Origin of the sequence: Actinomadura sp. 9N215, assembly GCF_044326345.1 — a bacterium.
Classification (GTDB): Bacteria; Actinomycetota; Actinomycetes; order Streptosporangiales; family Streptosporangiaceae; genus Spirillospora.
Window position 1 is genome coordinate 223,569 of sequence record NZ_JBIRBA010000010.1, and the last position, 55,170, is coordinate 278,738.

Consider the following 55,170-nt stretch of genomic DNA (forward strand, 5'->3'; position numbering starts at 1 on the left):
GGTTGCGAGTCGTCGCAGACACCGAGGTCACGCCACAGGGTGGGGGTGGCCGCCGGGTTCCAGCCGGCGCCGGTGTGGGCGGTGTGGGCGACGCGTGCCTCGTAGCCGCGTCCGCTGTAGGTGACCTTGGTCCCGGCCGTGTAGCTGCCGCCTTCGCCCCACGCGGGGAACGTGCAGACGGTCAGGGACGGCTGGGCTGAGGACGGCGCCGACAGCACGACCAGCGCGACGACCGACAGCAGAAGCGCCGCACCGGCCGAAGCCAGCGCGGCGGTCGCCGCGGACCATCGTCTGTGCATGAAGTTCAAGCGCTTGGGGTGGTGTTTCACGGGACTCCTCGGCAGGACGGGGGGCACTGAGGAGCCGGTGCGGAGCCAGACACAAGTCCCCGGGGCGGGACTCTCCCAAGCGCATGGCACAAAACCGGCATGGACGCCAGTAGCAGAGTAGCCGCGTCGTACCTAACCGGGAAGACCTCTCCCCGTCCGCCCGGACCGTCCACCACGCCGGACCAGCGTCGACGCCCGGCAGAGCCGTTCCAGACCGAGGCTCACCGAAACAGCTGGACGAGCACGAAGACCAACAGGACCGGCCAGCTGGCGACGGCGGCCAGGAAGCCGAACACGATCGCCCAGTCCCGAGCGCTCATCTCCGCGCTTTCTGACGAGTCAACCGCGACTTCCGGCGAGTCAACCGCGGGTTCCGGCGAGTCAACCGCGGGTTCCGGTGAATCCACCGCGAGTTTCGGAGAGTCCTCCGAGGTCTGGGCCACGCGAACCTCTGCCGTCTCCGTCCGGGCAGCCCGCAGCAAGGCGATCGCGTCGTCGCGAGCCCCGGCGGGGACGGCGGCCCAGGCCACCAGGCCCCGCGGCATCGCCCCCAGGGCCGCCCGGTCCTCGGGCAGCGCGTCGACGGCGGCCTGGAACCGGTCCAGCGCCACCGCGTCCGCCGCGACGGAAGGACGGAGGACGACCATCAAGGCGGGCACGTCACCCGCCCACTCCCCCAGGAAGACGACACCCGCCGCGGTCTCGTCCACCCGAGCACGTGCCTCGAACGAGCCGAGCATCCGCGGATCGCACGCCAGCAACGGCTTCCCAGCGCTGTCCACGCCCTCATCCTCGCCCCTCCGCCGCCGCCCGCCAACCGCCCCAGCCCCAGTCGCTACTACGTGGCGGGGGCGGGCAGGGCGCAGCCGAAGGGGCTGTCGATGGTGTAGCGCCAATGACCGTCGGGCCCGCGGCGGGCGACGTCGGTGGCGGTGCCCTCGATGTGGACGGGACGGCCAGAGCGGTCCGCGCCGTCGATCACCCAGTCGACGATCAGCAGTGCCAGCTCCCCGGCGGTGTAGACGTGCCGTGGGCGCACCGTGATCGGCGCTCCGACGCTCATGAACCGGGTGTTCGCGGCGTGGGCATCCGCTCCGGTGAGGGGCGAGCCCGGCTCGGGGACGAACACCGCGCCGTCCTCGTACACCTCGGCCAGCGCGTCCGGGTCGCCGCTGTTGAAGCGTTCCGCGAACACCAGGGGGACGTCTTCGGGACGGTCGGCGAGTGAGCGCATGATGGTCCTTCCGGTAGACAAGTGGGGTATGCGCGAAACGCTAGGAGGCGCGTTCGTGACTCACCAAACGGTTGGCCGCCCGGGACCGCCTGGGCCGCCTGAGCGGCACCAGCCGCCTGGGCTGCCCGACGATCCGCGGGCGGAGGTCGCCGAGCCGAGCCCGTGCTGCCCGGTCGAGATCACGCTGGACGCGCTTCGCGGACGCTGGACGACCCTGCTGGTCCGCGAGCTCCTCCGGGATGACCACTCGTTCAGCGAGCTACGCCAGGCGCTGCCCGCGCTGTCGGACAAGGTGCTGGCGGATCGGCTGGCCCACCTCGTCCAGTCCGGGGTGCTCGACCGGCGGCGCGAGCCGGGATGGCCTCCGCGCACCCGATACACGCTGACCTCGCGCGGACGCCGCCTAGGCCCGGTCCTCCAAGCCCTTTGGGACTGGGGCAGCGAAACAGCTCAGCGCCCCGACAGGGCGGCGACGAGCCGACCGGCCGGGGTCTCCGTGGCGGTCCGGTAGGACTCCCCGGCCCACAGGTTGACGCCGTCCGGGTCGCCCTGGGCGGCGGACGCCTTGCGCAGCGGCGACGTCACGAAGTGGACGTCCGGATAGGCGGCGGGCGCGTGCGCCGAATGCTCGGTGAGGAACCGGTTGACGAGGCCGCGTGCCGGTCGTCCGCTGAACGCCCTGGTCATCGCGGTCGCCGTGAAGCGCGGGTCGGCGAGCGCCGCCTTGTGGACGGCACTGGCGCCGCTCTCCGGGCAGCGGACGAACACGGTCCCGAGCTGCGCCGCGGTAGCCCCGAGCGCGAGCACTTCGGCGACGTCCGCAGCCGTGCCCAGACCGCCCGCGGCGAAGATCGGCAGCGTCGTCGCCACCCGGACGTCCCGAAGCAGCACCCGCAACGGCACGGGCTCGTCGGACGTGTTGCCGAACGAGCCGCGATGCCCACCCGCCTCGGCCCCCTGCACGCAGAGCGCATCAGCCCCCGACGCCTGCCGCGCCTCCTCAACCGTGGTCACCGTCACAACCACAACAACTCCGCGCTCCTGAAAGGCGCGGACGACATCTACCGACGGGCAGCCAAACGTGAAGCTCACAAACGCCGGAGGATCGGACAGCAGATCGGCGACCTTATCCTCATACGCGTCGTCACGAGCAGCCGGAACGCCCGGCGAAACGCCCAGCCGCTCGGCCTCCGCAGCAAGCCGCTCCCGATAGGCGTCGACAACAGCCGGGTCGACATCGTCCAGCGACGGCATGAAGACGTTCATCCCGAACGGACGCGCCGTCAGCTCCCGCGTCGCCGAGATATCCGCGCGCATGGCCGCGACGGTCTTGTAGCCCGCGGCGAGGAAGCCGAGGCCGCCCGCGTCCGACACGGCGGCGGCCAGCGCGGGCGTGGACGGCCCGCCCGCCATCGGCGCCTGCACGATCGGAAGCGCAGGCCACGGCACATGCGTCATGATCGGCACGATAGCGAAGGAGGTCGGGATGCGGGTGCTGCTGCACTACGACATGGACCACGACGAGCCGGGCCTCGACATCGTGAGCTGCTCAGAACAGGACGACACACGATTCGCCGAGCTCCTCCCGGACACCGAGGTCATCTGGCACGTACTGCGCCCCCTCACGGGCGCCGACATGGACAGGGCGCCGAAGCTACGCCTGATCCAGAAGCTCGGCACCGGCGTCAACACCATCGACCTGGACGCCGCCGAGGAACGCGGGATTGCGGTGGCGAACATGCCGGGCCGCAACGCGCAGGCCGTCGCGGAGACGAGCCTGCTGCTGATGCTGGCGGCGCTCCGCCGCGTCGTCCCGTTCGACGCGCGGACACGGCGAGGCGAAGGCTGGCCCGCCGACCGGGCGCTGGTCGGAGGCGAACTGGCCGGACGGACGGTCGGCCTCCTCGGCGGCGGCGAGATCGCCACCCTGCTGCGCGGGATGCTGGAGGCGATCGGCGCCCGCGTCCTGTTCACGTCCCGCCGCCCGCGCCCCGACGACCCGGCCTGGCGGAATCTGAACGACCTGCTCCGATCAAGCGAAATCATCTCAATACACGTCCCGCTCACCGACGAAACCCGCCACCTCCTAAACGCCGAACGCCTCGCCCTCCTCCCCAACGGCGCGATCGTCGTGAACACAGCACGCGGCCCGGTAATCGACGAAAAAGCACTGACAACAGCCCTGCAAACACAACACCTGTCCGGCGCCGGCCTAGACGTCTTCGAAACCGAACCAGTAAACACGGCCAACCCACTACTAGCCCTCGAAAACGTCGTGGTCATGCCGCACGTCGCATGGCTGACCCATGAAACCTGGGCCAGATACTTCGCCGTCGCGACGGAAAACTGCCACCGCCTCACCCGCGGCGACCCCCTCCTCCACCGCGTCCGCTAAGGACCGGGCCCGGTTAAGCCGACCGCACGAGCTCACCCGCGACGGCGTCGAGGGTGCCGGTGACGTCGGACGCGGGCGCGATGGCGCGGCCGTCGGACGCCCAGCAGAACCACCACCCGCCGTCGCGGAAGTCGCAGCCGATCTCGACCCTCCGGCGCGGGCCGCCGTACCGCACGACGCTCACCCAGCTCACGCCGCGCCGCTCGACCAGCCCGCCCGCCAATTCCGGGTGCGCCCGCACGCCCACGTCCAGCGCGGACAGGTGCTCGCGCCGCTCGTTGCGCGGCGACACGTCGATGGTCGCCACGTGCCGTCCCTTGTCGTAACCCATCAGATCCGCCTCTCTGTCCTCGACTCGTCTCATCGGCGGAGGGACGCGGGCGGTGCGCCCGGGGGGCGGGGCGTGCACCGCCCGCGCCGCCTCCACCTCCGGGGCCTATGACCAGCGGCCCCGGAACCGGCGATCAGCGCGAAGTCTCGTGGCTCCTCCGCGCCTCACCGGAACCTCGCGCGCATCTCGGCGCGCTCGCCCTCCCTGACCAGCGCCGCGCGCAATTCCTCGGCCGTCGGACACATCACCGTCGCGTCCACACCCGCACGCGGATCATGCAGACTCGCCACCCACTCCCCCAGCGACCCGTCCACCCGCACGGCCCGAAATATCCGGTGTCCGGCGAATTCGGCGCGAAGCCAGTAAAGAGCGTGATCGTCGGGATGTGTGCGTGTGTCCATTGCCATGACCGTCACCTGCTTCCCGCTGAATCCGTTTCTCGTGATTCACCAACGAGACTGGCCCTACCGGCGTAAATTGTCCCGTGTCCAGAAGAATCCTGGAAGTTCTCGGAAGACAGGAGATCGCTCATGCCGCGAAAGCGGAAGCCGGAAGAACTCCCCCAGCCCCGCACCAACATGTGGGACCTCACCGCGTGGTACCTGCGCTTTCTCAGGAATCAACGAGAGATCTCCGGAACCCAGCTGGGCCATGTCATGGGGGCCAGCACGACGGAGGTCTCCCGAATCGAGACGGGACAGGTCCGACTCGACGGAAAGCGCGCGGCCCTGATCGACCGCAGATGGAAAACTGGGGGCATTCTCGGACATTTGGTCTGGTACGCCAGCCTCGGTCACGATCCCGAATGGTTCTCGCAGTACAAGGAACTCGAACAACGAGCGCGCTTCATCCGCACCTTCGAAGCCCAAGTGATCCCAGGCCTGCTCCAGATCGAGGCCTACGCCCGTGCCCTGATCAGTGGAGTCCCGACTCCCGACCTCGACACAAGACTGGTGAGGCGCATGGAACGGCAAGGAATCTTCACCGCCGATCCCGCCCCGCAACTGGGAGTCGTCGTCTCCCAGCACGCTCTCGAGTGGCCGGTTGGGAGCCCCGAGATCATGAGGGCGCAACTCGCCGCGCTGCTGGAGGCCTCGGAGCGCCACAGCGTCCGGGTGGTGCCCAAGACCTTCGGAACCGGGGCATACCCTGGCCTGGACGGCAGCTTCACCCTCATGTCCGGCGACGACTACGGGGAAGTGGCCTACACCGAGTCACCGGAGGGTGGCCGGTTGGTCTCCTCGCCACCGGACGTCATGCTGTTCGCCGTACGATACGACCGCATATGCGGCAAGGCGCTACCCGAGGGTCCCTCACGGGACCTGATTCGCAAGGTGATGGAGGAGTTCAATGAGCATTAACCCCGCGTGGCGCAAGTCCTCCTACAGCGGTGTTCAGGAGGGGAACTGCGTCGAGGTCGCGGACCTCACCCCCCTGGTCGCGGTCCGCGACTCCAAGAACCCGGACGGCCCCAAGCTCACCCTCAACACCACGACGTGGCACACCCTCACCCGCCGAATCAAGAACGGCGACCACGACCTGTCCTGACCCTGCATGCTCGACGAGCCCTCGACCTGATAGCGGTCGGGGGCTCTGTGTTGTCTGGTCCGAACCCACGTTCAACCTGGACGGACGCTTCCGCATCCCGAGGCCGTGGCCAGAGACCGGAGTATATACTGGCTTGGAGACTGGATATATGGGGGGTGGGCCGTGACCAAGAAGTTGATTGACATCGACGAAGAAGCCCTTGCGGCCGCAGCTGAGCTGTACGGTACCGACACCATGAAGGACACGGTCAACACGGCACTCGCCGAAGCCACCGCCGTGTTGCGCCGCCGCCGGGCCCTTTCGCGGCTCCGTCAACGGGCCTTGGCAGGGCAGTTCGACAGCCTGTACGACAAGGACACCTACCGCCCCAACGCCGCCGACACTGCTGTCTCTTGACCGCTCACTGGCTTGCCGACACTTCCGCCGTCGTCCGGCTGCTTCGCGACGACCGGGCGTACGCCCAATGGGAGGACATGCTCGCCCGCCGCCTCGTCGCCATCTGCCCGATCACCGAACTAGAGGTCTTTTACAGTGCCCGGTCGGCGGCCGACCGTGCCGACCTGCTCGACGAGTTGGGAGAGGTGTTCGGCTGGCTCGCCGTGCCCGATCGGGTGTATGAGCGCGCCTTGGCGGTTCAAACGGAACTGACGGCCCGCGGGCAACACCGCGCCCCCGGCCCCGTTGACCTGGTTGTCGCCGCAACCGCCGACCTGCATGGCGTCACTCTCCTGCACTACGACCGCGACTTCGACCAGATCGCCGACGTGTCCGGCCAGACGATGCAGTGGCTGGCCGAACCCGGAACCCTCGACGTGCCCAAGGCGCGCTAGGCCAGGAGCCCCGCGAGCGGCAGATCATCGCTGTAACGGTCGACCGCATCAGCGATCGAGCTATGGACTGACGCGTCCCTTGAGCGCATAAGGCAACGCCACCACCTGGCACACCCTCACCCACCAGATCAAAAACGGCGACCACGACCTGTAAATCCCCCGACACAAGGCCCCCGGCTCAGCCGGGGGGCCTCAGCTTTTCAATGGACGGTCGGCCGAGCACCTCTCCGGGCTGAGTCCGCGGGTCGGCTTGGCCTGCCGCCAAAGGTGCTACGGGTGGCATTTCTCGTCGGTGGCGACGATGGCAAGGTGCAGGTGAAGGGAGGCGGTCAGCCAGAACCCCCAGCAGACGTCGTTGCCGCACCGGAGGTTGTAGAGCGCGGTGCCGAACCGTGTCTCATCAGAGATCGCTGTTGCCTCCCGTCCGATCTGCTCTTTGACCGGCTCCCACTGAGCGCGAAGCCACCTGATCGCCTCCTCGGGTGACGCGGGCATCTGCCGGATCGCACGGGGCGGCTTGCGGAGCCAGTCGCGAATCTCGCGGGGAGCCAGCTCGCTGTTCGGATCTCGACGGGCGGGATCGTCCCCGTAGGCGTTGCCGTCCATCCGGGACGTGTAGCAGTGCCAGTGCAGTCCGCGCTTCCGCCAGTCGTCGCGGGTCTGGTCCCGCCAGTAGGCGTCGTAGTCGAATGGGTGGACGGTCACGGACTCGGCCCCTCAGCGGACCGGCCCCGCCAAGGGAAGGACGGGGCCAGGCGTGTTGTGTCAGATGTCGAATTCGTTGTTCTTGGCGCTCTTGATAAAGCCCTCCCACTCGTGGCGGTCGAACTCCAGCACGCCGCCGGTCTTGGTGTCGCGCACCGCGACCATGCCGTCCGGCTCGTCCGCCAGATTGGCGGCCACCTCCACGCACCCGCACCCAGAGTTCTCCCCGTTGCACAGAATGCCCTTGACGAACTCATACGGTCGGTTCATCTGCTTCTCTCCTTGAGCCTCCAGCACGGCTGGTCGCCGTGCTCATATGCCGACGGTAGGAGGGCCAAGACGTTGGCTGAAGCAGTTTGCTCGGCTTTGCTTCAGCTCGCGAGAGTGCGGCGGGCGGCTTCGATCAGCGTCCTGGCGCCGGCCCCGTAGACGGCGGCGGCGGCGAACCGGGCGAAGGCCCGCAGGTACAGTCCGACCTCTCGCGGCTGCGTGGGATTCAGTTCGGCCGAAATGGTCTCCACCGTCACCATGCGCTCGTCATGGATCCAGAACGAGCACATGGGGGCATAGCCGTGCGCCGCCCGTGTCAGGATGATCCCGAGATGTAGCCGCGGCAATGAGGAGACGGCGAGCAGACGGTCCAGTTGGCCGAGCATGATTCCGGTATCGGCCATGCCTGCGGTCAGGGCGACCTCGCAGACCACGATGTGAATCCGGTGGTCTCCTCGATAGAGGAGCTGCTGCCGTTCCATGCGAGCTTGAACGGCCGCTTCGACGTCATCCCGCAAGCCGAGTAGATCTATGCCCTCGGTGAGCCTGGCGTGCGCGTATTCCGCCGTCTGAAGGAGCCCTGGGACGAGGAACATCTGGAAGCCGCGCAGGCGCTTGGTCTGCCGCTCCTCTTCGATGATTTTCCGCTGCTGTTCGGCTGTACCGGCCCGATGGAGCCGACGCAATTCGACGTACATCGTCTCGATGCTGCGCATCGTGGCGACCAGGTCGCCGACCTGGTCGTCGACGCCGCAGAGCCGATACCAGGTGCGGATTTCGTCCTCGGTGGGATTCTGCTTGCCATGCTCGATCTTGCTGACCTTGGACGAATGCCAGCCCGCGCGGCCGGCCAATCCCAGGCCGGTCAGGCCGGCGTCCTTGCGAATGTCCCTGAGCCGGGTGCCGAGGGCGTCCCGGGCTTGACGGGCTGGAGTGGACAACGGGCTCAGGTCAGATCGCGTAGTCGGCCGAAGGAATGGCTCGGGACCAGCCCGTGTCACGGGCTCGCCGATACTCGTTCAGGAGGCCCGGATCGTCAGCGAGGGCGAATCCTCCGGAACGACCGTCCGGTTGGAAAAGGCTCAACACGAGTTTCTCGTCGTCGAACAGCCAGCAATCCTCGTCCGGGAACATGATGCCGTTGGACAGGTGACGAGGCAGGTAGCGGACATCTTCACCGGCCTCGACGTTGGCCGGGTCCATGGCGATCTCCCAGCGTACGTAGTCTGTGTGCGGCTCGGTCACCACCCGAAGGCGCTGCACGGAGACCCCTGCCGAGGTGACTTCGCGAACGTGAGTCAGCCACGACCTACGCCACCGGTAGTCGTCCGGCTCGCCGTTCAGCCAGGCGAGGAACGGCCCGTTCTCCTCGTCGACCCCGTACGTGTCCCTCAGTTCCAGGTGGAACGCGCGGCTGGACGAGCGGAACAGCCCGCGGAAGTCCTCACGGCTGATCGGTGTCGGCTCCATCGGTCGCCTTCGGTAGGTGCTTCATCAGTCCTTTCGGCTCGATGATGGCAGTCTCGTGCTCCGGCATGTCGAGTTGGGCGAGAGTCTCGGCGTCCGCGACCTTCCAGCCCTGGATCACGTACACCTCCTTGCCGTTGTACGTCTCATCGGCGTCGTACAGCGTCGGGACTGATCGTTGGTCGTGTCCTTGCCCAGGAACCGCAGCCGCATGATTCTGCCTCCAGATGCAGGTTGCTTGACTTTGCTCAAGCATGAAAAAGCATCAAACGAGGTGGACCGTCTGTCAAAGGGGCAGCTAACGCGGCGGCGACCTGCTCCACCGCGTCCGTTATGACAGCGTTCGCTAGTTGAGGGTGTAGTGGATGGGGAGGCGTTTTAGGCCGCCTACGAACGTTGTTGCGATGGCTTCTGGTTTTCCGGCGAGTTCGATGAAGGTTAGGCGGGGGAGCAGTTCTTCGAAGAAGGCGCGGACCTCTATGCGGGCCAGGGCCGCGCCTAGGCAGTAGTGGACGCCGAATCCGAAGGCCAGGTGTTTGTTCGGGTCGCGGCCGACGTCGAAGCGGAACGGGTCTTCGAAGACTTCCTCGTCGCGGTTTGCGGACGGGTAGGAGAGCAGGAGTGACTCGCCTTCGCGGATTTGGACGCCTCGCAGTTCGCAGTCGTGGACGGCGGTGCGCATGAACTCCTTGACCGGCGTGACCCAGCGGATCATCTCGTCCACGGCGAGCGGCATTAGGTCGGGCTTCGCACGGAGCCGGTCGAGCTGGTCGGGGTGCTCGATGAGCGCGTGCAGGCCGCCGGCGATCGTCGCGCTGGTGGTGTCGTGCCCGGCCGTCGCGACGATGACGTAGTAGGACGCCGTGTCGAAGTCGTTGAGCGGCTCGCCGTCGACGCGCGCGTTGGCGATCGCGGACGCGAGGTCGTCGGTCGGCTCCTTGCGCCGCGCCTCCGTCAGCCCCTGGAAATAGGCGAAGAAGTCGAGCAGGACCGCGATTCTCTCCTCGTTCGACGCCCCGCGCTGGAATTCAGTGTCGTCGCCGCCGAACAGTTCCTGCGTGAGCTTCAGCATCCGGCCGAAGTCGCTCTCGGGCAGCCCGAGCAGCGAGAGGATCACGTACAGCGGGAAGTGCACCGCGATCTCCTGGGCGAAGTCGCATTCGCCGCTCGCGTCGGCCATCCGGTCGACGTACCGCCGGGCGAGTTCCCGGACGCGCGGCTCCAGCGCCCGCATCGCCCGGGGCCGGAACCAGTCGGCGCCGATCGCCCGGACGACCCGGTGGTCGGGGTCGTCCATGTGGACGAGGGTGCGCAGCGCGATGCCCTCCTCCGCCCGCTGCCGGTTCACCGCGTCGAGGGTGGCGCTGGCGAGGATCGGTCGCGGCGCGTTGATGAAGAGCTGGTGGTTGCGCTCGACCTCCATGACGTCCGCGTGTTTGGTGACGGCCCAGAACGGGTTGTAGCCGGGCGCGTCCACGTGGTGCACCGGCGACTCGCGGCGCAGCAGCGCGAGGGACTCGTGCAGCAGGCGGTCGTCGGCGTAGGTCCTCGGGTCGACGATGGCGAGTCCCGCCTCGTCCACGGTCAGCGTCATGCGTCCGCTCCTCCGTCACGTGTTCCGCGTGATCAACTTACTCGCCCGCCCGCGGGGTCCCGGCGCGCCTGCGGGTCTTGGCGAACTCGGCCGCGCCGCGGGCGGCGTCGTCCAGCGATCCGAGGCCGTGGTGGTGTTCGGCGGCGATCGCCTCGTCCTCCGGCAGGCCCTCGGTGTCCAGTACCGACAGGCGGTCGCCGCGCAGGCACGTTTGCGGGTGCCCGGCCAGTTCGGCTGCCAGTTGCTCAGCGGCCGCCCGCGACGTTCCCGGCGGGACAAGGCGGTTCGCGAGGCCGATGTCGAACGCCTCTCGCGCGCTCACCGGACGGCCCGTGAGGATCAGGTCCATGGCGCGGCTCGTGCCGATCAGCCTGGGGAGACGGAACGTCCCGCCGTCCACCAGCGGGACGCCCCAGCGGCGGCAGTAGACCCCGAACGTCGCGTCCTCCTCGGCGATGCGCAGGTCGCACCAGAGCGCCAGTTCCAGCCCGCCCGCGACCGCGTGTCCGGCGACGGCCGCGATTACCGGTTTGGTGAGCCGCATCCGGGTGCAGCCAAGCGGGCCGTCCGCCGGAGGCGGGTCGACGCGCGGGCCGTGCCCGGTGGTGATCGACGTGAGGTCGGCGCCGGAGCAGAACGTCCCGCCCTCGCCCCACAGGACGGCGACGCTCGCGCCCTCGTCCGCGTCGAATGCGCGGAACGCGTCGGCGAGTGCGCGGGCCGTCGCCCCGTCCACGGCGTTCCGGGTCTCGGGACGGGACATGACGACCGTCATGACCGCCCCGTCCCGCTCGACCCGCACCGTCAACGGAACCTCCCGTCCGCCGATCGGCCACGGCCGCCGGCCAGGTCCTTCACGCGTTCCAGATCCTCCGGCGTCGGCGGGACGCGGGCGGGCGTAACGGCGCGCGACGACGGCCTTGCGGTCCATACCCGGGTCGGCGCGTTCGCATGCCGCCCGCTGCGGCCCCGGTCGGGGGTGCATTACGATTCAGCTTCGCGTGATGGAAGGCTGCAATCTGGGGAGGGTCTCCGCCGGTCGGGATACGATTTCGGCCAGTTATGGACAGCCTTCAGATCCGCCCGCTCACCGCCCGTTCCGTCGTCCTGAGCACGCTGCTGGGCGTCCATCCGCCGCGGCTCCCGGCCCGCTATCTGGTCCGCGTCGGCGAGTTGTTCGGGATCGCGGAGGGGACGATCCGGGTCGCGCTGTCCCGCATGGTGAACTCCGGCGACCTCGTCCAGGCGGGCGGCACGTACGCGCTCACCGAACGCCTCCTCGAACGCCAGGCCCGGCAGGACGAGAGCCGCCTGCCCCCCGTGCTCCCCTGGGACGGCGTCTGGGAGATCGCCGTCATCACCGCCGAGCGGCGACCCGCCGCCGACCGGGCCGCGCTCCGGCAGGCCATGTCCGCGCTCCGGCTCGCCGAGCTCCGCGAGGGCACCTGGCTGCGTCCGGCGAACCTGACCCGGCGGCGGCCAGACATCGTCGTCCGCCAGTGCACGTTCCTCAAGGGACGTCCGGAGGAGGAGCCCGCCACGCTGGCCGCCGCCCTCTGGGACCTGGACGCCTGGGCCGCCAAGGCGCACGCGCTCAGCACGGCCCTGACGGAGGCCACCGCGATCGCCGAGCGCTTCACCCTCGCCGCCGCGATCCTCCGCCACCTGGTGAACGACCCGCTGCTACCCGCCGAGCTGCTCCCGTCCGGCTGGCCGGGGCCGAACCTCCGCGTCCAGTACGAGCACTTCGAGAGCGAGTTCGAGCAGCTCCTCAGCGAGCACGTCCTGACCTGAGCTGCCGCTATTCGTCGTCCGCGCGGGGGTTCAGGGTTCCGGCCCATTCCAGGTCGGACAGCTTGTGGATGGCCTCCATGACCTCGTCGGTGATGACGCGGCGGGCCTGCCCGGGCGGCAGGTCGCGGTAGCGGGAGAAGTCCATCGGCTCGCCGAAGCGGACCGTGGGACGGACGTTCAGCCGCGGCCGCCACGTGCCCAGCGGGATGATCTGGTCGGTCCCGCCGAGCGCGACGGGGACGACCTTGGCCCCGGACTTGAGAGCGAGCCACGCGACGCCCCTGCGTCCCAGGTAGAGGCGGCCGTCCGGGGAGCGGCTCCCCTCCGGATAGATCGCGACGCCGCCGCCCGCGTCGAGGTAGCCGACCATCTGCTCCAGGGCGGCGACGGCGGCGCGGGTGGGGCCGCGCCTGATCGGGACGTTCCCCAGCGCGAGCATGCCCCACCGGATCGCGCGTCCGGCCCGGCCTGGCAGCTCGAAGTACTCGGCCCGCGCCAGCCACCACAGCCGGCGCGGGATGACGGGGGACAGGACGAAGCTGTCCGCCATCGACAGATGGTTGCTCGCGAGGATGAACGGCCCGTGGGCCGGGATGTTCTCCCTGCCCTCGACTCGCGGGCGCAGCAGCACGCGGAGCAGGGGCCCGACCGTGCGCGACAAGACACCGTAGTACACGCAGCCTCCCGTGACTCGGCGCACCGGGGACGGGGTGCGCGAGCCCGAATCTAGGAAGCCTCGCGCCGGTTCGCATCCGCCATGTGACCAGCCTCATGCGCACGCACTGGTAATTAATCGAACGAGCGATTATTTTAGACCGTGAGCAGGACGCGCATCGAGCAAGGAGGCAGAGATGCATGAGCGAGGCAAGCCCGTCGCCGTCATGGTGGTGGTGTCGCTGATCGGCCTGATCTTCGCGGGGTCGTTCCTCGGGGCCCTGCACCAGCTGGAGCCGCACGAGGTGCCCGTCGCCGTCGTCGCGCCGCGGAACGCGGTCGACCGGCTCGGCACGATGATGGACGCGAAGGCCGACGGCGCCTTCGACCTCAAGGCCTACGGCGACGAGAAGAAGGCGCGGGACGCACTGCTCGAACGCGACGTCGACGCGGTCTTCGTCCCCAGGCAGAGCGCTTCCGGGCAAAGTGGCGCAGGCCAGGGCGCTGCGCAGGGTGGCGCGAAGCTGATTCTCGCGGGGGCCAACGGGAAGATCGAGCAGGCCGCGCTGACCACCGCGTTCCACGGCGTCGGCCAGGCCACCGGGCAGCAGGTCGCGGTCGAGGACGTCCGGCCGCTGCCCGCCGACGACAACAACGGCGTGTCCGCGATCTTCTTCGTGATCACGACCGTCATCCCGGCCGTGATCCTGGCCGTCATGCTCGCGGTGGTCGCGCCGAAGGCCGGCGCCGGACAGCGGACGGCGCTACTGGCGGCCGGCTCCCTCGCGGTCGGCGGGGTCAACGCCTGGGTCGCCGCCGGACTCACCGGCGCGCTCACCGGCGCCCCGCTGGAGCTGTGGGGGCTGGCCGCCCTGCTGGTGTTCGCGGTCGGCTCGTTCGCCGCGGGCGCGCTGCGCGTCGCAGGACCGCCCGCGCTCGCCCTGGCCGTGCTGCTGTTCATCCCGATCGGCGTCCCGGCGAGCGGCGGCCCGATCGGCCCGCAGTTCATCCCCCAGTGGTTCGCGGCGATCGGCGACTGGCTGCCCGTCGCGGCCGCCATCGACGCCGTGCGCAACACCGTCTACTTCGACGGCAACGCGACCGGCGGGCCGCTGCTCGTGCTGGCACTGTGGGCCGTCGCAGGGATCGCGCTGGTCCTGGTCCCGAAGAAGGCGCGGCGGCGGAACCACGCCGCCGCGACGGAACCCGCCGCGAGCTCATGAGGCGACCGCGGCCCGAGGCCGAAGGCAGGTTCACCGGGCGGACCGGTGGACCTGTCCGGCACGCTGCACTTGTAATACGAACGGGTCATGGGGAACGGGAGGGAGCGAGAGGTGCCGACAAGGCCGGAGGGGACGGCGCGCAGGCGTCCGGGACGCCCGCCGAAGACGCAGGCCGGGGACACCAAGTCCGAGCTCGTCGAGGCGGCGCTGCGGCTCTTCGCGCAGAAGGGGTACACGGGCACCTCGATCCGCGCGATCGCCCGCGAGGTCGGGCTGAGCGAGAGCGTCCTCTACGCGCACTTCGCCAGCAAGCAGGACATCTTCGACGCGGCCGTGGCCAAGCTGGGGCCGCAGGGCCTCGTCACCGGGCGGGAGAGCCTGGACCCGGAACTCGCCGACCGCGACCCCGCCGCGTACATCCGCGCGCTGGTCGCGCACGTCCTCGACGCCTGGGACTCCCCCAGCGGACGGCTGTTCATCAGCCTGATGGTGCGGGACGGGCTCGTCCACAGCGCCGCGATGGGCGACACCATCGGACGGTCCATGGACGAGACGGGCTCGCTGTTCCAGCGGTGGATCGACGCGGGCTGGATCCCGGCCGACCTGGGCCGCCCCGCCGACCTGGCCTGGGCCCTGTTCGGGCCGATCGGCCAGGCGCGGCTACTGTGGTTGCACGCCGACGCCGCGCCCGAGGAACGGCAGGACGCCCGAGCGCGGGCGATGCGACACACCGAACTGTTCATCAGGGCGGTCTTCCGCGAGCGGCGGAAGTCCCCGGACGGATGACCGCGAGGACGTGATCATCGATGACGGGCCTGAACGGTGACGTCACGCGGGCGCCGGTGGATACGGTGCCTAGCGTGCCCGAGACGATCCGGATCCTGCTGGCCGAGGACGTCGCGCTGCTGCGCGGCGCCCTGACCGGCCTGCTCGACCTGGAACCCGACCTGGAGGTCGTGGCGGAGATCGCCAGCGGCGACGCGATCGTGAAGGCGGCGCTGCGGCACCGTCCCGACGTCGCCGTCCTCGACGTGGACCTGCCCGGCGTCGACGGCGTCACCGCCGCCGCCGAGCTGCACGAGCGGCTGCCGGAGTGCCGCGTGCTCATCCTGACGGGCCTCGGCCGTCCCGGCGACCTGCGGCGCGCGCTCGACGCGCACGCGAACGGGTTCGTCCTCAAGGACGTGCCGCCCGCCGAGCTCGCCGCCGCGATCCGCAGGGTCGCGGCGGGCGAGCAGGTCGTCGACCCGCAGCTCGCGCTGGTCGCGCTGCGGCAGCCGGAGAGCCCGCTGACCCCCCGGGAGGCGCAGGTGCTGCGGCTGGCGGCCGAGGGCGCGGACGTGGACGACATCGCGCTCGTCCTCAGCCTCACGGTCGGGACCGTCCGCAACTACCTGGCGAGCTGCATCACCAAGCTGAACGCGCGCAACCGGATCGACGCGGTCCGGATCGCCCGCGAGTTCGGCTGGGTGTGACGAAGATCTGGGTTTGACGCGCGTATGAGAAACGCATGGTCCGACCCTCGGGCGATTCACATGCGGATCGGTGCGCACCGCACTGGCCAGCGCGAACGCGCGGTGACACGCTCCGGGGCATGGTGGGGGAACCTTTGCGCGGACGCGCGGCCGAGGCCGCCGGGATCGATCGGCTCCTCGCCGGCGCCCGCTCGGGCGCGGGCGGCGGCGTCCTGATCCTGCGCGGCGAGGCCGGGATCGGGAAGACCGCGCTGCTGGACCGCGCCGAGTCGCGGGCGGCGGGCATGCGCGTCCTGCGGGGCGGCGGGATCGAGGCGGAGTCCGGGATCCCGTTCGCGGCCCTGCACCTCCTCCTCGCCGACCGCGCCGACCGCATCGACACCCTGCCCGCCCCGCAGGCCGCCGCGATGCGCGCCGCGCTCGGTCTGGCCCGACCCGACTCCGGCGACAAGCTCCTCATCGGTTTGGCCCTGCTCACGCTCCTCGGCGAACCCGCGGACGCCCCGCTGCTGTGTCTCATCGACGACGCGCAGTGGCTCGACCGGGAATCGGCGGACGCGCTGCTGTTCGCCGCCCGCCGCGTCGCGTCGCGCGGCATCGTCTTCCTCATCGCGATACGCGACATCACGACGCGCAACATTGCAATGCGCGATGGCGGCTGGTCGCGCACCGGACTCCCGGAATTCCACCTGACCGGCCTCGAAAGCGAGGACGCGCGGCTCCTCCTGGACGAGCGCGCCCCCGACCTGCCCGCCGAGCGGCGCGACGACCTGGTGGAGCAGGCACGCGGCAACCCCCTCGCCCTGCTCGCGTTCGCCGCCGCCGGGTCGGGACGGCTCGCCGACGTCCCGGCGGAGTTCGAGCGCGCCGTCCGCGACCTGCCCGAACCGGCGCGGCTGCTGCTCGCCGTCGCCGCCGCCGACGACTCCGGCGAGCCGGGCGCGATCGTCCAGGCCGCGCGGGACCTCGGCGTCCCGCTCGACGCGCTGGAGGCGGCGGAGGACGCGGGCCTGGTCACCGTGTCCCGGGCCGCGATCGGCTTCCGGCATCCGCTGCTGCGCGCGGCCGCGTACCAGGGCGTTCCGGTCACGCGGCGGATCGCCGTCCACCGCGCGCTCGCCGCGGTGCACGCGCGGGGAGGCGACACGGACCTGCGGGTCCGGCACCTCGCCACCGCCGCCCTCGGGACGGACGAGACCGTCGCCGCCGAGCTGGAGTCCGCCGCCGCCGACATCCTGGACCGGTCGGGCCCGTCCGGCGCGGCGTCCGCCTACGAGCGCGCCGCCCGCCTCGCCGGCGACCCGGAGGTCCGCGCCCGCCGCCTCGCCGCCGCCGCCGAGGCGGAACTGGCCGCCGGACGGCTCGGCCGCGCCCGGACGCTCGCCGACGAGGCAGCCCGCACGGGCGGTGCGGAGCGCACGCGGGCGCGGGTCGACATCGTGCGGGCGGGCGTCGAGCTGGAGCACGGCGTCCCGCAGACCGCCGGACGTCTGCTGCTGGAGCGGGCCCGCGCCTACGGCGATCCGGAGCTCCGGTCACGGATGCTGGAAGAGGCCGTGTTCCACGCGTGGTCGTGCGGAGATCGCGCGACGGCCGTCCAGGCAAGGGACGGGTTCGCGGACGGGCTTCCGGACGAAGAACAGGCGTCCGTCATGCTCAGGGCGCTGTCAGCACTGCTCGACGACGACCCGGCGACGGCCCGGCGGCTGCTCGCGGGCGTGCCCATCGAGGACGAGCGGCTCCGGCTGCTCGCCGCGGAGGTGACGCTGCTGGCCGGGGACGACGCGTCCGCCGCCGAGATGTCCGCGCACCTCGTGGACCGGTGCCGCCGCCGCGGGCTGCACGGCCTCGTGCCGCGCGCGCTGGCCGTCCAGGCGTGGTCGCGGCTCTTCCACGGCGCGCACGACGAGGCCCGCGCGCTGGCCCGCGAGGCGCTGGAGATCGCCGAGGACGCGGGCCAGCGACGCCAGGCCGCCGTGCTCCGGACGATCCAGGCGCGGCAGGCGGCGGTCGAGGGCGACGAGGTCCGCTGCCGCGCGCTCTCCGCCGACGGACGGGTCGGCGCCGCGCTCGGCCTGCTCGCCCTCGGCCTGGGACGTCCCGACGACGCGCTGGAACACCTCCAGGACGCGCGCCGCGACACCACGGCGTCCACGCCGCCGGAGATCCTGACCCTCGCCGACTCCGTCGGAGCCGCCGCCGTGACCGGCCGCCAGGAGGCGGGCGCGGAGGCGATGGCCCGGTTGGAGGCGTTCGCCCGCAACGCCGGGCAGCCGTGGGCCGACGGCGTCGCGTCCCGCTGCCGGGCGCTGCTCACCGCCGACCCCGACGAGGCGGAGCGGCACTTCACGCTCGCGCTCGCGTCCCACCGGGAGGGCGGGCGGCCGTTCGAGCGCGCCCGCACGGAGCTGCTGTACGGGGAGTGGCTGCGCAGGTCGCGGCGCCGCGCGCAGGCCAGGGCCCGGCTCCGCGCCGCGCTGGACATCTTCGAGCGGCTCGGCGCCGTCCCGTGGGCGGAGCGGGCGCGCGGCGAGCTGCGGGCCGCGGGCCAGGGCATCAGAACGGGCGGTGACGATCTGCCCGGACAGCTGACCGCGCAGGAGATGCAGGTCGTCCGGCTGGCGATGACCGGCGCGACGAACCGGCAGATCGCGGCCCGGCTGCGGCTGAGCCACCGGACGGTCGCCTACCACCTCTACAAGGCGTTCCCGAAGCTCGGCGTGGCGTCCCGGGCCGAACTCCACCGGCACATCCCCGCCTGACGCTCGCGCCACAAAACCACCTCCCGAAAAATATTCAAGCGCTTATTTCCCTTGATCCGGCGGCCCCGGCGTTTCATCATCCGATGGGACGGCGTTGGGGGGCCGGTGAGCAGAGCGTGACCAGGGCGCGACAGGACGAGCCCGAACGGCGGCGAGACGCGCCCGCGGAGCCGAGTGGCCGCGCGGGCCGTACGCCCCTTTTCGCGCGCGCGATCACCGGCATGTACCTCGTGCTGATGCTGCAGACGCGGCTGGTGAAGCAGGCGGAGACGGGACCGTCCCACATGATGCTGTCCGCCACCGCCGTGATCATCGGCATCTTCGGGGTGCAGTGGCTGCTCGTCCTGTACGGGCCGCGGTCGCAGCGGCCCCGCCGCTGGGTGATCGTGACACATCTCACGGTGCAGACGGCGCTGGCCCTGCTGCCGCTGCTGGTGTTCGGCACCGACTGGTATCCGGTCGTGGGCGGGTTCCTCGCCGGGTCGATGCTGCTCCTGCTGCGTCCGCCGCTGTCGTGGTTCATGGTGGCGGGCGTCGCGGCCGGTGAGGGCCTGCTGCGCTACTACCAGGGCTGGTCGGCGGTCGACGTGTCGTTCTGCGTGATGGCGACCGTGAACGTCGGCATCTCGATGTACGCGATCACACGGCTGTCGGGGTTCGTCCGGGAGCTGCACGCGACGCGGGCGCACTTCGCGGCGGCCGCGGCGGCGCGGGAGCGGCTGGAGGCGGCGGGCAGCCTCCGCGCGGTGCTCGGCGCGGCGCTCACCCGGATCGAGGAGGTCAGCCGGCGCGCCCGCGACCGCCTCCCGGTCGACGCCGCGGCGGCCCGCGACGACCTGGACGAGGTCGCCCGCACCGCCCGGCGTGCGGCGACGGACGTCCGGTCGATCGTCGGGGCGCTGCAGGGACCGTCCAGGCGGCGGGAGCGTCCGGGCCGCGTGACGCAGTCCCGCCTCGCCTGGACGATCATGGTCATCCTGACCGTCGGCTTCGCCTGGCAGCAGGTCATCTACGTCTACGCCGGAACGGACGGCTCCTGGCGCGCGACCGCCGCGGCCGTCGCGGTGACGGTGGCGATCTCCGCGCTGGTGCTGCGGCACTCGTCGACCGTCCTGCGCAGGCGGCGCCCGCGCGGCGGGGCGTGGACGCTCACCGCGCAGATCCTGCTGGTCTTCGTCCCGTACGCGCTGTTCGGCCAGGAGTGGGCGACGATGGCGTGCCTCGCGACCGGTTCGGTGCTGCTGGTCTCGCGCGGACGCTGGGCATGGATCCTGTTCTCGCTGACCATCGTGGCGTGGTGCGTGCCCGCGCTGTGGACGTCACACGGCGCCCTGTTCCACCTCTACACGTCCGCGATCTCGGTGCAGATCGGCGTGGTCGTCTACGCGCTGTACCGGCTGCCGATGCTGGCCCGCGAGGTCGACGTCGCCCGGGAGCGGCTGGCGCGGATGGCGGCGCTGCACGAGCGGCTGCGCATCTCCCGCGACGTCCACGACCTGCTCGGCCTCGGCCTGTCGACGATCACCGTGAAGGCGGAGCTGGCGCGGCGGCTCGTCACGTCCGACCCGTCCCGGGCCGCCGCCGAGATCGGCGAGCTGGCCGACCTGGCGGAGCGGTCCCGGGCGGAGGCCCGCGCGGTCGCCGAGGACGACCCCGCCCTGTCCCTCCGCGACGAGGCCGTGTCGGCACGGGCCGCGCTCGCCGCCGCGGGCGCGGACGTCCACGTGGACCTGCCGGACGAGGCCGACCTGCCGCCGTCCGCCCCGGTGGACGGCGTGCTGGCCGCCGTGCTCCGCGAATCCGTCACCAACGTCCTGCGGCACGCGCATCCGGAGCACTGCGCCGTCACCGTCGCCGTCCAGGACGGTGCGGTACGGCTCACGGTGCACAACGACGGCGTTATCCCGCCGTCGTTCACGGGCTCCGACCCGGGCACCGGGAAGGGCCTGTCCAACCTGACGGCCCGCACGGGCGCGCTGGGCGGCTCCCTCTCCGCCGGGACGGACGGCAAAGGCGGTTTCACACTCGTCGCAGAGGTGCCTCTAGCTGCGGGTTCGGGCACGCGGGAAGTGCCCCGTCACATGACGGATTCGCCCCTCCCCTTCCGTGCCTAGCGTTCCGGTCATGAAGCAGGACTTCGACCTTGACCGCTATGTGCGCAATTCCAAGGCGGTCGATCTGTCGGGGGTGGAGTGGGAGAGGATCTCCGCCTACCCCGTCTCGGGTGCGGAGGCCCGCACGCTGACGTTCATGATGGACATCGAGACGCACACCGTGATGTACGCGCGCGACCTGCTCGCGACCCGGGCCGCGTTCGACCCGGAGATCACGGCGTTCATGAGCTGCTGGATCTACGAGGAGTTCTGGCACGGTGAGGCGTTCTCCCGGTTCCTCGGCGAGGCGGGCTTCACGCTGGCGCCCGACCGCGAGCGGGTGACCGTCGCGTCGCCGTACCCCACCAAGGTCGCCCGCAACGAGCGGATCCGCCGCGCGCTCGGCCGCGGCGTCTACACCGGGCATCTCGCGTCGATGGTCGGCTCAGCGCTGTCGAAGGACTTCATCGCGATCCAGATGACGTGGGGCGCGATGAACGAGCTCAGCGCCATCAACAGCTACCAGTCGATGATCGAGAAGAGCGGCAACCCGGTGCTCCGCGACATCCTGCGGCGCATCATCAAGGACGAGCGCCGCCACTTCGCGTTCTACCGGGCGCAGGCGCGCCGCCGGCTGGAGCGCAGCGCGCGGGCGCGGCGGATGGCGCGGTGGGCGATGGAGCGGCTGTGGGCGCCCGTGGGGACGGGCCTGCGCCCGCAGGAGGAGAGCGACTTCGCCCTCGTCTGGCTGTTCGGCGACGACGACGGGCTCGACCGGCTGCGCCGCCTCGACGCCACCATCGCGCAGCTTCCCGGATTCGCCGACGCGGCGCTCGCGCAGAAGGCGCGGCTCCGCTCGCTGGAGCGCCTCCCCCGCGACCGCGTACCCCGAATGGCCTCCGACTGGGCGCTCGCCCACGCCGGCGTACACAGGGAGAAGCAAGCAGCATGAACGATGCCCCCACGCCAGACGGCCTTGCGGGACGGACGGTCCTGCTCACCGGAGTCACCGGTTTCATCGGGCAGGCGCTGCTGGAACGCATCCTGTCCCGGCATCCTGAGACGCGCGTCGTCGCGGTGCTGCGCGAGAAGCCGGGCGTCACCGCCGGCCAGCGGCTGGACGAGCTGGTCACCAAGCCCGTGTTCTGGCCGTGGCGGGAACGGGTCGGCGACGACGCGGCCCGCGAGATCGTGCGGGAGCGGGTGCGGGTCGTCGCGGCCGAGCTCACCGAGTCCGTGCCGGAGCTGCCGGACGACATCGACGCCGTGATCCACGGCGCGTCGATCGTGTCGTTCGACCCGCCGATCGACGAGGCGTTCCAGACGAACGTGGTCGGCACCGTCGCGCTGTACGAGGCCGTCCGGCGGGCCGGGCAGCGGTCGGGGAAGACGCCGCACATCGTGCACGTGTCCACGGCGTACGTGGCGGGGTCGCGGAAGGGCATCGTCCCGGAGACGACCCTCGACCACGCCATCGACTGGGAGACCGAGCTGGAGTGCGCGGTCGAGGCGCGCCGGTCGGTGGAACGTGACTCGCGGCGTCCCGAGGTGCTCGGACGCCTCCGCGCCGCCGCGCTGAAGGAGCAGGGCAAGGCGGGCCCGACCGCCGTGGCCGCCGACACCGAGCGCCGCCGCCGCGAGGAGGTTGACGACCGGCTCGTCGCGTACGGGCGGGAACGGGCCCGCAGCCTCGGCTGGCCCGACGTCTACACCCTGACCAAGGCTCTCGGCGAGCGCGCTGCGGAGCAGACGGCGACCGATGTGCCGCTGTCGATCGTCCGTCCCGCGATCGTGGAGAGCAGCCTGGAGCTCCCGTACCCGGGCTGGATCGACGGGTTCAAGATGGCGGACCCGCTGATCCTCGCCTACGGGCAGGGCATGCTGCGGGCGCTCGCCGGGATCCCGGACGGCATCGTCGACATCATCCCCGTCGACCTGGTGGTGAGCGCGCTGCTCGCCGCCGCGGCCGTGCCGCCGGAGCCGGGCACGCCCGCGTACTACCACGTCGGGTCCGGGGCCCGGAACCCGTTGTCGTTGCAGCGGCTGGTCGAGCTCGTCAAGGAGTACTTCGACGAGCATCCGCTGCCGGGCACCGACGGGCGCGGGGCGATCCGTCCGCGCGAGCTGACGCTGCTCAGCGAAGGCCGCGCCGAACGCATGCTCGGCACCGCCGAACGCGCCATGGACTTCGCCGAGAAGGCACTGATGGCGCTGCCCAGCGGCGACCGCACCCGCGGCTGGCAGCGCAACCTGTACAAGCAGGGCCGCGAGGTCCGGATGCTGCGCCGCTACCGCGACCTGTACGGCGCGTACGGCGCCGCCGAGGTCGTCTACGCCGACGGCGCCACGCTCGCGCTCGACCAGTCGCTGCCGGACGGCGCGGGCTGCGACTCGGCCGTCATCGACTGGGCGCACTACCTCCGCGACGTGCACTGCCCGGCCGTGACCTCCGCGTTCCGGCACGCGCAGGCGCCCGCCCCGCAGCCGCGCCCGATCGGGACGTCGGCGCGCCCCGCCAAGCCGCCCGCCGCGTTCGAGGAGCGGAGCGACGTCGTCGCCGTGTTCGACCTCGACGGCACGATCATCGCGTCCGACGTCGTCGAGGCGCACCTGTGGGCCCGGCTGCTGGACGCCCCGCTGAAGGCCTGGCCGAGCACGCTGCTGCCCGTCCTGCGGAAGGTGCCGCACTACCTGCGCACCGAGCACCGCGACCGCGGCGAGTTCCTCCGCGAGTTCGTCCAGCGCTACGAGGGCGCGGACGAGGAACAGCTGCGCGCGCTGGCCCGCGACAGGCTCGGGGACGTGCTGTTGCGCCGCGCCTGGCCGCAGGCGATCCGCCGCATCCGCAACCACCGCGCGGCCGGGCACCGCACCGTCCTGCTCACCGGCGCCGTGGACGTCTTCGTCGAGCCGCTCCGCACGCTCTTCGACGACATGCTCGCCGCCCGCCTCCGGGTCGTCGACGGACGCTGCACCGGCAGCTTCGAGCAGCCGCCGCTGATCGGCGAGGCGCGCGCCGCGTGGCTGCGGGCCTGGGCCCGCGACGAGGGCGTCGACCTCGCCGGAAGCTGGGCGTACGGCGACCACTACTCCGACCTGCCCGTGTTGCAGCAGGTCGGGAACCCCGTCGCCGTCAACCCCGACGCCCGCCTGTACCGTCATGCGAAGCGGCAGCGCTGGACGATCGCCGACTGGGACGGCGACTCCGGCGCCGTCTCCACGCTCCTGGACGCCGCCCTGGAAGGCGCATCCCAGAAAGGTGGGGTCCGATGATCCTGGCGCTGGAGTACCACCGCTCCCCCGCCCGCTACCTGGCCGCCGCGCGGCTGCCAGGACGGCTGCGTCCGGCGGCCGTGCCGTCGCTGGCGCCGCTGCGGCTGACGTCCAAGCCCCCGCCCGGGAAGCCGGGGCCCGGCTGGGTGCGGCTGCGTCCCGTGCTGTCCGGGATCTGCGGCTCCGACCTGGCGATGGCGGCCGGGAAGGTCTCCCCGTACCTGGCGCCGCTGACCTCGATGCCGTTCGTGCCGGGCCACGAGGTCGTCGCCGAGCTGATGGACGACGCCGGCGACGGCATGCCCACCGGGACCCGCGTCGTCCTGGACCCGGTGCTGCCGTGCCGGGCGCGCGGCACCGGCCCGTGCCCGCCCTGCGCGGAGGGCAACGAGAACCGCTGCGACCACGTGAACGCCGGACGGATCTCGTCCGGGCTCCAGACCGGGTTCTGCGCCGACACGGGCGGCGGCTGGTCGGAGCGGCTCGTCGCGCACCGCACCCAGCTGCACCGGGTGCCGGAGTCGCTGGCGTCCGAGCGGGCCGTGCTGGCGGAGCCGCTGGCGTGCGCGGTGCGGTCCGTCCGCCGGATCGACGTGCCGCGCGGGACGTCGATCGTCGTGGTCGGCGCCGGGACGGTCGGGCTGCTGACCGTCCTCGCGCTCCGCGAGCTGACCCCCGCCGGGCCGATCACGGTCATCGCCCGGCACGCGGGCCAGCGGCGCCGCGCCCGCGCGCTCGGCGCCACCGAGACGATCGACCCGTCGGCGGCACTCCGCGGATTGCGGCGCATCACGGGCGGCTCGCTCGTCCGGCCCGAGCTAGGCCCCGGTTACCTGCTCGGCGGCGCCGACATCGTCGTCGAGTGCACCGGCGGCGAGGGGCTCGACACGGCGCTGCGGCTCGTCCGCGCGGGCGGGACGGTGCTGCTGTCCGGGATGCCGTCCAAGCCCGCCGACCTGACGCCCGCCTGGTACCGGGAGCTGAACATCGTCGGCTCCTACGCCAGCCGCGGCGCGGACGACTTCCAGGCCGCGATCGACCTGGCCTCGCACGACGCGCTCGACGGCTTCGTCGACAGCGTCTACCCCCTGACCCGCTGGCGGGACGCGCTGTCGCACGCCCTGTCCGCCGGACGCTCCGGCAGCGTCAAGATCGCCTTTGATCCGCAGAACGGCGACCGCCGACCACCGAACGGCGATACCCCCGACCACCTCGATCGCGAAGGAGCCGTTGGATGAGCAGACCGGGACTCGTGCTGGAGGTGGACGAGCGGACCCCCCCGCTTCTCGTGCACGAAGGAGAAGGGTTCCGGCTGGAGCGGTTCCCGCTCGGCACCCGCGTCATCTACCCGCCGGACTCGCTGCCCGGCGTCCGCGACGTGACCGGCCGGATCCGCGACGCGCTGCTGCACCCGCTCGGCAGCGAGCCGCTCCCCGAACTGCTGCACTCCGGCATGCGGCTGACGATCGTGTTCGACGACCTGTCCCTGCCGCTGCCGCCGATGCGGGCGCCCGACGTCCGCGGCCGGGTCATCGAGCAGGTGCTGGAGATGGCCGCGTCCGCCGGGGTGGACGACGTCGAGCTCATCGCCGGCAACGCGCTGCACCGCCGGATGACGCCCGCCGAGATCAAGCACATCGTCGGCGAGCGCGTCTTCAACTCGTTCTGGCCGGACAAGCTCGGCAACCACGACGCCGAGGACCGCGACAACCTCACCCTGCTCGGCCAGACCCGGCACGGCGAGGACGTCGAGATCAACAAGCGGGCCGCCGAGAGCGACCTCATCGTGTACGTGAACATCACGCTGGTCGCGATGAGCGGCGGCGCGAAGTCGGTGTCGGTGGGGCTGGCGTCGTACAAGAGCCTGCGGCACCACCACAACGTGCACACGCTGCGGCACTCCCGTTCGTTCAACGACCCGCCGAACTCGGCGATGCACCATTCGTACGACCGGATGCACAAACTGCTGTCCGAGTCGGTGCGCGTGTTCCACATCGAGTGCACGGTCAACAACGACCAGTTCCCGTCACCGTTCGAGTTCCTGAACAAGCGCGAATGGGAGTGGACTCTCAAGGACCAGGCGAAATTCCTCGCCGGAAAACGCGCCAACGACCTCGCCCCCGCCAGCGCACGGCACCGGGTGTGGCAGAACATGCGCGCCCCCTACGGGGTGACGGGCGTACACGCGGGGGCTACGGACCTCGTCCATGAGAAGACGCTCGCCAACGTGCACCGGCAGCAGCTCACCGAGGTGCAGGGCCAGTCGGACGTCCTCATGCTCGGCCTGCCGTACCTGTGCCCGTACAACGTGAACTCGGTGATGAACCCGATCCTCGTGTACAGCCTGGGGCTCGGCTACTACTTCAACATGTACAAGAACAAGCCGCTCGTCCGGGAGGGCGGCGCGCTCATCATGTACCACCCGATGAAGTCGGAGTTCCATCCGCTGCACCACCCGTCGTACATCGACTTCTACGAAGAGGTGCTGACGCAGACGACCGACCCGGCGACGATCGAGACGAAGTACGAGGAGCAGTACGCGACCGATCCCTGGTACGTCCACCTGTACCGGAATTCGTACGCGTACCACGGCGTCCACCCGTTCTACATGTGGTACTGGGGTGCGCACGCGCTGTCGCATCTCGGCGACGTCATCTGCGTGGGCGCGGACCGGCGCGTCGCGTCCCGGCTCGGGTTCCGCGCGGCCAGCACTCTCGCGGACGCGCTGGAAATGGCGGGCGAGACGGTCGGGCGCAGCCCGTCCCTCACCTACCTGCACACCCCGCCGATGACGCTGGCGGACGTCCGATGAGCGGCGGCGGAAAGCGCGGCCGGATGAAGCTCGTCGAAGAGGTCCGGCTGCTGCGCCGGGGCCGCGACTGGCGCGGCCGCGCCCCGGCCCCCCGGTCGGCGCAGCCGTGGCAGGAGGGCCCGCGCAGCCGCCCGTTCCCCACCGAGTGGGCGCGAACGCCGCTCGCCATCGCGGCCCGCAAGGTCGCGTTCGACGGCGTCCTCAGGACGGCCACGTGGAGCCAGACCCGTCCCGAGATCCACGGCGCGGACGTCCTCGACGAGCTCAGGGGCCCGGTCGTGTTCGTCGCGAACCACGCGAGCCACCTGGACACGCCGCTGATCCTCGGCTCGCTGCCCGCCCGGGTGCGTCAGCGGGTCGCGGTCGCCGCGGCCGCCGACTACTTCTTCGACGCCCGCTGGCGCGCGGTCGCGACCGCGCTGACGTTCAACGCGTTCCCCATCGAGCGGCGCGGCTCAGGCGGGGCGCTCGACCTGGCGTCCGAACTGCTCCAGGACGGATGGAGCCTGCTCATCTACCCGGAGGGCACCCGCTCCACGGACGGCTGGGCCCGCCGGTTCCGGATGGGCGCCTCGCTGCTGTGCCGCGAGCAGGGCGTCCCGGCCGTGCCGCTGGTGCTGCGCGGCACGTACCAGGCGATGCCGCGCGGGGGGTTCTGGCCGAAGAAGGGACGGCCCGTCGTGTCCGTCCGGTACGGCAAGCCGCTCGAACCGGGCCCGGACGAGTCGACGGGCGCGTTCAACACCCGCCTGGAGGACGAGATCGGCCGCCTGTGGGTCGAGCACGACGAGGACTGGTGGACGTCCCTGCACGCCCCCAACCGCCGCCGCGCCCCCCGCGGACCGGACGCGTCCGAATGGCGCCGCAAGTGGGAGTCGACGCGGCCGCAGGCGCCGTCGTCCAGCCACCACCGCATCTGGCGCCGCCGCTGAGCGCGGGCGCCGTCGGCCAACGGCGTCCGACGGCGCCCCACCGTCAAGCGGTCTCGCCGAGGACCACCTGGGTGACGTTGGGGAAGTCCCCGAAGATCTTCGTCCCGGCGCCGAACCCGTTCCCGGTGACGGTCATCGACGGCATCGGGCCGAACGCGTCCGCCAGCGTCACCAGCAGCGCGGTGCCCGTCGGGGTGGCCATCTCGGCGTCGATGTCGTGCCCCTGGATCGGCGCGCGGGCGCGGGCCACCAGCTCGACGACCGCGGGCCCCGGGTTGGGGATCAGGCCGTGGTGGCACCGGATGAAGCCCCGCCCGACCGGAATGGGCGCTGCGCGCACTTCGTCCACGCCCAGCGTTTCAAGCGCGGCGCACGTCCCGACGACGTCGACGATCGCGTCGTGCCCGCCGACCTCGTGGAAGTGGACGTTCTCCGGCGGCATCCCGTGCACCGCGCCCTCCGCCTCGGCCAGCCTCCGGAACACGTTCAGCGCCCGCTCGCGCACCCGTCCCGGCAGCGGCGCGGCGGTGACGAGCTCCTTGATGACGGCGTGCGTCCGGGACACGGCGTCGTCCTCGACCCCGACGATCGCCCGCGTGGCCGCGATCCCGCGCCGCGACACCCGCTCGACGTCCAGGGACCAGCCGGGCACGTCGAGCCCCTTCAGCATGGCCCGCACCTCGCCGAGATCGGCGCCCGCGTCGAGCAGCGACCCGAGCGCCATGTCCCCGGCCACCCCGGCGAAACAGTTGAAATAGGCGATCTTCGTCATATCAGCATCCTTCGCGCTAGTACCGCGGCTCCGAGCCCGTCGTCGATTCCCATGACGGCGAGGCCCGGAGCGCCGGACGACAGCAACGCCGCCAGCGCCGCGACCCCGCCGCTCGAACTCCCGTAGCCGACGCTGGTCGGCACCGCGACCACGGGACGGGACGTCAGCCGCGCCGTGACCGAGGGCAGCGCCCCGTCCATCCCCGCCGCGACGATGAGGAGCCGCGCCTCGTCGAGCCGCTCCCGCACGGCCAGCAGCCGGTGCAGCCCCGCGACCCCGACGTCGGCGATCAGCGCGGCGTCCAGCCCGAACGCGGCCGCCCCCGCCAACGCCTCCTCCGCCACCGGCAGATCGGCCGTCCCCGCCGACAGGACGGCGACCGGCACCGGCACGGAAGGCAGCGGACGCGTGAGCACGACCAGCCCAGACCGCGGATGATGGACGGCGCCCGGCGCGGCCTCCTTCGCCGCCTCGTACTGCCCGCGCGACGCCCGCCGCAGGAACGCCGCCTCGGCGTCACGGGCGAGCAGTTCCTTGACGCGCTGCCGCACCTGGTCCGCGTCGAGTCCGGCCGCTTCGGCGACGGCGACGATCGGACGCCTCATGACCCCGCCGCGTTGACGAGATGGGCGGCGTACCCGGCCCCGTATCCGTTGTCGATGTTCACCACCACCACGCCCGGCGAGCACGAGTTCAACGCAGACAGCAGCGCGGCCCGCCCGGCCTGCTCGCCCCCCGCCGACGTCGGCAGGGCCACGACCATGCGTTCCGTGAGCCCCGACACCAGCGTCGGTAGCGCGCCGCCCGTCCCGTCCGCGACGACGAACACCCCGGGCGCGTCCTGCTCCCGCACCCATCCCGGCAAGGCAGCCGGATCATGGACGGGCGCGTCATACCGTCGCACGACCCGGCTCCCCATCGCCTCCGCCACCAGCGCAGCCTCTTCAGCGGCGGCCTCGTCCTCGGGCCGGCCGCACACCACGTCGACCCGTCCCGTCCCGGACACCGCGACGGGCGCCAGCACCGCAAGCCGGGCGCGCTCATGCACCACCGTGCCGGGAAACGCGGCACGCAGCGCGTCCAGCGTCTCCGTATCCGCCCGCGTGGCCAGCACGTTGATCGCACCCGCCCGGATCAGGCTCTCCCCGATGGCGACGACCTCCGCGACCGTCTTGCCCTCGCAGTAGACGGCCTCAGGATGTCCGCGCCGCCGCCCCCGCCCGATGTCGACGCGAGCGAACCCCAGCTCGTCGACGCTCATGTGCCCGCCGCCCGCACACGCGGCAGCCCCAGGACGGCATTGTGACTCCCTTGCCGGTACGGCTCCAGATCCAGCGTCACGTACCGGAATCCGGCGCCCTTGAGCAGCGCGACGAGCTCACCGGCCCGCTCCGCCGCACGTCCGATGTCCGCCGCCTCCACCTCGATCCTGGCGAGGTCGCCGCCCTGGTCGCGGACGCGGAGCCGTCCGCCGAACCCGGCGCGGCGGAGCGCGTCCTCGGCGTCCTCGACCCGGCGCAGCGCCTCCAGCGTGACGGGCACCCCGTACGCGAGCCGCGACGACAAGCACGCCGAAGCGGGCTTCTCAGACGTGGGCAGCCCGAGCTCTCGCGCCGCGTCCCGGACGTCCGCCTTGCTCAACCCCACGTCCACCATCGGGAACCGCGCCCCCATCCGCCGAGCCGCACTCTGCCCCGGCCGGTGATCGCCCAGGTCGTCGGTGTTCACGCCCAGCAGCACGGGCCAGTCCCCCGCCTCAGCCGCCACCGCGGCCAGCACGGACACGAGCGCCTCCTTGCAGAACCGGCACCGATCGGCCCTGTTCGCCGCGTACCGCTCGTCCTCAAGCTCCCGCGTCTGCACGACCCGATGCCGCATCCCGAGCCGTTCGGCCTGGACGCTCGCGTCCGCCAGCTCCGCCCGGGCCAGCGAAGGCGAATCGGCCGTCACCGCGAGCGCCCTGTCCCCCAGCTCCTGGTGCGCGAGGTAGGCGAGCAGCGAGCTGTCCACCCCGCCCGAATAGGCGACGACGGCACCGGGCAGCGCCGCCAGCGCCTCGCGCAACGCCGCGACCTTGGGCAGCGCCGTCACTTCCGGTGAAACGAGGCTGTGGGCCATGCGGTTCTCCTTCGGCGTCGTCCTCCGCCTCGTGAGGCTAGACGCACGCGCCGCATAGGCGAATCCGTCATCCGACCGGCGACTTCACCATGGACATGGCACGACGCCCTCCAGGCCGCAAGGAAAGGGTTCTGAGCACGATCCCGGCCTGGAGGGCGCCGCGGTCTAGGCGCCCCCGGCGGTCAGCCGCGGGCCTTGTCGAAGCGCGCTTTGACGTCCGTCCAGTTCACGAGCGACCAGAGCTTCTCCACGTAATCCGGCCGCACGTTCCGATACTGCAGGTAGTAGGCGTGCTCCCACGCATCGAAGACCAGCAACGGCGTGGTGTTCATCCCGACGTTCCCGTGGTGGTCGTAGACCTGCTCCACGACGAGCCGCTCCCCCAGCGGCTCCCACGCCAGCACACCCCACCCGGACCCCTGGACGGTGGCGGTAGCCGAAGTGAGCTGCTTCCGGAACGCCTCGAACGACCCGAAGTGCTCGTCGATCGCCGCCGAGAGCTCCCCGTCGGGACGGTCGCCGCCGTCCGGCGACAGGTTGTCCCAGAAGATCGAGTGCAGGACGTGCCCGGACAGGTTGAACGCGAACGTCTTCTCCAGCCCGACCAGCCCGCCGTGCTGCTCCTTGTCCCGCGCTTCCGCCAGCTTCTCCAGCGTGTCGTTGGCGCCCTTCACGTAGGCGGCGTGGTGCTTGGAGTGATGCAACTCCAGGATCTCCCCCGTGATGGCGGGCTCCAGAGCGGCGTAGTCGTAGGGCAGATCAGGAAGCGCGTAGTCAGCCATACCGCCACTATTGCAAATCACTCGCAACTACGTCCAACCCGCAACACGCTCTGCCCCAAGGCAGGCGCGGCGGACGGGTGGGGGTTGGTTTGGTTAGGAGGGGGTGATCAGGGTGCGGTCGCCGTCCGGTTCGTAGGCGACTACCTGGACGATCGGGAGGTCGGCCGGTTCCGGGGGTGTGTCGCTCGCGCTTGGGCCCGGCACTACCAGCAAGGACGTTCCGCCCGGACGGTCTGGGGTCTGCTCGTGGGAGCCGAGGTCGCCGACCGTCTTCAGGCGCGCGACGCCCGGGGCCGCCGCCGCCAGCAGGTGCCAGCGCCGGGACGATCGCCACCACACGGCGGCGGCCATCGTCCCGGCGGACGAGGTGAAGTCGCTGTTCGTCCCGCCCCGTCCGGACAGCGCCCGTCCTGTGTCGGAGATCAGCATCGAGCCGCCAGGGGCGCCCCATGGCGAGGACGCGTCCACCGTGAGCAGGGTCGCGTGGCCGCCGCCGTCGGGCAGGTCGCCGGTCCACAGGCGGCCCAGCCGCAGGTCGCCCGACTCGCTCAGCGTCGCCGCGCCCGCGCAGGCCACGGCCTGCAACGCCGCCCAGCGGAACCGCTCGTCCCGCTCGGGCGGGTCGCGGAACCACACCCGCGGCGCCGCGGACCGCGGGTCCTGCGAGGCGAGCTGCGTGACCGTCCGCGGCCAGCCGCCGACGGCCGGCCGGGACGTCATCTGGAACACGACGTAGTTCTGGCATCGCCGCTCGAACCAGTTCCACGGCAGTGGATCGGTCAGCCCGTCCCGGATCGCCACCGGTGCCCAGCGCGGAGTCCGTCCGGACGGCACCGCCACGCGCACCTCGCTCAGCCATGGCGGGACGAGGTAGCGCCACGTCATGCCGAGCATGATGAGCTGCCCCGCGCCCGTCCCGAGCCTCCGCACCGACTCCACGCCGCGCGACAGGCGCCGTTCGAAGTACTGCGCCACGCCTGGCGAGTCCCGCAGGCCTGGGGAGTCGCGCAGAACGACGAGGGACGCGCCGTCGACCGTCCCGGCGTACAGGACGACCACGCGGCCCTGCGGCGGATGGTGGCGGTCGGCCCGCCAGGCGTCGGCGGCCCGCCGCAACAACCTGGTGTTGTGCCGCAGCCCGCCCTGCGCAGGCTGCTCGTGGATGGACGGTGTCCCGGTCGTCTGCCACGCGTTCGGGTCGATCGCGGCGGGCTCGCCGGACCCTTCGCCCCGCGGCATGAGGACGAACCCGGCGACCGCCAGCAGCACCGCCGCGATCACCACCGCCGCCGCGCCCCGCCGGCCGCGCGGCACGCCGGGCGGCGGACGGAGCCGGACGAGATCGGGCTCGAACGCCTCGATCTCGGCGCGCTGTGCGGCCTCGTCCAGCCCGGTCTTGTCGTCGACGGCGGCGGTGGCCCGGTCCACGTCGCGGAAGTCGGCCTGGAGGTGGACGCTCAGCTCCGCGGCGACCTCCGGCGCGGTGAGGCCGTCGCAACGCAGCAGGTAGGCGAGCCGCTCATGCGGCGACAGTTCGAGCAGAGCCGCCCGGACGGGCCCCGGCGCGGTCCGCGCGGGCTCGACGAAAAGGCGGTGCGGGCCCGGCCGTCCGGCGGGCGGGTCGGTGAGCAGGATCGCGACGAGCCGCGCCCGCATGGCCGGATAACCGCCGTCCCGACCCCGACCCCGACCCCGGGCCCGGACCGCGCGGGCGGCGGCTCGGCGGGCGCGCGTGAGCGGGGCGTCGCCGTCGTCCAGCACCAGGTACGCGAGCCGCAGAAGGCCGGCGTAGTGCTCGCGGTCCACCGTTCGCACCGGGCACCTCCCACCCGCATTGTGCGCACCGATCGGTAACAGCCCGGTTGAGCTCGGCGCGGTCGTACGTCGTGGGGCGTATCGGCCGAGCCTCCTTCGGGCTGACGTCCAAAGCAGACATCGCTGCAATGCTGCTCGGGGCGGAAAGAGCGATGGATTTGACGAACCGGGGGGCCGGTAATGGCGGGCGAGATGGTCTATGCGAGTGGCCGCTGCGAGGGTGTGGCCGGTGGCTGGGACGGCAACATCACACATGGGTTCGCCGCGGTCGATGTGCCCGCGGGTGGAATCTGGGAATCCGCCACTGCCGTTCCCGATACGCGATTGGCCGGGCAGGTCCTCCGTTATAGCGGCTATCGGACTTTCGCGCAGGGGCCCATACGGCTGCGGAGTATGCCCTCGTTGCGGATCGTGCTGTTCATCAGTCTCGATGCCCCGTCGCAGTTCATGGATCGCAGGGAACGGAGTTCGCTGACGGCGGCGGTGTTCGGGCTGCGCGCGGAAGCCGCGGCCCTCCACTGCCGGCGCGACGGCGGCCGGACCATGATGGTGGAATTGACCCCGCACGGGGCCTACACGCTGCTGGGAGTTTCGCTCCACGAACTGACCGGCGGCCTGACCGACCTGACCGACCTGCTCGGCGATGACGCCCGTCGGCTGGCCGAGCGACTGGCCGAGGCCACGGGCTGGGAGCGGCGGTTCGCGCTGCTGGAAGGCCTGCTCACGGTACAGGCGACGGTGGGACGCAGCCCGGCGCCCCAGGTGGCGTGGGCGTGGCGGCGGCTGCACCGGTCGGCGGGACGCGTCCGGATCGAGCAGCTGGCGGCGGAGATCGGCTGGAGCCGCCAGCATCTGGTGACCCGGTTCCGCGAGCAGATCGGCCTGGCGCCCAAAACGGCCGCGCGGGTGATCAGATTCCAGCGGGCCCTGCGGCTACTTCAACAGCCCGTCCAGCCGGCCCTGACGGATCTGGCACGAGAATGCGGCTACAGCGACCAGGCCCACTTCACTCGCGAGTTCCGCGCCCTGACCGACGCCACTCCCGCCGACCTGGCGACCGGCCGCAGCCGCATTAAAGACCCAATCGAGTGACCGGGCAGGCGCCAAGTCCCCCGGTTTGGCAGGACTCGGCAAGGTGGCCGTAAACGGCCACGGGTGACCGCGGTTGACATTCCTTCAAGACGACGTCGGCACGGCCGGGTGATCGTTGCCGCACGCCCAACATGAAGGGAGCTCGAACATGACAACGCGAAGACTGGCGGCGAGAACCGCGGTACCTGCCGCCCTCTTCCTCGCAGCGCTGGCACCCGTGGGAGCCGTCCCGTCAGCGCACGCGGATTCCGTGGGCAAGTCGGCCGCACCCGCAGCGGCCAAGGGCATCGGCGACTGCCCGTCGGCGCGTCTGTGCGTGTGGGCCGGGGAGAGTTTCACCGGGTTAATGACGTCATTCCGGGTGACCGGTCCTGGCCGCTGCCAATTCAGCTCGTTCCACACCTATCGCTCGGCTTACAACAACACGAGTACCGGTCAGCGGCTATGGCAGTACTTCCCCTGCACCGGCGCTAATCGATTTATCGCTCCCGACAGCGCCATCAGTCGCATCGACGCATTAAGCGCGGTCGGCGCCTGACGAACCCGTCCTGAATCGCGCCGCACGCGAACGTGGTGCTGACGCTGACGGAGCGGCGGCCCGTGACCTGCGGGCCGGGCCACCGCTCCGTCACCCACGACCCTCGGGAGAATCACTGATACTGAAACCCGTACATGAGGTGGGTCATCCCGACTCCCCCGGTGACGACGATGGACGGCGCGCCGACCCGCGCCCAGACCGTGGACAGTAGCTCGGCGCTGGCCGCCGAGACCTGGAATGGCGACGCCGAGAACGCATCTCATGCCCGGCGTCGAGTACCGCTGGCCGCCACCGCACCAGACGCAAGCCGGAGACGTACCGGAAACGGCCGACAGGACGGGTCAGTCCTCGATCCTGATTCCCAGGGCCGACGTCAGGGCGCCGAGAAGGCTCATGGCGTCGGCACCGGCGACCGTCGCGCCGTCGAAGCTCGTGATCCCCCGGACGCCATTGAAATCGCACCCGGCGAACCGCACATTCTTCATGGCGACATTGCTGAACTGGGTCGCGACGAGCTTGCAGCCCTCAAAGCGAACGTTGTGCAACTCGGCCTCCTGGAAGCTGGACTCGGAGAGGTTGCAGTCGCGGAAGACCACGTCCCGCATCCGGGCGAACCGGAAGCTCACCAGATCGGCGCGGCATCCGTCGAAGACCACGTCCCGGACGCCGCCCTCCGGAAGCTGAAGCCCGGTCATCCGGCAGTCGGCCACGGACGCGTTGAAGATCCGCGAATTGAACAGCCGAAGATTCGCCAGATCGCAGCCCTGGAGATCCACGTCGGACAGACCGGCCCGGTGAAGCGTGACGGCGGCGAAACGCGTGCGCTCGAACCGGCAGCGCTCGAACTCGACGTCCTCGACCTCGGACCCCGTGATCGTCGCCGTCCCGTAGGCCAGCGACACGTATCGCCCGTCATGGACGAGTTCATGATCGGTCGCCGGGGAGAGGCTCCGGGGAATCCGGGGAGCCTTCGGCTCCCTGGTCGGCACAACGCGGGCAGGCACGACGCGACCCTACAAGTCGCGGTCACCCCACGCGCCGGCCAGGACGCCCAAGCCGGTCAGAAACCTCATCGATCGGTCATCCGGCATCCGCCCCGACGCGAATCCCGGGTGGTCGCTCGCGGTCAGGTGACGCGGTGCGGTCGACACAACCACTGCTTCGCGAAGGGGAGGAATCCATGATGGACACGCACGCGTCTCCGGTCAGCGGATACGACCGCCGCCCGGTGCCAGCCCCACCGTCCGAGCCGGGTGACGCTCGGCGGACGGGCCGCCGGTGGGCGCTGGTCATGCTCACCGTCCTGGCCACCATGACGGCGGCGCTGGTGGGCACCGCGTCCAGCGCCTCGGCCACCCCGACGGACTGCACCACCGTCAACGGCGGCAACTTCGCGGAGAGCCGATGCACCGGCGGTACCGGAGAGCACCGCGTGGTCATGGTGCAGCAGCACTTCAACCCCGCCGTCGGCCTGATCGCCTGCGAGGGGCCGTGGGTGCCGGTGGGCTCCGTCTCCCGCACGCTCTGCGCCTCCCAGCAGGTCATCTCGGTCTCGGTGCAGACCCGGTGACGTCACCTGACCGATGACGAGAACAGCCCTTGGCCGTTCGCACTCCTCAAGGTCAGGGGCTGTTCTCATGCTCGGTCGGTCGTTCGGGGGATTCAGCAGGGCGTGCTATGGACGCCTCGCCGACGTACAGCACGGCGCGCTGCGTGTAGCCGCTGCCGCGGTTCATCTTCCGCGTGATCCCTCACTTCCTCCGCGGCCCCTGCCGCGAAGCGCCTTCGCTTGGCGCTGAAATTCTGGGCGGGCGGGGTTTCGCGGCGCAGGATCGGATTGTGGAAGCGCCATACGACGCGATTGCGGACTGGTACGAGAACGAGTTCTTGACGTCCAGCCGGGTCGGCGATCCGATCGGGATCGATCGCTGCCTGCGTGCGCTGCTGGGCGAGGGGTCGGGCACCTGCCTGGAGATCGGCTGCGGCACCGGCGTGCACGCCGAGCTTGTGCGCTCGCTGGGCTGGAGTCCGGTTGGGGTCGACCTGTCGGCGGGCATGCTCGGCTATGCCAAAGGGCGGCTGCCCATCGTGCAGGGCGCCGCCGAGCGCCTGCCGATCGCCTCCGGGACGGTGCCAGCGGTGATCTCGGTGATGGTCCACACCGACATGCCCGAATACCCGGCGGTGCTGCGCGAGGCGACGAGGGTGCTGCGGCCCGACGGCGTCTTTGTGCATGTCGGCGTCCATCCGTGCTTCTGCGGGGGCTTCGCCGACCGCACCGACCTGGCGGCGGTCGTGATCGAACCAGGCTATTTGGACGGCCACTGGACCAAGGCGTCATGGACCACCCAGGGCGTGCGCAACCGCGTCGGCTCCTCGCACTGGCCATTGCCGGACCTGCTCGGCGCCTTCCTGAACGCGGGGCTGACGCTGGAAGGCTTCGCCGAGGGTGGCGCGCCGGTACCGGCCGTGTTGGCGGTCAAGGCGCGCCGCTTCTGAATGCGGCGTCGGGTGCACGCCTCGGCGGACGGGCCCGCGCTCCTGGCGAATCTCGAAGTCGATCACCTGGTAAGGCCCATTGAATCGACGTTAATCGGCTGGGATACTGTCCGCGATTTTATTCGTGCTCCAGGCGCATTCTCCCTCGTCCACGACCATTCGACCGTTCCATAATTCGCGGAAGTTGGTCATGAGCAGGGCGGATATCCCAATGTTCGGGTCCGGTCGCGGACGCGAAGGCACACGCTGCGGTGCGGCATCGTCCGTGCGCGGAGGGTGGACGCCGGGCAAGGGAGAGGTGGCGAAGTCATGATCGGCTCGGATGACGGGGCAGCGGACGGCAAGCGGCTCACGGGCGCGTTCAGCAAGGTCGCGCGGGCCTCGGCGGTGCGTGTGGCCGTCGTGGGCTCGCTCGCGCTGCCGGTGGCCGCGTGCGGTTTGGAGTCGCCGCCCACCACAAGTGAGATTTTCGGAGAGTACGTGCGTTCGACCGAGGTCGTCGGCGACGAATTCCAGAGCGCCAACTCCCCGGATCGGATGGCCAATTTCGCCAGCCTGGGGTCACCGCAGGTCCTCATTGGAACGCTGATGGCGCCGCGGCCCTGTGGCAAGTCCAGTTGCGCCCTGCCGTGGCGGCAAGGCGGCGCCAAGGCATCACCGGGCCCTGGCCTGGACGCCGCCCAGGCTTTCGCCGGGACGAACGGAAAAGTCTACGAACGCAAGATTCTGGTGAAGCGCGACAACGGGAAACTGGAGCTGATCTCGCTGTATCTCGCGCTCAAGGCGGACGGCACCAATGCGATCGTCGACTCCAAGGGCGAGCCTCACACCGGTGGCCTGGACGGATTCCGCAAGAACAACGACGTGTTCGGCTCCGGCGATCACATGCTCGTGACCCGCGACATCACCGCCCTGTCGGGCAAGAGCGAGATCGTGGTCCTCTCCGCGCACACTTCCCCGAATCGGAGGCCGTGGCTCGTCGGCGGCGCCCTCGTCCTGCTGGCCGCCGTCGCGACCTGGGCGATCTTGGGCCGCGTCCTGAAGAGCCGCGCCTGAAGAGCCGCGCCTGAAGAGCCGTCCGGAGGCGGCGCGGCGCAAGGTGCCAAGTCGCAGGCCCGCCCCTTTGCGGGACGGGCCTGATGTGGGGTGGTCAGTGGCGAGAGCCGCCGCGGACCTTGGCCAGCAGGCGGCGTGCCTTGGCCTGGGTGCGCGGGTCGCGGGCGACCCGTTCCGCCTTGGCCCGCGCCTTCTGGCCCTGCGGGCTCCGGAGAAATTTCTTGATCCGGTCGATGATGGAAGCCAATGTTCTTCCTCCTCGGCCTAGCTTCGACAGTTCAACGTCTGCCCACTCTGGATAGTTCGGAACCCGTCCAGAGGTGCGAACATGATGCTCCCTCTCAGGCCCGCCGGGTAGTCCAGAGGGCCAGGAAGGTCAGAACGGTCAAAGCCGCGCCGAACCCCAGGACGGCCGTGGCGGACGCGCCGTTGATGACGAAGCCGCCGAACAGGGCCCCGAGCGCGATGGCGAGGTTGAACACGACGGTGTTGAGAGCCGTGGCCGCTTCCGCGTGCTCGGGCGCGGCCTTCAGAATCCACATCTGGACGGTGACGGGCACGCCCCCGAACGCCAGCCCCCACAGGACCAGGAGGACGACCGCGCTGACCGTGGTGGCGCCGAGCAGCGGGAACAGCGCCAGGACGGCGGTGAGCAGCACGCTGACGGCGGCGACCGTGACGCGGACGTCGCGTCCGGCGGCGGCTCCGGCAACGAACGTCCCGGCGATCCCGGCGGCGCCGAACACGAGCAGCAGCGGGCCGACGAGGTTCTCGTCGACGCCCGAGATGTCCTGGAGGATCGGGCTGACGAACGTGTAGGTCGCGACGTGCCCGCTGACCAGCAGAAACGTGGCGATGGCGGCACCGCGAACGAACGGGTTGCCGAACAGCGCCAGCAGCGCGCCGAGCCGGATGGAACCGGTCGCGGGAATGCCCGGCAGGAGGACGAACAGCGCGGCGACGGCCAGCAGCCCGAGGCCGGAGAGGGTGAGGAACGCGATCCGCCAGTCGGTGAGGCCGCCGATCAGCGTCCCGGCGGGGACGCCGAGCACGTTCGCGGCGGTCGCCCCGCCGAAGGCGATCGACGTGGCGCGCGGGACCTGGCCGGACGGGACGAGCCGCACCGCGATCCCCGCCGCCAGCGCCCAGAACCCGCCGATGCTGATCCCGACCAGGAAGCGGGAGGCCAGGAGCACCGGGAAGTTCGGCGCCAGGAAGGACAGGAGGTTCGCCAGCACCATCAGGCTGATCAGGCCGAGCAGGACGGTGCGGCGGTCGAGGCGTCCGATCGCGACCGGGACCAGCAGCGCGCCCGCGGACGCGACCAGCCCCGGCACCATGACCATCAGCCCGGCGGTCCCCTCGGACACCCCGAGGTCATCGCCGATGGACGTCAGCAGTCCGACGGGCAGTTGCTCGGCCGTCACGACGAGGAAGGTCCCAACCGCGACGGCCACCACGGCCAGCCACCGCTTGACGGACACGTGCTCGGCGGCGGCCACCGCTTCGGCTTCGGGTGGTTCGACGCGGTTCATCGAGGGTCATCTCCCAGCTCAAGGAACTTCTGCTCAACGTTAAGTAGATGAACGTTAAGATTTATTCCATAGAGAGAGTACCGGCATCAGCGAGACGCGCAACGGCAACGGCCCGGCTCCGGACGATCACCCAGAGCCGGGCCGCGAGGCCGCGAGGTCAGAACGCTTCGTCCAGCGAGACGCTCCCCTCCACGCCGATCTGGTACGCCGACACGCGCCGCTCGAAGAAGTTCGACAGCTCCTGGACGTCCTGCAACTCCATGAACGCGAACGGGTTCGGCGTCCCGTAGCGGGACGGGAGGCCGAGGCGGACGAGACGCTGGTCCGCGACGTACTCCAGGTAGGCGCGCATGTCGTCGGCGCTCATCCCGGGCAGGCCGTCCCCGCACAGGTCCCGCGCGAAGGCGAGCTCCGCCTCGACGGCCTCCTCCAGCATCCGCGTGACCTGCTCCGTCAGGTCGGCGTCGAACAGTTCCGGCTCCTCGGCCCGGACGGTGTCCACCACGGAGAACGCGAACTCCATGTGCATCGACTCGTCCCGGAACACCCAGTTGGTCCCGGAGGCCAGGCCGTTCAGCAGCCCGCGCGAACGCAGCCAGTACACGTAGGCGAAGGCGCCGTAGAAGAACAGCCCCTCGATGCACGCCGCGAAACAGATCAGGTTCAGCAGGAACGCGCGACGGTCTTCGGCGGTGCGGAGTTCGTCCAGGGAACTGAGCGAGTCGATCCAGCGGAAGCAGAACTCCGCCTTGGACCGGATGGACGGGATGTGCTCGATCGCCGCGAACGCCTTGGCGCGCTCGTCCTGATCGGGCAGGTAGGTGTCCAGGAGCGTCAGATAGAACTGGACGTGCACGGCCTCCTCATAAAGCTGCCGCGACAGGTACAGCCGCGCCTCCGGGGCGTTGACGTGCTTGTACAGGTTGAGCACCAGGTTGTTCGCCACGATCGAGTCGCCGGTGGCGAAGAACGCGACGAGCCGGTTGACCAGGTGCACTTCGGCGGGCGTCAGGCGCGCGAGGTCCACGAGATCGGACGCGAGATCGACCTCCTCGACCGTCCAGGTGTTGCGGATCGCGGCGCGGTAGCGCTCGTAGAAGTCGGGATAGCGCATGGGCCGCAGCGTCAGGTCCATGCCCGGGTCGAGCAGCAGGGCCCGCGCCCCTTCCACCGCCGCGCTCACTGGCACGCCTCGCAGGTCTCAGGATTCTCCAGCGAACACACAGCCGCCGCGACCGTGGCCTCCGCAACCGTCGTCCCCGCGACCGGGGCCTGTGCGGGCGTTGTGTCGGTGATCGTGGTTTGGGTGATTCGGGTGGCTGGGCGGGAGCGCAGGTAGTACGTGGTCTTGAGGCCGCTTCGCCACGCGTAGGCGTACATCGAGGAGAGCTTGCCGATGGTCGGCGTCTCCATGAACAGGTTCAGCGAGTGGGACTGGTCGATGTACGGGGTCCGGGCGGCGGCGAGGTCGATCAGCGCCTTCTGCGGCAGTTCCCAGGCCGTCCGGTAGAGGGCCAGCAGCTCGTCCGGCAGGTCGGCGAGGCCCTGGACGGACCCGTTCGCCTTCTTGATCGCCTCCCGGACGGCCGGAGTCCACCGCCCGAGCGCCTTCAGGTCGTCCACCAGGTAGCCGTTGATCTGCAGGAACTCGCCGGACAGCGTCTCCCGCTTGAACAGGTTGGACACCTGCGGCTCGATGCACTCGTAGCACCCCGCGATGGACGCGATCGTCGCGGTCGGCGCGATCGCGATCAGCAGCGAGTTGCGGAGCCCGACCTCGGCGACGCGCGCCCGGACCCGCTCCCATTCGACGCGGCGGGTCGGCGCGGCGTCCGGGAAATGGTCGAGGTGGAGCTGGCCGCGGGCGGTGCGCGTCCGGTCGTAGGCGGGCAGCGGGCCGTGGACGGCGGCCAGATCGGCTGACGCCTCGTAGGCCGCCAGCGCGATCTCCTCCGAGATGCGCGTCGACAGTGCCCGCGCCTCGGCGGAGTCGAACGGCAGGCGGAGCGTGAAGAAGACGTCCGCGAGGCCCATCACGCCCAGGCCGACCGGCCGCCATTTGCTGTTCGCCGCCTCCGCCTCGGGCGTCGGGTAGAAACCGCGGTCGATCGTCCGGTCAAGGAAACGGACGGCCGTGCGGACGGTGGCGCGCAGCCGCTCCCAGTCCATCCCGGACGGCTCGACGTGCGCGGCGAGGTTCACCGATCCGAGGTTGCACACGGCCGCTTCGCCGTCGCTCGTCACCTCCAGAATCTCCGTGCACAGGTTCGACAGGTGGACGGTCTGACCTGGGTCAGCGGTCTGGTTGCAGGCGCGGTTGGCGGCGTCCTTGAACGTCATCCAGCCGTTGCCCGTCTCGGCGAGCGTCCGCATCATCCGCCCGTACAGCTTGCGGGCCGGGACCTGCCGGACGAACCGTCCCGCCCGCTCCGCCGCCCGGTACGCCTCGTCGAACGCGTCGCCCCACAGGTCGGCCAGTTCGGGGACCTCCTTCGGGTCGAACAGCGACCACGTCTTGTCCTGTTCGACGCGGCGCATGAACTCGTCCGGGATCCAGTTGGCCAGGTTCAGGTTGTGGGTGCGGCGCGCGTCCTCGCCCGTGTTGTCGCGCAGCTCCAGGAACTCTTCGACGTCCGCGTGCCACGGCTCCAGGTACACGCAGGCCGCGCCCTTCCGGCGTCCGCCCTGGTTGACGGCCGCGACGGACGAGTCGAGCGTGCGCAGCCAAGGCACGATCCCGTTGGAGTGCCCGTTGGTGCCGCGGATCAGCGAGCCCCGCGACCGCACCTTCGTCCACGAGATCCCGATGCCGCCCGCGTACTTGCTGAGCCGCGCCACCTGCCCGTACCGCTCGTAGATCGACTCCAGTTCGTCGCGCGGCGAGTCGAGCAGGAAGCAGGACGAGAGCTGCGGGCGGCGGGCCGCGGAATTGAACAACGTCGGTGAGCTGGGCAGATACGACAGCGTGCTGAGCAGCCCGTACAGCTCGGCGGCCTCGTCCACGCCGTCGGACAGCCCGCACGCGACGCGCAGGAGGAAATGCTGCGGACGTTCGAGGACGAGCCGTGACCGCGGATGCCTGAGCAGATAGCGGTCATAGAGCGTCCGGAGCCCGAAGTACTCGAAACGGTCGTCCGCAGACTCGTCGACGAGAGCGTTGAGCGCGGACGCGTGCTCGGCGACGAATGCGGCCGGAGCGTCCGCCAGAAGGCCCTCCCGATGCGCGGCGGCGACCGAGTCGGCGAACGTCCGGACCCCCGCCGACGCCGCCTCCTCCCGGATCCGCACACCGAGCAGCCGCGCCGCGACCTTGGAATATCCGGGTTCGGCGGGCACCAGCGCGCTCGCCTCGCCGATCGCCAGGTCGCGCAGCGCCGCCGCTGTCAGCCCGCCCACGCCGCCACCGGAACCCGTGCGGACGGCGGCCAGCACCCGTCCCGCCTCAACGTCCGGCACCCCGCAACAAGCCGCCTCAACCTCCGCAACGACCCCAGCGATCTCCGCGGACGCCGTTTCGGACGGTTCCGCCCGTACGGCCAGGTCCTGTGTCACGTGCTCTCTCCCCTCGCAGCCGCCCCGCGGACGGCATGCGAACGGGACGCCGGCGGCCCGACCACGGGCACGCGGCGCTCCGCCCCCGACCCACCCGCGAGGCCTGGACGTGTGGGCCTGGGGGACGACCCCCAGACCCCCGAAGAAGTCGGTCAGGCGATGCTCGCTCCGCGAGAGCTCCGCTGCGCGTCGCCTGATCTCCTCATGCGGGCAGGTCTTCGGACTCGCGGGCTCCGCTTCCTGGAAGAAGCGTCCTACTGGCCGTCGCTTCCCGGGCCGGTGGATTCCGGCCCAGTGCGTGATGACGGCGGTCGTTCCCGCTCACCGCTGCGGGGCAGTCCCGGATTCACACCGGGTTCCCTCTTACGACGCCCCCGCCGACCAGCGGCGGGGGCGAACCAGCACGGGATTGAACCCTACATGTAGTTGACGATCTTTGCATCACCCCAAGATGTTGGGCGTGTCGGCAAGATTCCGGGGGCGACTATCCGGACGGCGCGGGTGGTGGGACGATGGTGGCGCCATGTCCCCGCGTCCCCCGCAACCGGGCTTCCGAACCGCGCGCGCGGTGGTGTTCGCCACCGTGTGCGTCACGCTGGCGACCGCCGGGCACGTCCTCGCCTCGGGGACGGTCGTCCCCCTGTGGGCGGTCCTGACGGGGTTCTGCGCCGTGCTGGGCGTGACGCTCATGCTCGCGGGACACGAACGCTCGCTGGCGACGATCCTCGGCGGCCTCCTCGGCGGCCAGTTCGCGCTGCACGCGCTGTTCACCGGCGCCACCGAGCCGATCCTGCAGCCCGCGGCGGCCTCGCACGAGCTGGCCACCGCGCACCAGGCGGGAATGCACCAGACCACCGCGATGGCGGGCTCGGACATCCTGATGCCCGTCGCGCACGCCACGGGCGGCACGACGATGACGCTGGCGCACACCGTCGCCGCGCTCATCGCGGCCTGGTGGCTGCGGCGCGGGGAGCGGGCCGCGTGGTCGCTGGCCCGGCGGATCGCCGGCGCGGCGGACCGGCCGATCCGGCTGCTGCTCGCGCTCCTCGCCGTCGAACCCGCCGCGGCTCCGCCGCGCACCCCCGCGGCACCGGCGACGGCCGCCGTCATGGCCGTCGGCCGGACGCTGCGGCACCAGGTCGTCCGGCGGGGTCCCCCGTCACGTTCGAGGGCGCTCGCGCACCCGCTCCCGCACTGCTGAGCGAGCGCCGTACGTCACCGGACGCCTAATTTCGGCGCATCCGGAATTCCTCATACACTCGAACGGAATTTCGCCATGCCTTCTCTTTCCCATGCAACCCGCAGACTGGGCGCCGTCGCGGCCTTGACCGGGGCGTCCGTCCTCGGGCTGGCCACGGCCGCGTCCGCGCACGTCACCGTCAACCCGAAGACCGCCGAGCAGGGCTCGTACACCAAGGTGGCGTTCCGGGTGCCGAACGAGCGCGACAACGCGTCCACGACCAAGCTCGTGGTGCACCTTCCGGCCGATCACCCGCTGTCGTCGGTTTCGGTCCGTCCCGTCCCCGGGTGGACGGTGAAGGCCGAGAAGTCCAAGCTCGCCACCCCGATCAAGACCCACGGCGGCGAGGTGACCGAGGCCGTCACCCGGATCACCTGGTCCGGCGGCAAGATCGACCCCGGGAACTTCCAGGAGTTCGACGTCTCCATGGGGACGCTGCCGACGAACACGAACCAGATGATGTTCAAGGCCGACCAGACGTACTCGAACGGCGAGGTCGTCAAGTGGGACCAGCAGCCCGCCGAGGGCGCGGCCGAACCCGAGCATCCGGCGCCGGTCCTCAAACTCGTCCCGAAGGGCGGCGGCGACACGGCCACGACGGCCGGGCTGACCGCGAACGTGAAGCCCAAGGCCACGGCGTCTTCCGATGACGGCACCGCACGGCTGCTCGGCGGCATCGGCATCGCCGTCGGCGTCCTCGGCCTCGCGGTCGGCGGCTACGGCCTGACCCGCAACGCCCGGAGCCGGTCATGACCCACACACCCGCACGCACCACCACCGAACGCGCCAATGCTGGACGCACCACCGCTGGACGTGCCGCCGCTGGGCGGGTGGTCGCGCGGCGTGTGGGCGCGGGGGTCTTGGCCGTCGGGACGGTGCTGGCGGTGTCCGCTCCTCCGGCGTCCGCGCACACCGCGCTGACAGGGGCTGACCCGAAGAAGGACTCGTCGATCGCGTCGCCGTCGCAGATCGTCCTGACCTACTCGGAGACGATAAGGCTGCCGCGCGTGCTCCTGACGGACGCGTCCGGTAAGCAGCACCAGGCGGGGACGGCCCGGGCGGTCGACAACAAGGTCACCCAGCCGGTCAGCGGCGCGTTGCCGAACGGCAAGTACACGGTGGGCTGGCGCGTCGTGTCGGCGGACGGACATCCGGTGTCGGGCAGCTACAAGTTCACGGTTGAGGGCTCGTCCGGCACTGCGGGTTCGCCCGGTCCGGCAGGTTCACCTAGCCCGGAGGGGTCGCAGCCTGCCGCCCCTGCGGCTTCGCCGTCGAACGTCGCGTCCTCCGAGGATTCGGACGGCGGCTCGTCGGGCTGGCTGTGGATCGGGCTGATCGCGCTGGTCGTGGCCGGGGCGGCCGGTGCCGTCGCCTGGTTCCGCCGCTCGTCCGCACCCGGGAGCTGAACGCCGGGTTACCGCGGGCAAGTGGCCGATCGTTGCGCTTCCGGTCGGGTGATTACAGGATTACAGTGATTACCCGACCGGTTGCCTTCTGGGGGGCTCAATGATCGTCGAGTACATCCGCTACCGCATCGACCCGTCCGAGACGGACGAGTTCGAGGCGGCCTACGCGCGCGCGTCCGCGTCCCTGGCCGCGGCGCCGCAATGCGTGGAATACGAACTGTCCCGGTGCGTCGAGGAGCCCGCGTCCTACATCCTGCGCATCGTCTGGACGTCCGCGAACGACCACATCCAGGAATTCCGCGGCGGTGAGCACTTCCCGGCCTTCTTCGCCGAGATCAAACCGTACGTCCAGCAGATCGAGGAGATGCGGCACTACGAGCGGACCGCCGTGCGCGGCGCGGGCGGGTCCGTCCCGACGATGTACGACTGGGCGGGCGGCGGCGAGGCGCTGGAGCGGCTCACCGAGGTGTTCTACACGAACGTCATGAAGGACGACCTCCTCCGCCCCCTGTTCGAGCACATGGCCCCGGACCACCCGAAATGGGTCGCGATCTGGTTGGGCGAGGTCTTCCGCGGCCCGGACCGGTACAGCCGGGAGCGCGGCGGCTACCACCACATGGTCCGGCAGCATCTCGGCAAGGCGATCACCGAGGCGCAGCGGCGCCGCTGGGTGTCCCTCCTCATGGACGCCGCCGACGAGGTCGGCCTCCCGGACGATCCCGAGTTCCGCGCCGCGTTCACGGCCTACATCGAGTGGGGCACGCGCATCGCCCTCGCCAATTCGCAGCCGGACGCGAAGCCGCCGCTGGAGGCCCCGATGCCGCACTGGGGCTGGGGCGTGGCCCCGCCCTACATCCCGTAGGCTGCGATTTCAGCGGAGATGCCGCTTCTGCGACGACGGAGGTTGATGAATATGGCCTGCGCCATGCCTCGTCATCACCATGTCCTCGTCCGGGCCGCGCGGAGCTGAGCGCGGCCCGGTCGTCCAGTACGACCAGGAGCGTTCATGTCAGTGTCAGATTTGACCACCGGCCGTCTCGTCCTCCGGCCGTGGACCGTGGCCGAGGTGACCGCCGTCCTCGGCGGCGAGCGGCGGACCCACTGGGCGGACGACTTCCCCTCCGAAGGCGACCGCGTCATCGCGGGCTTCATCGCGGAGAGCGACGGCACCGCGCTGGGCGAGTTCGGCCAGCGCCAGCTCGTCGAGAAGGCGACCGGCCTGGTCGTCGGCGCCATCGGCCTGTTCTGGCCGCCCGCCGGGGGCGTCGTCGAGTTCGGGTACGGCGTCGTCGCGTCCCGGCGAGGGCGCGGCTACGCCACCGAGGCCACGCGCGCCCTCGTGGCGTTCGCGCTGACCGCGCCGGGCGTCGAGTCGGTGGTCGCGAAGGTGGAGCTGTCGAACCCCGCGTCCGTCCGCGTCTTGGAGAACGCCGGGCTGAGCCACCTCGACGGCGACGCGCGCACAGCGACGTTCGGCACAGCCGTCCGCGCGTAGCCGTCCGCGCGTAGCCGCAGCGCTCGTTCACCGTCCGCGACGTGCCGTCCTTCTGCCATGGAAGGGCGGCACGTCCGCGTTCGGCGGCGCGGGACGGGTTGACAGAAAGCGCTAGTTCACTAACACTTCCTATTTCAGTAGCGAATAAGGAGGTGCGCCATGGCCGTGTTCCTGAGCCGGGTCGGCCGGTTCTGCTTCCGGCGACGCCGGATGATCGTCCTGGTGTGGGCCGGGCTGCTCGTGGTCACCGTGTCGGGGGCGGCCGCGCTTTCCGAACCGGGGCCCGACACGTTCACGGTCCCGGGCACCGAGTCGCAGCGGGCGAACGACCTGCTCAAGGACAAGTTCCCGCAGGCCGCCACCGACGGCGCGACGGCCAAGGTCGTCTTCGCGGGCGGCGCCGGACGCACGCTGACCGAGCCCGCGAACCGCGCCTCCGTCGAGCGGGCCGTGGCCCGGATCAAGGCCACGCCGAAAGTCGCCGACGTCGCCTCCCCCTACGCCCGGGGCACCGTCTCGGACGACGGCCGGATCGCCCTCGCCGAGGTCGCCTACCGCGTCCCCGAGTACGACCTCACCGACGCGGACCGCCACGCGCTCCGCAAGGCAACGGCCGCTCCCGCTCCTGGCCTGCGCGTGGAGCTGAGCGGCAACGCCGTCGCCTCCCCCGAAGAGGGCGCCGGTGAGCTGCTCGGCGTCGCCGCCGCCGCGATCGTCCTGTTCGTCACGCTCGGCTCGCTCACAGCCGCCGGGCTGCCTCTCCTGACGGCGATCATCGGCATCGTCATCGGCCTGTCGGCGATCAGCGCCACGACCGCGTTCATCGAGCTCAGCGCCGACACCATGGCGCTCGCGCTGATGCTCGGCCTCGCCGTCGCGATCGACTACGCGCTGTTCATCATCGCCCGCTACCGCCAGGAGGTCCTGGACGGACGCGCCCCCGCCGACGCCGCCGCACACGCGACGGGCACAGCCGGATCCGCCGTCGTCTTCGCCGGGCTGACCGTCATCATCGCCCTCGCCGGACTCGCCGTCGTGGACATCCCCGTCCTGACCCAGCTCGGCCTGGCCGCCGCGTTCGCCGTCGCAGTCGCCGTCCTCATCGCCCTGACCCTCCTCCCCGCCCTCCTCGGTTTCGCAGGCCCCCACGCCGCGCCCACCCACCACCCCCTGCCCGACCGCCGCGCCCTGCCCGACCGCCGCGCCCTGCCCGACCGCCGCGCCCTGCCCGACCGCCGCGCCCTGCCCGACCGCCGCGCCCTGCCCGGCTACCGCGCTTTGTCCGGCCGCCGTACCCTCTCGGGCCTCCGCACCTTGCCCGGCCTCCGCGCCCTGCCCAGCGAGCGCGGCCCGTCCAGCAAGCGCGGCCCGTCCGGCGGCCGTGCTACGGCCGGACGGCGCTGGGGTCGGTTCGTCACCGCGCACCCCGTCCCCGTTCTGATCACGGCCGTCGCCGGACTCCTCCTCGCCGCGGCGCCCGCGCTCGACCTGCGCCTCGGGTTGCCCGACGACGGCACGGCCCCGTCCGGGACGACGCAGCGCCAGGCCTACGACCTGCTCGCGGACGGCTTCGGCCCCGGCATCAACGGGCCGCTGACCCTGGTCGTCCAAACACCGCACAACACGAGAACGGCCGCTGAACGCGTCGCCCGAACCGTGACATCCATGGACGGCGTTGCCGCGGTCGAGCCGCCCGCCCTCAACCCGTCCGGTGACACCGCCCTGGTCGGCGTGATCCCCACCAGCGCGCCGACCTCCAAGGCGACCGAGAACCTCATACAGGACATCCGCGACCGATTCCGCTCGCACGACGACGTCTCCGTCGCCGTCACCGGCCAGACCGCGATCGACATCGACACGTCCGACAAGCTCGCCGGCGCGCTCCTCCCCTACCTGGCGGTCGTGGTCGGGCTGGCGTTCGTCCTGCTCACCGTCGTGTTCCGTTCGCTCCTCGTCCCGCTGAAGGCGACCGCGGGATTCCTGCTGAGCGTCGCCGCCACGTTCGGCGCGGTCGTGGCGGTGTTCCAGTGGGGGTGGCTGAACGGTCCGCTCGGCGTCCACGCGTCCGGCATCATCGTCAACCTGCTGCCCGTGATGCTGATCGGCATGGTGTTCGGCCTCGCCATGGACTACCAGGTCTTCCTCGTCACCCGGATGCGCGAGGAGCACGTCCGCGGCGCCACCCCCGTCGACGCGGCGGTCACCGGCGTCGCGCACGGCGCCCGCGTCGTCACGGCGGCCGCCATCATCATGATCAGCGTGTTCGCCGGGTTCGTCCTCTCCGAGACCCCGATGGTGCAGTCGTTCGGCTTCGCGCTGGCCGCCGCCGTGTTCCTCGACGCGTTCATCGTGCGGATGACGATCGTCCCCGCCGTGATGGCGCTGCTGGGCCGCGCCGGATGGTGGCTGCCCGCCCGCCTCGACCGCGTCCTGCCCCACCTGGACGTCGAGGGCACGCGCATGACCGCGCCGCGCGACGTGCCAGTAGGCTCCTCAACGGCGACCTAGCGAGAGCCGGGCGGACGAAGGGGCTGGGGAATGGCGGCGCCGAAACAGGGCCTCCGCGAACTGAAGAAGGCCAGGACCCGCGCCGCGATCCAGACGGAGGCGCTCCGCCTCTTCCGCGAACGCGGCTACGAGTCGACGACCGTCGAGCAGGTCGCGCAGGCGGCGGAGGTCGCGCACACCACCGTCTTCCGCTACTTCCCGACCAAGGAGGACCTCGTCATCACCGACGAGGCCGACCCCGTCTTCTTCGCGGAGCTCCGCGCCCAGCCGCCCGACCTGACCCCGATCCAGGCCCTGCGCGCCGCCATGCGCGCCGTCCTCGACGCCGCCTCACCGGACGACATCGCCGAGGCCCGCGAACGGACCATGCTGATCCTGTCCGTCCCCGCCCTCCGCGGCGCGGCCTTCGGCAACTACGTCGAGACGATGCGCACGGCCACCGCCATCCTCGCCGAACGCGCCGCCCGCCCCCCGGACGACGTCGCCATCCGCACCATCACCGGCGCCGCCTTCGGCATCATGCTCGACCTGATGCTCCGCTGGTCAGAAGACCCGTCCCTGAACCTCCCCCAAACCCTGGACGAGGCCCTGGCCACCCTCGACCCCACCCCCTAGACCGAGCTTCACAGCGAACACACGCCACCCCCAGCAGGCCCTATTGCGCAGACCAGCTTCTGGACGAGGATCCCGACGCCCAAGATCAGGCCCATCGCCTGAAGGGGAACATCCGGTGCTTCAGGAGCAGGTCGAGCGCCTCAGCCGCCGCCTCCACATCCCCGCACGCGGCGAACGCGGCGAAGGGGAACAGGAGCTTCTTCATGGCGCTCATCGCCTCACCCCATCGGCGTCGGAGTTGGAATTAGGCAACCTGGGGTTGCGCATCGTCTGGATGTGGGGTTACGGTCGATATGCAACCTAAAGTTGCAAATTCACTTGAGGAGGCAGGTCGTGAGCATCGAGCATGAGATCCTGATCGAGGCCCCGGTGGACGTCGTCTGGCGGACGGTGACGGAGCCCGAGCAGATCGCCCAGTGGTTCAGCGACAAGGCGGAGATCGACCTGCGGGCAGGCAGCACGGGCACGCTGACCTGGGTCGACAAGGAGACGGCCGAGCAGGAGCAGGTGCCCCTCGTCGTGGCGGCCGTCGAACCGCCGCACCGGTTCGCCTACCGCTGGGGCAGTCCCGACGGAGCCCGGCCCGGCGAGGGCAACTCCACCCTGGTCGAGTTCAAGCTCGTCCCGGACGGCGACCGCACCCTCCTCCGCGTAACGGAGACCGGCCTGGACGAGACCGGCTGGACCGACGAGCGGAAGACCGCCTACATCGACGACCACAACGCCGGCTGGTCCAAGCACCTTGCCGACCTGGCCACGTTCGCGGAGACGGGGGTCTCCGCCAAGTGACCGACCACGACGAGGAACTGCTGGCGGCGGTCGCGGAGCCGAGCCGCCGCCGGCTCCTCGACGTGCTGCTCGCCAAGGGCGAGGCGACGCCCACCGCGCTCGCGGGGGAACTGCCGTTCACGCGCCAGGCGGTCGCGAAACACCTGGCCGTCCTGCAGCGGGCCGGGCTGGTCGTGGCGCGGCGCGACGGCCGGGAGGTGCGCTACACCGTCCACCCCGAGCGGCTGGACGAGGCCGCCCGCGCCCTGGCCGGCGTCGCCTCCCGCTGGGACGCCCGGCTACGCCGGATCAAGGCGATCGCCGAGGCCGCCCACCGCGACGCTCAGGCTGAACCTCAGCCCGAACCCCAGCGCGAGGGCTCTGCATGAGGCTCAGCGCGAACCCCCCGTCCGCGGCTCCGCTTGAGGCTCAGCGCGAACCGCGGCGCGGGGCTCGGCGCGAGGCTCGTGGGGGTCGGTGCCAGGGGGGTGGGGTGGTTGAGCGGGACGAGGCTTCGTGATGGTCTGCGGGCTTGTGCGGGTGGTGGCGATGCACAGCACGGCTGCGGCAGACGCGATCGTGGCCAAGGCGAAGGCTGTGCGCATGCCGTTCAGTGTGTAGTCCGACAGGGCCCAGACGGTGGTGGCCAGGGCCGGGCCTAGTGAGAAGCCGAGCTGACGCGCCAGGCTCTGCGCCGCCCCCGCCGTTCCGTGCAGGTGCGCCGGGACGTTCGACATGAGCATCGCGAAGCTCGGGCCCGCGAAGAGCCCGGTGCCGACGCCGATGACGGCCAGCCGCCAACTCAGGTCGGCGGCGTGCCATCCGGCGTCCACCGGGACGAGCAGCAGCGCCCCCACGGTCATGATCGCCGCGCCCGCGCCCGCCGTGCGGGCCATGCCCCAGCGGTCGCCGAGGAGGCCGCCGAGCGGGCCGAAGGCGACGAGGACGACCGGCATCGCGAGGATCGCCGTCGCGGTGGCCACCGGCGAGAGGTGCAGGGTTCGCTGCAGGTAGAAGGGCGCGAGGAACTCCGCCAGCGATATCACCAACGCGTTCAGCATGATCGCCTGAACGGGGCCCGCGGCCGTGCGAGCGCGCAGCAGGGCCCGGACGGATTCGCTCGTCTTCGTCCGCCACCAGACGAGCAGGGTCGGCACGCCCGCGAGAGCAAGGGCGAGCCAGCGCGGGCTGTGGCTCGCCGACAGCGACAGGGCGAGCAGCAGCGCGACGGCCGCGGTGCCGAGCAGGGCCGTCTCCGTCAGGAACGTCCGGTCGGGGCGGCGCAGGGCGTCGGAGGGGAGGCTGGCCAGCATGATGACCGCCACGAGGACGCCGACCGGCAGGTTGATGTAGAAGATCCACGGCCAGCCCCACGCCTGGACGATCAGCCCGCCGAGCGGGGGCCCGCTGACCGCGCCCAGCGGGCCGAGGGTCATGAAGAGGGAGCTCGCGCGTCCGGCCTGCTCGGGTCCGACGGCCCGGATGGTGATGGACGGGATCACCGCGAACAGGATCGCGGCGAACGCGCCCTGGACGGCACGGGCCCCCACCAGGTAGCCGATCCCGGGCGCGAGTCCGGCGGCGAGGCTGCTGAGGGTGAAGCCGGCGATGGCGAGGAGGAGGGCGGCGCGCGGGCCCGTCCGGTCGAGCCAGCGTCCGGCGGGGAGCGTGAGGGCGATCAGGGGCAGCAGGTAGCCGAGCACCACCCATTCGGTGGCGGACGTCCGGATGCCGAAGTCCCGCTCGATGGCCGGGAGGGCCACGGCGACGATGCTGGTGTCGAGGGTGGCCATGAAGACGACCAGGCTGCCGCCGATGACGGGCCACCAGGTGTTGCGCTGTGTCACGGGTTCCGTCCCAATAACTTCACATCGTGCGTACTTGTCAAGAATTACACAGCACGTGCAGTTCAGGCAAGGCGCACGGCTGGGACCATGGACGGATGGCGAGGTCGATCGAGGAGCCCAGGAACGCGCGGAGCCGCCGTTCCCGGCTCGCGCTGCTGCGGGCCGCGCGCGAGCTCGTCGAGGAGCAGGGGGTCGCGGCGACGACCATGGCCGCCGTCGCGGAGCGCGCCGGAGTGTCGCGGCGGGCCGTCTACCTGCACTTCGCCTCGCGGGCCGACCTGATGAGCCAGATGTTCGGCTATGTCAACGAGGCCGAGGACCTGGAAGGACGGTTCGCCCCCATCGGCGACGCGCCGGACGCGGTCGCCGCGCTGGAGCTGTTCGCGCGGCGGCACGCCGAGTTCATGCCGCGCATCCTCGCCGTCTCACGGGCGGTCGAGCGGGAGGCGGGCCGGGACCCGGACGCGGCGGAGCCTTGGCAGACCGTCCTGTACTGGCGGTCCGAGCTGAACCGCGCCCTGATCAGGCGGCTGGACGAGGAGGGCGTCCTCGCCCCCGGCTGGACGGTCGACACCGCCGCCGACATGCTGCTCGCGCTCATCTCGAACGAGGTGACCGGGACGCTCCTCGACGACCGCGGCTGGACGCCCGAGCAGATCGGCGATCACATGGCGCTGCTCCTGCGATCAACATTCGTCGCGCACGGGTAGGACTCCCCCCGTTCGGGGGTGGTGTAGGTCACTCGCCATGGCGAACGATCCTGCTACCGGGTGTCCGTGCGGCTACGAGGAGAGACCATGCCCGCAGTCGAGTTCCGTGCGGCGCGCGACTTCCTGCTCGCGCGTCGCGACGACTACGCGACCGCGTACGAGAAGTTCCGCTGGCCCGTCCTGACCGGGTTCAACTGGGCGCTGGACTGGTTCGACAAGATCGCCGAGAGCAACGACTCGCCCGCGCTCTGGATCGTCGAGGAGGACGGCGCCGAGGCGCGGTACTCGTTCTCGCAGCTGTCGCGGCGGTCGAACCAGGTGGCGAACCTGCTGCGGCGGTCGGGCGTGCGGCGCGGCGACCGGATCATCCTGATGCTCGGCAACCAGGTCGAGCTGTGGGAGACGGTGCTGGCCGCGATGAAGATCGGCGCGGTGCTGATCCCGTCGACGCCGCTGCTGGGCACGGCCGACCTCCAGGACCGGCTGATCCGCGGCAACGCCCGCCATGTCGTGGTCGGCTCGGCGGACACCGGGAAGTTCGACGGCGTCCAGGGCGAGTTCACGAAGATCACCGTGGGCGAGCCAGTGGACGGATGGGTGCGGTACGCCGAGGCCTACGAGGAGGCGGATTCGTTCACCCCGTACGGCCTCACCATGTCCCGGGACACTCTGCTGCTGTACTTCACGTCCGGGACGACGGCGAAGCCGAAACTCGTCGAGCACACGCACGCGTCCTACCCGGCCGGGCACCTGTCGACGATGTACTGGATCGGGCTGCGGCCCGGGGACGTCCATCTGAACATCTCGTCGCCGGGCTGGGCGAAGCACGCGTGGAGCAACGTGTTCGCGCCGTGGGACGCGGAAGCGTGCGTGTTCATCTTCAACTACACGCGGTTCGACGCCGACCGGCTGCTCGACACCCTCGAACGGTGCGGCATCACGAGCTTCTGCGCGCCGCCGACCGTGTGGCGGATGCTGATCCAGGCCGATCTCGGACGGCTGGCGAACCCGCCCCGCGAGGTCGTCGCCGCCGGTGAGCCGCTCAACCCCGAGGTGATCGAGCGGGTGAGGGACGCCTGGGGCCGGACGATCCGCGACGGC

At 71.1% G+C, this 55,170-nt stretch carries 60 protein-coding genes and 1 riboswitch (2 of these 61 running past the window's edge); of the genes, 33 read left to right on the forward strand and 27 right to left on the reverse strand.

Features of this window, described 5'->3' with window-relative positions:
- The 3 genes from ACH34T_RS19075 to ACH34T_RS19085 form a co-directional block, all read right to left on the reverse strand.
- On the reverse strand, positions 1-329 hold the beginning of the coding sequence (locus ACH34T_RS19075; protein WP_395993500.1) for a carbohydrate-binding protein. The gene continues 1,018 nt to the left of window position 1, outside the view; only the first 329 of its 1,347 coding nucleotides appear in the window; the start codon lies at positions 327-329; the stop codon falls past the left edge of the window.
- Positions 330-550: 221 nt separating this feature from the next.
- Positions 551-1,069 (reverse strand): hypothetical protein, encoded by a 519-nt coding sequence (locus ACH34T_RS19080; protein ID WP_395993501.1) that lies wholly within the window; start codon positions 1,067-1,069, stop codon positions 551-553.
- Between the two features lie 98 nt (positions 1,070-1,167).
- Positions 1,168-1,563, reverse strand: a complete 396-nt coding sequence (locus ACH34T_RS19085; protein WP_395993502.1) for a YybH family protein — start codon at positions 1,561-1,563, stop codon at positions 1,168-1,170.
- A gap of 55 nt (positions 1,564-1,618) precedes the next feature.
- On the opposite strand from ACH34T_RS19085, the gene ACH34T_RS19090 reads away from it, so the two are divergent.
- On the forward strand, positions 1,619-2,074 hold the full coding sequence (locus ACH34T_RS19090) for a winged helix-turn-helix transcriptional regulator (protein WP_395993504.1): 456 nt from the start codon (positions 1,619-1,621) through the stop codon (positions 2,072-2,074).
- Here ACH34T_RS19090 and ACH34T_RS19095 read toward each other — a convergent pair.
- The gene (locus ACH34T_RS19095) at positions 2,014-3,021 is read right to left on the reverse strand and encodes a nitronate monooxygenase (protein ID WP_395993505.1); all 1,008 of its coding nucleotides are present in this window, start codon (positions 3,019-3,021) and stop codon (positions 2,014-2,016) included. The two genes, ACH34T_RS19090 and ACH34T_RS19095, sit on opposite strands and share 61 nt — an antisense overlap.
- Positions 3,022-3,049: 28 nt before the next feature.
- Between ACH34T_RS19095 and ACH34T_RS19100 the strand changes: the two genes are divergently transcribed.
- On the forward strand, positions 3,050-3,958 hold the full coding sequence (locus ACH34T_RS19100) for an NAD(P)-dependent oxidoreductase (protein WP_395993506.1): 909 nt from the start codon (positions 3,050-3,052) through the stop codon (positions 3,956-3,958).
- A 13-nt stretch (positions 3,959-3,971) separates the two neighbouring features.
- On the opposite strand, the gene ACH34T_RS19105 is transcribed toward ACH34T_RS19100, so the two are convergent.
- Entirely contained in the window at positions 3,972-4,289 is a 318-nt protein-coding gene (locus ACH34T_RS19105; protein WP_395993507.1) for a hypothetical protein, read from the reverse strand.
- Positions 4,290-4,453: 164 nt separating this feature from the next.
- Positions 4,454-4,705 carry a hypothetical protein gene (locus ACH34T_RS19110; protein ID WP_395993508.1) on the reverse strand — a complete coding sequence of 84 codons (252 nt, stop codon included), beginning with the start codon at positions 4,703-4,705 and terminating at the stop codon, positions 4,454-4,456.
- A 114-nt stretch (positions 4,706-4,819) separates the two neighbouring features.
- Here ACH34T_RS19110 and ACH34T_RS19115 point away from each other — a divergent pair, with 114 nt between their 5' ends.
- From ACH34T_RS19115 to ACH34T_RS19130, 4 genes are all read left to right on the forward strand, one after another.
- Positions 4,820-5,650: a helix-turn-helix domain-containing protein gene (locus tag ACH34T_RS19115; RefSeq protein WP_395993509.1), complete on the forward strand. Its 831-nt coding sequence runs from the start codon at positions 4,820-4,822 to the stop codon at positions 5,648-5,650.
- A complete protein-coding gene (locus ACH34T_RS19120; RefSeq protein WP_395993510.1) occupies positions 5,640-5,837 on the forward strand; it encodes a DUF397 domain-containing protein in 198 nt (65 codons plus the stop codon). Before ACH34T_RS19115 ends, ACH34T_RS19120 begins: the two co-directional genes overlap by 11 nt.
- A 162-nt stretch (positions 5,838-5,999) precedes the next feature.
- Positions 6,000-6,233: a type II toxin-antitoxin system VapB family antitoxin gene (locus ACH34T_RS19125; RefSeq protein WP_395993511.1), complete on the forward strand. Its 234-nt coding sequence runs from the start codon at positions 6,000-6,002 to the stop codon at positions 6,231-6,233.
- Positions 6,230-6,667, forward strand: a complete 438-nt coding sequence (locus ACH34T_RS19130; protein ID WP_395993512.1) for a PIN domain nuclease — start codon at positions 6,230-6,232, stop codon at positions 6,665-6,667. Before ACH34T_RS19125 ends, ACH34T_RS19130 begins: the two co-directional genes overlap by 4 nt.
- 270 nt (positions 6,668-6,937) lie before the next feature.
- Here ACH34T_RS19130 and ACH34T_RS19135 read toward each other — a convergent pair whose 3' ends face one another.
- From ACH34T_RS19135 to ACH34T_RS19165, 7 genes are all read right to left on the reverse strand, one after another.
- Positions 6,938-7,372, reverse strand: a complete 435-nt coding sequence (locus ACH34T_RS19135) for a hypothetical protein (RefSeq protein WP_395993513.1) — start codon at positions 7,370-7,372, stop codon at positions 6,938-6,940.
- A 60-nt stretch (positions 7,373-7,432) separates the two neighbouring features.
- Entirely contained in the window at positions 7,433-7,642 is a 210-nt protein-coding gene (locus ACH34T_RS19140) for a DUF397 domain-containing protein (RefSeq protein ID WP_395993514.1), read from the reverse strand.
- Positions 7,643-7,743: 101 nt separating this feature from the next.
- The gene (locus ACH34T_RS19145) at positions 7,744-8,583 is read right to left on the reverse strand and encodes a helix-turn-helix domain-containing protein (protein WP_395993515.1); all 840 of its coding nucleotides are present in this window, start codon (positions 8,581-8,583) and stop codon (positions 7,744-7,746) included.
- A 10-nt stretch (positions 8,584-8,593) separates the two neighbouring features.
- Complete coding sequence (locus tag ACH34T_RS19150) at positions 8,594-9,112, reverse strand: DUF6879 family protein (RefSeq protein WP_395993516.1); 519 nt, start codon at positions 9,110-9,112, stop codon at positions 8,594-8,596.
- Entirely contained in the window at positions 9,087-9,365 is a 279-nt protein-coding gene (locus ACH34T_RS19155) for a hypothetical protein (protein WP_395993517.1), read from the reverse strand. Before ACH34T_RS19155 ends, ACH34T_RS19150 begins: the two co-directional genes overlap by 26 nt.
- Before the next feature lie 90 nt (positions 9,366-9,455).
- On the reverse strand, positions 9,456-10,703 hold the full coding sequence (locus ACH34T_RS19160; RefSeq protein WP_395993518.1) for a cytochrome P450: 1,248 nt from the start codon (positions 10,701-10,703) through the stop codon (positions 9,456-9,458).
- 37 nt (positions 10,704-10,740) lie between these two features.
- Positions 10,741-11,505 (reverse strand): crotonase/enoyl-CoA hydratase family protein, encoded by a 765-nt coding sequence (locus ACH34T_RS19165; RefSeq protein WP_395993568.1) that lies wholly within the window; start codon positions 11,503-11,505, stop codon positions 10,741-10,743.
- Positions 11,506-11,765: 260 nt separating this feature from the next.
- Here ACH34T_RS19165 and ACH34T_RS19170 point away from each other — a divergent pair, with 260 nt between their 5' ends.
- Positions 11,766-12,497, forward strand: a complete 732-nt coding sequence (locus ACH34T_RS19170; protein ID WP_395993519.1) for a PaaX family transcriptional regulator C-terminal domain-containing protein — start codon at positions 11,766-11,768, stop codon at positions 12,495-12,497.
- Between the two features lie 7 nt (positions 12,498-12,504).
- Here ACH34T_RS19170 and ACH34T_RS19175 read toward each other — a convergent pair whose 3' ends face one another.
- Positions 12,505-13,173 (reverse strand): lysophospholipid acyltransferase family protein, encoded by a 669-nt coding sequence (locus ACH34T_RS19175; RefSeq protein ID WP_395993520.1) that lies wholly within the window; start codon positions 13,171-13,173, stop codon positions 12,505-12,507.
- A 175-nt stretch (positions 13,174-13,348) separates the two neighbouring features.
- On the opposite strand from ACH34T_RS19175, the gene ACH34T_RS19180 reads away from it, so the two are divergent.
- From ACH34T_RS19180 to ACH34T_RS19225, 10 genes are all read left to right on the forward strand, one after another.
- A complete protein-coding gene (locus tag ACH34T_RS19180; RefSeq protein WP_395993521.1) occupies positions 13,349-14,374 on the forward strand; it encodes an ABC transporter permease in 1,026 nt (341 codons plus the stop codon).
- Positions 14,375-14,485: 111 nt separating this feature from the next.
- Positions 14,486-15,160: a TetR/AcrR family transcriptional regulator gene (locus ACH34T_RS19185; protein ID WP_395993522.1), complete on the forward strand. Its 675-nt coding sequence runs from the start codon at positions 14,486-14,488 to the stop codon at positions 15,158-15,160.
- Positions 15,161-15,234: 74 nt separating this feature from the next.
- On the forward strand, positions 15,235-15,849 hold the full coding sequence (locus ACH34T_RS19190) for a DNA-binding response regulator (protein WP_395993523.1): 615 nt from the start codon (positions 15,235-15,237) through the stop codon (positions 15,847-15,849).
- Positions 15,850-15,968: 119 nt separating this feature from the next.
- Complete coding sequence (locus ACH34T_RS19195; RefSeq protein ID WP_395993524.1) at positions 15,969-18,611, forward strand: AAA family ATPase; 2,643 nt, start codon at positions 15,969-15,971, stop codon at positions 18,609-18,611.
- Positions 18,612-18,727: 116 nt separating this feature from the next.
- On the forward strand, positions 18,728-20,725 hold the full coding sequence (locus ACH34T_RS19200) for a sensor histidine kinase (protein ID WP_395993525.1): 1,998 nt from the start codon (positions 18,728-18,730) through the stop codon (positions 20,723-20,725).
- Positions 20,726-20,735: 10 nt separating this feature from the next.
- The gene (locus tag ACH34T_RS19205; RefSeq protein ID WP_395993526.1) at positions 20,736-21,656 is read left to right on the forward strand and encodes a hypothetical protein; all 921 of its coding nucleotides are present in this window, start codon (positions 20,736-20,738) and stop codon (positions 21,654-21,656) included.
- Positions 21,653-23,977 carry an HAD-IB family hydrolase gene (locus ACH34T_RS19210; RefSeq protein WP_395993527.1) on the forward strand — a complete coding sequence of 775 codons (2,325 nt, stop codon included), beginning with the start codon at positions 21,653-21,655 and terminating at the stop codon, positions 23,975-23,977. Before ACH34T_RS19205 ends, ACH34T_RS19210 begins: the two co-directional genes overlap by 4 nt.
- Positions 23,974-25,215, forward strand: coding sequence for a zinc-binding dehydrogenase (locus ACH34T_RS19215; protein ID WP_395993528.1), 1,242 nt, complete (start codon positions 23,974-23,976; stop codon positions 25,213-25,215). Before ACH34T_RS19210 ends, ACH34T_RS19215 begins: the two co-directional genes overlap by 4 nt.
- Entirely contained in the window at positions 25,212-26,789 is a 1,578-nt protein-coding gene (locus tag ACH34T_RS19220; protein ID WP_395993529.1) for a lactate racemase domain-containing protein, read from the forward strand. Before ACH34T_RS19215 ends, ACH34T_RS19220 begins: the two co-directional genes overlap by 4 nt.
- Complete coding sequence (locus ACH34T_RS19225; protein ID WP_395993530.1) at positions 26,786-27,721, forward strand: lysophospholipid acyltransferase family protein; 936 nt, start codon at positions 26,786-26,788, stop codon at positions 27,719-27,721. The genes ACH34T_RS19220 and ACH34T_RS19225 overlap by 4 nt, the downstream gene beginning before the upstream one ends.
- Positions 27,722-27,764: 43 nt before the next feature.
- Here ACH34T_RS19225 and ACH34T_RS19230 read toward each other — a convergent pair whose 3' ends face one another.
- The 6 genes from ACH34T_RS19230 to ACH34T_RS19255 form a co-directional block, all read right to left on the reverse strand.
- Entirely contained in the window at positions 27,765-28,493 is a 729-nt protein-coding gene (locus ACH34T_RS19230) for a LarC family nickel insertion protein (protein WP_395993531.1), read from the reverse strand.
- Positions 28,490-29,098, reverse strand: coding sequence for a nickel pincer cofactor biosynthesis protein LarB (larB, locus tag ACH34T_RS19235; RefSeq protein ID WP_395993532.1), 609 nt, complete (start codon positions 29,096-29,098; stop codon positions 28,490-28,492). Before larB ends, ACH34T_RS19230 begins: the two co-directional genes overlap by 4 nt.
- Entirely contained in the window at positions 29,095-29,754 is a 660-nt protein-coding gene (locus ACH34T_RS19240) for an AIR carboxylase family protein (RefSeq protein ID WP_395993533.1), read from the reverse strand. Before ACH34T_RS19240 ends, larB begins: the two co-directional genes overlap by 4 nt.
- On the reverse strand, positions 29,751-30,611 hold the full coding sequence (larE, locus tag ACH34T_RS19245; protein WP_395993534.1) for an ATP-dependent sacrificial sulfur transferase LarE: 861 nt from the start codon (positions 30,609-30,611) through the stop codon (positions 29,751-29,753). The genes ACH34T_RS19240 and larE overlap by 4 nt, the downstream gene beginning before the upstream one ends.
- Before the next feature lie 182 nt (positions 30,612-30,793).
- Positions 30,794-31,393, reverse strand: coding sequence for a superoxide dismutase (locus ACH34T_RS19250; RefSeq protein WP_395993535.1), 600 nt, complete (start codon positions 31,391-31,393; stop codon positions 30,794-30,796).
- Positions 31,394-31,486: 93 nt separating this feature from the next.
- Positions 31,487-33,208, reverse strand: a complete 1,722-nt coding sequence (locus tag ACH34T_RS19255) for a hypothetical protein (protein ID WP_395993536.1) — start codon at positions 33,206-33,208, stop codon at positions 31,487-31,489.
- A 180-nt stretch (positions 33,209-33,388) separates the two neighbouring features.
- Here ACH34T_RS19255 and ACH34T_RS19260 point away from each other — a divergent pair, with 180 nt between their 5' ends.
- Both ACH34T_RS19260 and ACH34T_RS19265 read left to right on the forward strand, forming a co-directional pair.
- Positions 33,389-34,300 carry a helix-turn-helix transcriptional regulator gene (locus ACH34T_RS19260; protein ID WP_395993537.1) on the forward strand — a complete coding sequence of 304 codons (912 nt, stop codon included), beginning with the start codon at positions 33,389-33,391 and terminating at the stop codon, positions 34,298-34,300.
- 148 nt (positions 34,301-34,448) lie between these two features.
- Positions 34,449-34,838, forward strand: a complete 390-nt coding sequence (locus ACH34T_RS19265; RefSeq protein ID WP_395993538.1) for a peptidase inhibitor family I36 protein — start codon at positions 34,449-34,451, stop codon at positions 34,836-34,838.
- 341 nt (positions 34,839-35,179) lie between these two features.
- Here the strand turns inward: ACH34T_RS19265 and ACH34T_RS19270 are convergent, their stop codons facing one another.
- Positions 35,180-35,842 carry a pentapeptide repeat-containing protein gene (locus ACH34T_RS19270; RefSeq protein ID WP_395993539.1) on the reverse strand — a complete coding sequence of 221 codons (663 nt, stop codon included), beginning with the start codon at positions 35,840-35,842 and terminating at the stop codon, positions 35,180-35,182.
- 176 nt (positions 35,843-36,018) lie between these two features.
- Between ACH34T_RS19270 and ACH34T_RS19275 the strand changes: the two genes are divergently transcribed.
- From ACH34T_RS19275 to ACH34T_RS19285, 3 genes are all read left to right on the forward strand, one after another.
- Positions 36,019-36,408 (forward strand): hypothetical protein, encoded by a 390-nt coding sequence (locus ACH34T_RS19275; protein ID WP_395993540.1) that lies wholly within the window; start codon positions 36,019-36,021, stop codon positions 36,406-36,408.
- Positions 36,409-36,581: 173 nt separating this feature from the next.
- Positions 36,582-37,337, forward strand: a complete 756-nt coding sequence (locus ACH34T_RS19280; RefSeq protein WP_395993541.1) for a class I SAM-dependent methyltransferase — start codon at positions 36,582-36,584, stop codon at positions 37,335-37,337.
- 309 nt (positions 37,338-37,646) lie between these two features.
- Positions 37,647-38,393, forward strand: coding sequence for a hypothetical protein (locus tag ACH34T_RS19285; protein WP_395993542.1), 747 nt, complete (start codon positions 37,647-37,649; stop codon positions 38,391-38,393).
- Between the two features lie 94 nt (positions 38,394-38,487).
- On the opposite strand, the gene ACH34T_RS19290 is transcribed toward ACH34T_RS19285, so the two are convergent.
- The 4 genes from ACH34T_RS19290 to ACH34T_RS19305 form a co-directional block, all read right to left on the reverse strand.
- Complete coding sequence (locus ACH34T_RS19290; RefSeq protein ID WP_395993543.1) at positions 38,488-38,640, reverse strand: hypothetical protein; 153 nt, start codon at positions 38,638-38,640, stop codon at positions 38,488-38,490.
- A 94-nt stretch (positions 38,641-38,734) separates the two neighbouring features.
- The gene (locus ACH34T_RS19295; RefSeq protein ID WP_395993544.1) at positions 38,735-39,928 is read right to left on the reverse strand and encodes an MFS transporter; all 1,194 of its coding nucleotides are present in this window, start codon (positions 39,926-39,928) and stop codon (positions 38,735-38,737) included.
- 157 nt (positions 39,929-40,085) lie between these two features.
- Positions 40,086-41,111, reverse strand: a complete 1,026-nt coding sequence (locus tag ACH34T_RS19300; protein ID WP_395993545.1) for a ribonucleotide-diphosphate reductase subunit beta — start codon at positions 41,109-41,111, stop codon at positions 40,086-40,088.
- Positions 41,108-43,384, reverse strand: coding sequence for a ribonucleoside-diphosphate reductase subunit alpha (locus ACH34T_RS19305; RefSeq protein ID WP_395993546.1), 2,277 nt, complete (start codon positions 43,382-43,384; stop codon positions 41,108-41,110). Before ACH34T_RS19305 ends, ACH34T_RS19300 begins: the two co-directional genes overlap by 4 nt.
- A 287-nt stretch (positions 43,385-43,671) precedes the next feature.
- Positions 43,672-43,898: riboswitch (cobalamin riboswitch) on the reverse strand.
- A gap of 105 nt (positions 43,899-44,003) precedes the next feature.
- Between ACH34T_RS19305 and ACH34T_RS19310 the strand changes: the two genes are divergently transcribed.
- The 7 genes from ACH34T_RS19310 (at position 44,004) to ACH34T_RS19340 (ending at position 50,744) form a co-directional block, all read left to right on the forward strand.
- On the forward strand, positions 44,004-44,681 hold the full coding sequence (locus tag ACH34T_RS19310) for a hypothetical protein (RefSeq protein ID WP_395993547.1): 678 nt from the start codon (positions 44,004-44,006) through the stop codon (positions 44,679-44,681).
- Positions 44,682-44,756: 75 nt separating this feature from the next.
- A complete protein-coding gene (locus ACH34T_RS19315) occupies positions 44,757-45,473 on the forward strand; it encodes a YcnI family protein (RefSeq protein ID WP_395993548.1) in 717 nt (238 codons plus the stop codon).
- Positions 45,470-46,126: a copper resistance protein CopC gene (locus ACH34T_RS19320; protein ID WP_395993549.1), complete on the forward strand. Its 657-nt coding sequence runs from the start codon at positions 45,470-45,472 to the stop codon at positions 46,124-46,126. Before ACH34T_RS19315 ends, ACH34T_RS19320 begins: the two co-directional genes overlap by 4 nt.
- A gap of 100 nt (positions 46,127-46,226) precedes the next feature.
- Positions 46,227-46,988: a group II truncated hemoglobin gene (locus ACH34T_RS19325; protein ID WP_395993550.1), complete on the forward strand. Its 762-nt coding sequence runs from the start codon at positions 46,227-46,229 to the stop codon at positions 46,986-46,988.
- Positions 46,989-47,132: 144 nt separating this feature from the next.
- Positions 47,133-47,621 carry a GNAT family N-acetyltransferase gene (locus tag ACH34T_RS19330; RefSeq protein ID WP_395993551.1) on the forward strand — a complete coding sequence of 163 codons (489 nt, stop codon included), beginning with the start codon at positions 47,133-47,135 and terminating at the stop codon, positions 47,619-47,621.
- Between the two features lie 159 nt (positions 47,622-47,780).
- Positions 47,781-50,129 carry an MMPL family transporter gene (locus ACH34T_RS19335; protein ID WP_395993552.1) on the forward strand — a complete coding sequence of 783 codons (2,349 nt, stop codon included), beginning with the start codon at positions 47,781-47,783 and terminating at the stop codon, positions 50,127-50,129.
- 30 nt (positions 50,130-50,159) lie between these two features.
- Positions 50,160-50,744 carry a TetR family transcriptional regulator gene (locus ACH34T_RS19340; RefSeq protein ID WP_395993553.1) on the forward strand — a complete coding sequence of 195 codons (585 nt, stop codon included), beginning with the start codon at positions 50,160-50,162 and terminating at the stop codon, positions 50,742-50,744.
- Between the two features lie 85 nt (positions 50,745-50,829).
- Here ACH34T_RS19340 and ACH34T_RS19345 read toward each other — a convergent pair whose 3' ends face one another.
- Entirely contained in the window at positions 50,830-50,958 is a 129-nt protein-coding gene (locus ACH34T_RS19345; protein WP_395993554.1) for a hypothetical protein, read from the reverse strand.
- Positions 50,959-51,077: 119 nt separating this feature from the next.
- On the opposite strand from ACH34T_RS19345, the gene ACH34T_RS19350 reads away from it, so the two are divergent.
- Together ACH34T_RS19350 and ACH34T_RS19355 are read left to right on the forward strand one after the other, a co-directional pair.
- Complete coding sequence (locus ACH34T_RS19350) at positions 51,078-51,533, forward strand: SRPBCC domain-containing protein (RefSeq protein ID WP_395993555.1); 456 nt, start codon at positions 51,078-51,080, stop codon at positions 51,531-51,533.
- On the forward strand, positions 51,530-51,901 hold the full coding sequence (locus ACH34T_RS19355; protein ID WP_395993556.1) for an ArsR/SmtB family transcription factor: 372 nt from the start codon (positions 51,530-51,532) through the stop codon (positions 51,899-51,901). Before ACH34T_RS19350 ends, ACH34T_RS19355 begins: the two co-directional genes overlap by 4 nt.
- Before the next feature lie 3 nt (positions 51,902-51,904).
- Here ACH34T_RS19355 and ACH34T_RS19360 read toward each other — a convergent pair whose 3' ends face one another.
- Positions 51,905-53,359 carry an MFS transporter gene (locus tag ACH34T_RS19360; protein ID WP_395993557.1) on the reverse strand — a complete coding sequence of 485 codons (1,455 nt, stop codon included), beginning with the start codon at positions 53,357-53,359 and terminating at the stop codon, positions 51,905-51,907.
- A gap of 95 nt (positions 53,360-53,454) precedes the next feature.
- On the opposite strand from ACH34T_RS19360, the gene ACH34T_RS19365 reads away from it, so the two are divergent.
- The gene (locus ACH34T_RS19365; protein ID WP_395993558.1) at positions 53,455-54,069 is read left to right on the forward strand and encodes a TetR/AcrR family transcriptional regulator; all 615 of its coding nucleotides are present in this window, start codon (positions 53,455-53,457) and stop codon (positions 54,067-54,069) included.
- A gap of 87 nt (positions 54,070-54,156) precedes the next feature.
- Positions 54,157-55,170, forward strand: partial view of an AMP-binding protein gene (locus ACH34T_RS19370; protein WP_395993559.1) — the 5' portion only. Its footprint extends 669 nt past the window's final position; only the first 1,014 of its 1,683 coding nucleotides appear in the window; the start codon lies at positions 54,157-54,159; its stop codon lies off the right edge, out of view.

Excerpts from the sequence above, each read along its gene's own strand:
- ACH34T_RS19275 (WP_395993540.1), top strand. The coding sequence starts at position 36,019 with ATGATGGACACGCACGCGTCTCCGGTCAGCGGATACGACCGCCGCCCG.
- ACH34T_RS19210 (WP_395993527.1), top strand. The coding sequence starts at position 21,653 with ATGAACGATGCCCCCACGCCAGACGGCCTTGCGGGACGGACGGTCCTG.
- ACH34T_RS19105 (WP_395993507.1), bottom strand. The coding sequence starts at position 4,289 with ATGGGTTACGACAAGGGACGGCACGTGGCGACCATCGACGTGTCGCCG.
- ACH34T_RS19100 (WP_395993506.1), top strand. The coding sequence starts at position 3,050 with ATGCGGGTGCTGCTGCACTACGACATGGACCACGACGAGCCGGGCCTC.
- ACH34T_RS19085 (WP_395993502.1), bottom strand. The coding sequence starts at position 1,563 with ATGCGCTCACTCGCCGACCGTCCCGAAGACGTCCCCCTGGTGTTCGCG.
- ACH34T_RS19120 (WP_395993510.1), top strand. The coding sequence starts at position 5,640 with ATGAGCATTAACCCCGCGTGGCGCAAGTCCTCCTACAGCGGTGTTCAG.
- ACH34T_RS19095 (WP_395993505.1), bottom strand. The coding sequence starts at position 3,021 with ATGACGCATGTGCCGTGGCCTGCGCTTCCGATCGTGCAGGCGCCGATG.
- ACH34T_RS19170 (WP_395993519.1), top strand. The coding sequence starts at position 11,766 with ATGGACAGCCTTCAGATCCGCCCGCTCACCGCCCGTTCCGTCGTCCTG.
- ACH34T_RS19330 (WP_395993551.1), top strand. The coding sequence starts at position 47,133 with ATGTCAGTGTCAGATTTGACCACCGGCCGTCTCGTCCTCCGGCCGTGG.
- larB (WP_395993532.1), bottom strand. The coding sequence starts at position 29,098 with ATGAGGCGTCCGATCGTCGCCGTCGCCGAAGCGGCCGGACTCGACGCG.
- ACH34T_RS19365 (WP_395993558.1), top strand. The coding sequence starts at position 53,455 with ATGGCGAGGTCGATCGAGGAGCCCAGGAACGCGCGGAGCCGCCGTTCC.
- ACH34T_RS19220 (WP_395993529.1), top strand. The coding sequence starts at position 25,212 with ATGAGCAGACCGGGACTCGTGCTGGAGGTGGACGAGCGGACCCCCCCG.
- ACH34T_RS19345 (WP_395993554.1), bottom strand. The coding sequence starts at position 50,958 with ATGAGCGCCATGAAGAAGCTCCTGTTCCCCTTCGCCGCGTTCGCCGCG.
- ACH34T_RS19080 (WP_395993501.1), bottom strand. The coding sequence starts at position 1,069 with ATGCTCGGCTCGTTCGAGGCACGTGCTCGGGTGGACGAGACCGCGGCG.
- ACH34T_RS19160 (WP_395993518.1), bottom strand. The coding sequence starts at position 10,703 with ATGACGCTGACCGTGGACGAGGCGGGACTCGCCATCGTCGACCCGAGG.
- ACH34T_RS19240 (WP_395993533.1), bottom strand. The coding sequence starts at position 29,754 with ATGAGCGTCGACGAGCTGGGGTTCGCTCGCGTCGACATCGGGCGGGGG.
- ACH34T_RS19325 (WP_395993550.1), top strand. The coding sequence starts at position 46,227 with ATGATCGTCGAGTACATCCGCTACCGCATCGACCCGTCCGAGACGGAC.
- ACH34T_RS19115 (WP_395993509.1), top strand. The coding sequence starts at position 4,820 with ATGCCGCGAAAGCGGAAGCCGGAAGAACTCCCCCAGCCCCGCACCAAC.
- ACH34T_RS19230 (WP_395993531.1), bottom strand. The coding sequence starts at position 28,493 with ATGACGAAGATCGCCTATTTCAACTGTTTCGCCGGGGTGGCCGGGGAC.
- ACH34T_RS19295 (WP_395993544.1), bottom strand. The coding sequence starts at position 39,928 with ATGAACCGCGTCGAACCACCCGAAGCCGAAGCGGTGGCCGCCGCCGAG.
- ACH34T_RS19205 (WP_395993526.1), top strand. The coding sequence starts at position 20,736 with ATGAAGCAGGACTTCGACCTTGACCGCTATGTGCGCAATTCCAAGGCG.
- ACH34T_RS19260 (WP_395993537.1), top strand. The coding sequence starts at position 33,389 with ATGGCGGGCGAGATGGTCTATGCGAGTGGCCGCTGCGAGGGTGTGGCC.
- ACH34T_RS19215 (WP_395993528.1), top strand. The coding sequence starts at position 23,974 with ATGATCCTGGCGCTGGAGTACCACCGCTCCCCCGCCCGCTACCTGGCC.
- ACH34T_RS19250 (WP_395993535.1), bottom strand. The coding sequence starts at position 31,393 with ATGGCTGACTACGCGCTTCCTGATCTGCCCTACGACTACGCCGCTCTG.
- ACH34T_RS19320 (WP_395993549.1), top strand. The coding sequence starts at position 45,470 with ATGACCCACACACCCGCACGCACCACCACCGAACGCGCCAATGCTGGA.
- ACH34T_RS19315 (WP_395993548.1), top strand. The coding sequence starts at position 44,757 with ATGCCTTCTCTTTCCCATGCAACCCGCAGACTGGGCGCCGTCGCGGCC.
- ACH34T_RS19310 (WP_395993547.1), top strand. The coding sequence starts at position 44,004 with ATGTCCCCGCGTCCCCCGCAACCGGGCTTCCGAACCGCGCGCGCGGTG.
- ACH34T_RS19195 (WP_395993524.1), top strand. The coding sequence starts at position 15,969 with ATGGTGGGGGAACCTTTGCGCGGACGCGCGGCCGAGGCCGCCGGGATC.
- ACH34T_RS19340 (WP_395993553.1), top strand. The coding sequence starts at position 50,160 with ATGGCGGCGCCGAAACAGGGCCTCCGCGAACTGAAGAAGGCCAGGACC.
- ACH34T_RS19225 (WP_395993530.1), top strand. The coding sequence starts at position 26,786 with ATGAGCGGCGGCGGAAAGCGCGGCCGGATGAAGCTCGTCGAAGAGGTC.
- ACH34T_RS19180 (WP_395993521.1), top strand. The coding sequence starts at position 13,349 with ATGCATGAGCGAGGCAAGCCCGTCGCCGTCATGGTGGTGGTGTCGCTG.
- ACH34T_RS19265 (WP_395993538.1), top strand. The coding sequence starts at position 34,449 with ATGACAACGCGAAGACTGGCGGCGAGAACCGCGGTACCTGCCGCCCTC.
- ACH34T_RS19140 (WP_395993514.1), bottom strand. The coding sequence starts at position 7,642 with ATGAACCGACCGTATGAGTTCGTCAAGGGCATTCTGTGCAACGGGGAG.
- ACH34T_RS19155 (WP_395993517.1), bottom strand. The coding sequence starts at position 9,365 with ATGCTTGAGCAAAGTCAAGCAACCTGCATCTGGAGGCAGAATCATGCG.
- ACH34T_RS19285 (WP_395993542.1), top strand. The coding sequence starts at position 37,647 with ATGATCGGCTCGGATGACGGGGCAGCGGACGGCAAGCGGCTCACGGGC.
- ACH34T_RS19335 (WP_395993552.1), top strand. The coding sequence starts at position 47,781 with ATGGCCGTGTTCCTGAGCCGGGTCGGCCGGTTCTGCTTCCGGCGACGC.
- larE (WP_395993534.1), bottom strand. The coding sequence starts at position 30,611 with ATGGCCCACAGCCTCGTTTCACCGGAAGTGACGGCGCTGCCCAAGGTC.
- ACH34T_RS19150 (WP_395993516.1), bottom strand. The coding sequence starts at position 9,112 with ATGGAGCCGACACCGATCAGCCGTGAGGACTTCCGCGGGCTGTTCCGC.